The sequence below is a fragment of the Perlabentimonas gracilis genome (genome assembly GCF_011174675.1).
Taxonomy (GTDB): Bacteria; Bacteroidota; Bacteroidia; order Bacteroidales; family Tenuifilaceae; genus Perlabentimonas; species Perlabentimonas gracilis.
In genome coordinates this window covers 1-57,671 of the sequence record NZ_JAANIG010000006.1, presented here as the reverse complement: position 1 = coordinate 57,671, position 57,671 = coordinate 1, and the positions used below count along the sequence as shown (strand labels likewise).

Below are 57,671 nucleotides of genomic sequence, written 5' to 3'. Positions count from 1 at the left end.
TGCCATCTCCATTATCACCGACCTGGGTGTTCCGGGTAAAATTGTGGAGATTACCCATGAGGAAGTTCAGAAAGTAGGTAAAGAAGCTGAAAGGAAAATGACGCTGATTATGGAGGAGATGCTGCAGAATTTGTAGAAATACAAACACACTCACTCATCATAAACGAAGGGAGCCAAGCAGATTGCTTGGCTCCCTTGCTATATTGCTCGGTTTACGATGGCTTACCTAAAACGGGTTGCCACCACCACTGTCTTCTTGTACCGCTTAATATTACCTCTTAGGTCGAATGCCTCGATAAATATAACGTAGGCGCCAACAGTAACCCTACCGCCACCATCGTTTGTGCCATCCCACTTTATGCTACCCGATGTGCCCAGAGTCATATTTGCTGCCAATCGTTTAACCCTTCTACCCCGCGAGTCGAACACCACAATATTGACAATGTAACCGTTCTCCGGCAGCTCGTAATTGATCATAACATAATCCTCAAAGCCATCGCCATCGGGCGAGAACACCTTGAGCGAGAGCTCAAACTCATCGTTCACCTGTGTAGGATCGGTAAACTGCGAGTTTTTGGCGGTTGGGGTGGCAAAACCTGCGGTTTGGGCAGCCGACTGCCAACTCGACTGATCGTTAGTTGGCATGTTGGGGTTTATACGCTCCAGCGAAACACCCTTAACATCGGCCAGCAGCGTGTTATGCATCTTCTCGTTGTAGGCAAACTCATCCACCTCGTCGCCCACGTCGGATAGCAGCAGCACGTAACCATTATCGTTAGGATAGGCCGGAAGTCTAGGGGTATGCACCATAGCATCGGGATTCTCGATATAGTAGAACTGCTCTACCTGCTCAATGTTCTCGGTGAGCACAGCGTAGCTGTTGGGTAGCAGTAGCCTCGATGTTGCCGAAGCACGATAGAACTCGTTAAGCGCCAGGGTGGTTCTGTTACGGTTTGCAATCCACAGCTTGCTCAAGTCGAAAGTCTTCTCGGATCGGTTGTAAATCTCCACAAAATCGACCCCACCAGCGTAAGGGTTAAAGAGAACCTCGTTTATAACGATATCGTTAGCAGCTGGCTCTTCGGGCAATGCAATTTGCACGCAGGAGGTTTCAATCCCATTACCAGAGAAATCGATAATGGAGCCATCGAAACAGAGGTTATAAATCTCTCTTGGAGCGATGGGTGTCTCAAACGTCAACCTTACCCTGTTGTACTTGGGCCCCGAAGTTGTTGCCCAAAGCGGCGAGCCAATGCCCCTATCAATAGAGTACTTGTTGGCAAGGGTTATGGAGAGGCTATCCATGGGCTCAGAGAAGCCAACCTCAAACACGGTTGTACTAATTACCTGCACCTCTACCACTCTTGGATTGACAACATCGGGGTTACTGGCAACAACAGAGTTTGCCCTACCCGGTGTACCTCCCGATGGGTCGGATGATGCCATCCAGTTTGCCTGCCCTTCTACCAAGTTGTTGGGATCAATTCGCTCGAGCGAGAAACCACCAGCCTTTTTCACATCGTCCTTGTACCATGTGTCGGAGTACTCAACCCATGAAATAAGATGGTTTTTATTATCGTAAATTCCCACAAACATTCCACCCACAAGTAAAGTAGGGAATGATGTTACTCCAACTGACTGTCCGTACTCGGCCATAAGCGGAGCACCACTTGTGCGTGCCAGAATAATGTACCCATTGGGCTCTATTGTGGCATTGGGGATGTTAGCGTAGCTATCGTTACCTCTAAATTTCCAACCATTTAACGATATCGATTTATCGGTACGGTTGTATAGCTCCACATACTCAACATTGGGCAATCCGCCATCAGCACTCGGACGTGCCATAATCTCGTTAATAATTACATTGCCAAAAGTGCCAGCAGCCCCAAGGCCAATTATCGTGCTATCGTTTACTGTCGTTGTTCCCAACGCCGATTTCACTCCTGCGATCTTTAAGTCAAGCTCCTCTAGCGGTAATTGCTCGGTACGGAGGGTAACCCGATTGGGCCTGTCGAGATTTAAAAATGCGCCAAGCACATTGTACCTTGCGCCTTGCTCGTCGGTAATAGAATAATTTGTAGTTAATTCAGCATCGGTAGCATCTACAGCACTTGAGAAGACCACATCAACTGAGGTAAGCGAAAGCATACGTGCTTGCTGTATGGTTGGAGGATAGGTAGCGGTACTAACCACTAGGTTATCGAGCCAAAACTCGCCAGCTCTTGAGGCGGTGTATATAAATGCTGGGCCACAGTATTGAGCAGCGGTGTGGGTTGCATCAACTGCCTTACCTGCAAGCCTGAGCGATGACTGGTTAAACTCGGGCTGATACCAAAGGCTCCATTCACCATCGGGGGTACGTGTAACCTTTACGTAAACCGTTTCAGCCTCATCCCAATCGAAATCGGCCTTTACAACAACCTGCGCAGTTTTTCCCTGAGTCACCCTCCAGAGAGTTAGCAAATCGTCGTCGCCAGTTAGGTTAACCCCAACTGCATAGCCATTGTACGACCCCTGCCTAATGGATTGGTTATCGGACGAAAGGACAAACCAAAAGGTGTTGCTAGTTGAAGGATCCCAGTCGCCATTGCGCATCACGAACGACCACTCCAGCGGGCCATCGCCCATATTGTCGATACCTAGGGGTATCGATAGGGTACTATTACCATCAACACCAGTTAATCCGTGCTTAAGCGATGACTTCCCTTCGATTGGCGATATGGTTGAAACGCTCCACTCGGGGCTTAGTTCAAACGATAATGGCAGGGTTTCGAAATCCTCATCGATATGGCTAACAAGGGCTGCACCATTCCATATGGGCTGCGAAACACCTTGTGAAATACCCTCCTGATCACTCGTTACCTTTAACCGATATCGACCCACTGCATTAAGTGTAACATTTGCCCACTGCGCTATACCATCAACAAACGTAACCGATTCGGACTCCACATCAATATCTCCAGGGCCATAATCTACAACAATAGAAGCAACTCCCGTTGCATTCATATCAATACTTCCATGGGCGTCAGCAATAGCAACAGATAGGTTAAACAATTGGCCTTCGGCAGCTATAAAGGGCTGTTTGTAGAACACAAGCGAAGTGCCTTGAACCTTAATTTGTATTGGTGGGCCATACAGTCCCATATCGAAAGTAGAGGGAAAACCTGAACTAGTAACCACCGACTCCCACCCATGACCCGATGCAGGGATGTACAGCGAAAGGGTTGATCCATCGACCTGGCCACCTGATTTTAGAAATGCCTTAAGGGACAGTTCAACCGATTCGCCATCGGGAATTACAAGCCCATCGCTTAAAAACGAAAGCGTAATGGCGCTTGACTCGATGGTAGTACTCAAAGGCACAATCTCTTTTCCATCAGCGTAAAGCACAACACCACCAATGGCACGGTTTAGGCTCATATCGGTATCACCCTCTTGCGATCGGAAAACCATTTTGGCAACACGCGTTGGAAGATTATCGGTAGTCCCCATATCGGTAATTCCAAACCGCAACACCTCAACGGCATCGTCCTTGGACACGACCAAAGAGCTGATGGTGCCTCCTTCCAGAGGTGTTTCGGGTTGGGTTAGCCTAGTTGTGCGGTCGGCACAGTAAATAAGGGGCGACAAAACATCATTAAAAGTTGCCGACTTGGCAATAAGGTTAAAAGGCTCGGGAGTTGTATAGGAGTATTTTAAACCATCCCACTTAGCAACCCCATTGGCCATGCTAACGGTTACGCTTGGAATTTGCAACCAGCCGTCGCCACTATTCTTTGCAAGGGTAACATTGCCCGTGGCATTGGCATCGAGGCTACCGCCATCATCAACAGCAGCAACCTCAACAGCAAATGGCTCATTCAGCCCAACGGCCTGAGGAACGTTTCTAAAGGCTAGCTGAGTGGCCTTAACATCGATGGTAAATGGCGAGGAAACCACATCTTCATCAAACTCTGGGGCAAATGTTGAGCCCGACTCGTAGGCAACAAAATCATGGCTCGTTTTGCCAATCATAAACTGCAGAACGTTCCCATCTACAACGGTACTCCCGGTGCGAAGGTAGATGTATATCGACACCTCAAGGGTTTCGCCATCGGGAACCACAAGGGCATTCTCGGCAAAGGGAATGGTTATTGATGCGGTTAGAATCCTTGGATTACCAATTGGGATCACCTTACCGTTTGCCTTAAGCACAACACCCGCAATGCTTCCGCTAAACGAAGCCATGTTTGCACCCGAAGGGCGGGTAATATTAATCTGCTGCACACGTGTTGGGGCTCCGTCAAACGCACCAAGATCGGACACGCCGAAACGGAATACCTCAACCGCTTTGCCAATAGTGCTAATGGTTGATGATATGGATCCGCCCGCAACCTGATCTGCGGGTAAATGTGCTACTGAAGTGCTCTCATTGCTTACGTCAATGGCTTCGGACACGCCATCCTCAAGGTCGTTTGCTGAAACCTTTAACCTAAGAATATCTTTCTTTGAGTACGATATATCATTCCACGTTATTACCCCATCAATAGCTGTGGAAGTAAGACTTTCGGCTGGAGTTAGAGTTCCCTCACCCTGCAAAACGCTTAACACAACATCGGCACCATTGAACGATTTTGCAAGATTTCCGTTGATATCGGCAGCATGGGCTGTAACGCTAAAAGGAACATTCACCACCAATGGTTGGGTGTAGCTGGCAATGCTAAGATGCGTTGGTATTACCACAATGGCGAACGCGTTTGAGGTTACCGCTTCAGGGAAAACATCGGTAAATGCCGACCCTTCATGGTGCGACTCCCAACCATGGTTGACATTATCTACCCTAAGCCTAATCTCTTTACCATCTTCAACATCGTTGGAACTAAGGTATAGCGATAGGGTAAACTCCTCGGTGCTATTATCGCCAATCACCATATCGCCCTTTTCAATCTCTAGCTCAATGGCATTATCGAGAATGTAGGTGGCTTGAATTGGAATCTCTCCGTTTGATCCACGCAGCTTAACTCCACCAATAGCCTGTGGCCAGCTGGCCGCAGTGGGCGAGTCGACCTTGGCGAACCTTAGCTTGGTTATATATGTAGGGAGCCCATCGGCCGTTCCTTGATCATTAACATCAAAGTTAAGCACATCAACTGCCTGCTCGGGCGACGTGGCAAGCGAGCTGATTTCCCCACCAACAATCTGAGTGGTAGGGCCAAGGACTTGTGCATCGTGATCGTTGGTGTTTTGAGGGGTGTAGGAGATAGAGATGTTGTCAAGATAAAGTTTGTCAAATTGAGTAGCAGAATATTTTACATAAGTTCCAAAATGCCCACCAAAACTATGCTCATCATCTAGTACACTTCCTAGAGTAACCAGGTTGGAGAATTCACCGTTAGATGACAACCTAATTGTGAATAACCCTGCTCCACTTCGAACAATCTCAATTGCTGCAAGAGAAGTAGATCCCGTCCCCACTTCTTCTGCCCAGTCAATGCCTGTATTTAAAAGTACGCTAATATTACCATCGATAACTTTATATAATTTTAAAATCTTATCTGAGGTGGAAGGCTCAACATTAACCCCAAGAATATACCCATTTAAGGTGCTTGATTCGGAGTAATTGAATTCGGATGCATCGTGATTGGCATAAAGATAAAATGCCCAACGATTAGCAGAAGTAACATCCCTTTTATAACTTATTTTAAAGCGCCAAACAATGGTACCTTCCGATCCACTCCAGTCGGGCAATGCTTTAGATATTCTATCATCTCCTGGCTCAGAAGCTTCTGGGAAATAGTGTTGTAAAGAGAAATTACCATCAATTACATTTTGTGTAGTTGCACGCCACCTTCCTTCTGGAAACTGAGTCCAGCCATCAAGGTTTCCGCTCTCAAAATCGTAGCTTACTGTTTGCCCAATTGCAAACACCGAAATCATAATCATTAAAAATAAGCAAACAGTTTGTCTCATAGCCTGTGAATTAGTTGAAAATATTACTTTTGCAAAGTAATAAAAAAAAGTAAAACAATGCGAATTGCAGTAGTAGGGTGTACCGGTTTGGTAGGTACCCAAATGCTTGAAGTTCTTAATGAACTAAATGTTAAGATTAGTGAGATTATCCCCGTTGCTTCGGAGCGATCTGTGGGAAAATCCATTGTATTCAAAGGAGTTGAATACAAAATTGTTAGCCTGCAGCAAGGTGTTGAGGCAAAACCCGATGTGGCCATCTTCTCCGCTGGCGGTGAGATATCGAAACAATGGGCACCCGAATATGCCAAGGTAGGCTGCTATGTGGTTGATAACTCCAGCGCGTGGCGAATGGATCCGGACAAAAAGCTTATTGTACCCGAGATTAATGGCGATACCCTTACAGCCAACGACAAGATAATTGCCAACCCAAACTGCAGCACTATACAGCTGGTTATGGTGCTGGCGCCACTACATCAGCGACTTAACATTAAGCGGGTGGTTGTATCAACATACCAGGCCATAACTGGTACTGGACAAAAGGCTGTTACCCAGCTCGAGAATGAGCGAAAGGGTATAAAGGGCCCCATGGTTTACCCTCACCCTATTGATATGAACTGCCTCCCCCATTGCGATGTTTTCACCGAGAATGGCTATACCAAGGAGGAGATGAAATTGGTGAATGAGACTCAAAAAATTCTGAACGACAAAAATATACGCCTTACCGCCACCGCAGTAAGAGTCCCAGTAGTGGGCGGGCACTCCGAATCGGTAAATATTGAGTTTGGGCTGCACTTTAAAACGCAGGTGGTAAAAGAAGTACTGCAGAATACCCCTGGGGTTGTTGTGCTCGATAACCCTGAGGCTAACGAGTACCCCATGCCCATTAGCGCTAAGAATAGGAACGAAGTATTTGTTGGGCGCATTAGGCGCGACCACTCGCTGGAGAATGGCTTAAACCTTTGGATTGTAGCCGACAACCTGCGTAAGGGCGCAGCCACCAACGCCGTACAGATTGTTGACTTGCTCCACAAAAAAGGATTAATTGGTAAGTAAACCGTAGCCTAGTATAAAAAGTTATCCTTGGGGTATCGTGCCCCATGGATATCTTTGGCCAGATTGTAAAGCAGCACCCTAAGCTCCTCGACATTGGTTTTGTGCTTTGCCGAAATAAACACGCAGGGCGAATTGCTTTTGGCCATCCATGTTCGCTTTAAATCTTCAAGGCTAAAATTCTCTTTAGATACAGGCATGGCGTCAAACTCACTTTTCTCGATCCATTCGTAAGCATCAATCTTATTGAACACCAACAGCGTGGGTTTATCATCTGCCTTTAGCTCATGAAGGGTTCCGGTTACCACATCGAGCTGCTCCTCAAAGTTGGGATGGGAGATATCAACCACATGCACAAGCATATCGGCCTCACGCACCTCATCGAGGGTCGACTTAAAAGACTCGACTAGCTGATGCGGTAACTTGCGGATAAACCCAACGGTATCGGAAAGCAAAAAGGGCAAATTATCGACAACAACCTTACGCACAGTGGTATCGAGCGTGGCAAAGAGTTTATTCTCGGCAAACACCTCAGACTTGCTAAGCATATTCATTATGGTCGATTTGCCCACATTGGTGTACCCCACCAGGGCAACTCGCACCAAGGCGCCACGACTCTTTCGCTGTGTCGACATCTGCTTATCAATTCCCTCTAACTCCTTTTTCAACTTGGATATTCTGTCGCGAATAATCCTACGGTCGGTTTCTATCTCCGTTTCACCGGGGCCTCTAAGGCCAATTCCACCTCGCTGACGCTCAAGGTGAGTCCACATACGGGTAAGCCTTGGCAACAGGTACTGGTATTGAGCCAACTCCACCTGGGTTTTGGCGTAGGCAGTTTTTGCCCTCTGGGCAAATATATCGAGGATTAGATTGGTCCTATCGAGAATGCGTTTATTGAACTCACGCTCTAGGTTCCTAAGCTGTGAAGCCGACAGCTCATCGTCGAAAATAACGAGATCGATCTCGCGCTCCTCAACAAACTGCTTAATTTCATTCACCTTACCTGTACCAATAAAGGTACGAGAGTTGGGTGTAGTTAGCTTCTGCACAAACCGCTTAATCACTGTAGCCCCAGCAGTTTCTGCCAGAAAATCGAGCTCATTTAAATAGTCATCCACCAGGTTCTCGGGCTGCCCCTTAACCTGAACACCCACCAAAACGGCGGTTTCCTGATGCTTAACGGTCGAAATTGGTTCTATCATAATGTACCACCATACAAAAAACCCTGATCGCAATCAGGGTTTCTTTATTCAATATTTTATCGTAACAAATCTACTGTAGAACGAAAATAATTGGGATGTTGAACGATACCCTTACAGGCTTACCTCTTTGCATACCTGGCTTCCATTTAGGGCTAGACTCCACAACTCTAATGGCTTCTCTATCTAGCGCTGGGTCAACTCCACGAAGAATTCTAACATTACTTACATTTCCTGCTGGCTCAACAACAAACGAAAGGATAACCCTACCCTGGATACCGTTCTCGGCAGCAATCTCAGGATATTTAAGATTTCTGTTAATATACTCACGGAACTTATTAATGTCACCACCTTGGAAACTTGGCATATCCTCAACAATAACGAAAATCTCTTCCTCTTCAAACTCATCCTCGTCATCAACAAAGTTGATGATCTGCACGGCTACATCCTCATTAAATTCCATATCAAACAGGTCAACATCATCATCCAGATCAACATCATCCTCAACAATGTTAATTAACTCGATAACCTGCTGGGGTTGTGGTGGTGGTGGTGGTGGCTTAATCTCTTCCTGCTGCGTGATAGGTATCATCTCCTCTTCCACTACTATATCCTGCATTTGAGCAAGATCAGTGTTAATGCCTCCTGTAGAAGTCCACTCGAAAGCGGCAAGAATAAACAGCAACGAAAGCACTAAACCAATCTCTAGAAAGATTGTTTTCTTCTTCTGGAGATCGACTTTTGGATTTTTTTTCAGTTCCATACTGGTAATTTTTGAGCGGTATAAAATTTTTAACTATTCAAATAGAATACAAACCTATTACAAGAATGCAAAGCAACGAAAAAATCATTACAATTCAAACATTTTAACGAGTTAAATGCCTAAAAAGTTATTTTTGTTTGCATCAATTGCTATGCAAACAAAAAAATTTTTATACTTTTGCCCTGCGTTTGCAAAAAAGCAATTCGTAACGTTTTATTAAAACTTGGGGGTATAGCCTGTCTGCTCGGTTGCCTCGCAACAAGCAGGCTCAGTTGGCTAGTGTGTCCCGATGGTAATCGGGAAGGTCAGGGGTTAACCTAGAAAATAAACTTGGGGGTATAGCTCAGTTGGCTAGAGTGCTTGACTGGCAGTCAAGAGGTCAGGGGTTCGACTCCCCTTACCTCCACCAAGAAAACCAACCACTTACAGCGCTTTGCGAGGTAGGTGGTTTTTTTGTGTTACAAGTTTTTCACTCAAGAACTCATTCGAATCATCTCAAACGTAGTTATTTATAACTAAATTTGACAAAAAACAGGCTATGCAATACTCTCCAAAACACAATCGATACCAGCAAATGAAATACAACCGCTGCGGCAACAGCGGGCTAATGCTACCGGCCCTATCGCTTGGGCTATGGCACAACTTTGGCGATGTTGATGATTACGCACATTTCAGGGAAACCATTTGGGCGGCTTTTGATAATGGGGTAACCCATTTCGACTTGGCCAACAACTACGGCCCACCTCCTGGTTCGGCAGAGCGTAATTTTGGGCAGATTCTTAAGCAGGACTTGGCAAGCCACCGCGACGAGCTAATAGTATCAACCAAAGCAGGCTACCTAATGTGGGATGGACCTTACGGGGAGTGGGGCTCAAGGAAATATTTAATCGCCAGTCTTAACCAAAGCCTGAAAAGGATAGGGGTTGATTATGTTGATATATTCTACTCGCACCGGTACGACCCCAACACCCCGCTGGAGGAAACCATGGGCGCGTTGGATTTTGCCGTTAAGCAGGGCAAAGCCCTATACGTTGGCATTTCAAACTATCCAGCACGAGAAACACAAATGGCTGCTGAAATCTTAAGAAATATGGGCACACCCTGCCTAATCCATCAGCCCCGATACTCGATGCTCGACAGGTGGGTGGAACCCGAACTACTCAACATACTGGAGCAAGAGGGAATAGGCTGCATTGCCTTTTCGCCCTTGGCGCAAGGACTGCTCACCAACCGATATCTAAAGGGTATCCCTATGGATTCGAGAGCAGCAAAACCCCACGGTTTCTTAAAGGAGGAGAATATCACGCCTAACACATTAGAAAAGATAAAAGGGCTAAATGGAATTGCCGAGGAGCGTGAACAGTCGCTTGCACAAATGGCCATTGCATGGCTACTTAAAGACGAAAGGGTAACCTCGGTTTTGGTGGGAGCAAGTTCGAAAGAGCAACTTCTCGACAGCTTACAATCGCTAAAAAACCTCAACTTCTCGGACGATGAGCTCAGGAGTATTGAAAGAATACTAAACAAGTAGTAACCCTTGAGCACATATACATAGAGAGTTGCAAAAAACATTGCATTAAACCCATTAATTTTACCATTTGGGATAGCCAAAAAACTGAAGATTTAATTACATTTGCGCTGCTTTACTGCAAAGGGGAGATACCAAAGTGGCCAACTGGGGCAGACTGTAAATCTGCTGGCTTATGCCTTCGTAGGTTCGAATCCTGCTCTCCCCACACCCCAAATTGCGGGAGTAGCTCAGTGGTAGCCCGTCAACCGGCGGATCCCAAGCTGAGGGTCGTCTCGTTGTTTGCAACGAGATTTCCCGCTCAAAAAAAATCAAGCCAATCGGTAACGGTTGGCTTTTTTATTTTCCTGGCATATAACACATTAAACAGAAAATGAGGTCGCTCGGAGTAGGCGACCTCATTTCGGCTTTACAACAGGGCCATTGCCCTAATCGGAGGTTGATTATAATGTATCGATATCAATGCTTTGAGAGGTAGTCTTCTTACTTTCAACCACAACACCCTCAACAATGCCTAGCACCTGCGAGAACTCACCATCAACATTGGCAACAACTACCAAATCGTAAACACCAGGGGCTAAGAAGGCAATGTGGTACGAATTCTGGTCGCAAACCATATCGCTGCTTACAGCATTGGGGAAACGTGGGGATTCAAGGGCTGGCTCAACAGCCTCCGTCTCGGAGTAGGCTCCATCCTCATAGGCATACACCACAATCTCGCTACCCTCGGGTATGTTAACCACGCTACCCACAATCTTTCCCGCCTCATTATCAACAACCAAGCGGATGGTTGGCTTAAGCACGTAACGCTCCACGTTATGGCCAGTCCTAAGAACCGACTTGCGCACATCAAAATCGGCAGTTATATCAACCGAACCATTGGCCGGCACGTTAAAGGCCCCAACACCTTTGAAACCCGATTGCGATCCGCTGGGCACGAAAAGAGGTTCTGTGCTACCATCGGAAAACTCAACGTAACAACCTGGGGTTGTTGGCGCTCCCATCCCTCTCTCGGGCGCTTCAAGAATGAAGCGAATTTGAGTATAATGGCCAGCCTCCAGTTCAAGCGCACCAACCATTGCCGACTCGCCACGGGTTAGGTCAAGCAAGTTGTATACTTGTGGGCCCTCAAAATTTGGGAAGCTTTCAAAGTTGGCTCCACCCAAATGGTACTGCACATCAATTACCTTAATGTAAACGCCTACTATATCATCCGAGTCGATGGGGGCATCGGTGATGGATAGGTTTACTGTACCCTTGTCGTTTTCCTTTTCACATCCTGCAAAAAAGATGGCCGCTAGGGCTATAATCGCCAATACCATTGTGATTTTTTTCATCGCCTTAAAATTTAAATGATTAATAAATGAGAAACAAACCTTTTAACTACAAGACGATAGTGAAAAGGGAATGGTTGGAATGGGGTTAAAAAATATTGTATGCCACTGAAAAAGTAAGGTTTACAGAAGCATTTTGAGTCTTATTAAGGTAGAAAGGTATTAACTCATTTCCAGTGAACACATTGGTTAGGCCAACCTTGGCAAACACACCGGGGGTAAAGGTAAATTTTGAACCAAAAGGTATTGGATACTCGTACCCAAGAATTAGCCCGTAGTCATAATTTCCATACTCTGTATCGAGCACAAAAACTGCCTCGTCAACACTTTGCCTTGCGGTTTTCATTAATCCAAAGTAACCACCCAGCATTAGGGAGTGATTCGATGAAAGCCGATACTTAGCCTGCAACGATATGGTGTAGTAATCGAGCTCTAGCATGCTCGTAACGTACTTCCCGTTAAGGTACTCGTTGTACTGCTGCCTATTCTGGCTTAGCCAAAGGAACTCAGTCTGAAGTTTAAGGGAAGGGTTAACCTCGGCACCAAGCTGCACGCCAACATTGGAGGCAAATGTAATATTTGTATTGGTTAAGTCGTCGGGCTGAAGACCCATAAAGGTTTTGCTGCTGAGCAGCCAGGTGTTGGCCAGGTGGCCTGTTAAACCAACATACACGGATCTTAAGCCAGTTGTTTTGTCGTAGTAATCCTCCTCTTCAACCGGTAACTCTGCAATTGCATCAACAGCTACCCTTTCAGATATAGTAAAAGGAACATAACTTGCAGCTAGCATCTCTATCCTCTCCAGACCAACATCCACTTGCCCATTAACAGAGGATTTGCCAGGTTGTACTCCGTATTCATCAATCTCCTCAGCATCAAATTTCGTTGAGCGGGTAACGTCTGCTATTTGGTTTGGACCTGTCCCTTCGAGTGAATGGATATCCTTTGCTCCTTCACCATCCGAATATAATAACTCAGATGAGGGGGTTTCATCATAATTCACTGACGACTCAACAAGCTGTGATTGAGAAGAGATATTCCAGGGTTGATAAAGCAGCAAACCACCCAAGGCCAGGGCTAAAACAATCGATGCGGCTACAGCTAGGCGTGCATAAATAGGCTTCTTCTTGTTAACACTCAAATCGGACTCAATTTTGCTCCACACCAAATCTATATCAAGAGCATTCTGAATCCCCTCCCAAACGGCTTCGGGTGGAACCTCGGCATTGGCCTCAACAATCGATTTATACCATTTATCCAACTTCATACTAATCAACCTTTCCTAACCAGTCCTTTAGCAGGCTTCGCGCCCTATTGTACTGCGACTTTGATGTTCCTTCAGATATGTTCAGCTGCTCAGCTATCTCTCGATGGGTGTAACCCTCTACAGCAAAAAGATTAAACACCACCCTTGCCCCATCGGGCAGGCTATTGATATGATGAAGCACCTCACCCAGCTGCAGGTTTGGTAAAGCCTCATTATCGGTGTGTGTTGCTGTAGGAAAATCATCGTGCTCCAGCTTCTCAAGGCTTTGCCTTTGGCGTAAAAGATCTATAGCCGTTCGTACCACAATGCGCCTTATCCATCCCTCAAGCGAGCCATCTCCCCTAAAATCCTTAATGCTTCTAAAAACCTTGATGAAACCCTCCTGTAACATGTCCTGCGCTAGGGCTCGATCGCCAGCATAGCTCAAGCATATGCCATACATTTTAGGAGCAAACCGGCGATATAGGATCTCCTGATATCGTCTATTCTCCTGTTGGCAACCTTGTAAAACCTCCTCCTCGTTGTAAAGCTCAATGCTCATGGGCAAATTACTCAAACTCCACCGATATGGATTTGCTAAATCGGTTTGCTACTTGATTAAATACATCCACATTATTAAGCTGATTAATAAGTATAATCTCCTCGCCTCCTTGCACAACCCTGTTGGCATTGGCAATAACTCCTGGGTTCAAAAACCTGAAAAGAAATTCAGTATCAACAATTACCCTGGCATTGCTCACCTTCTCTTTGCTAAGTATAATATTTGTTCCCTCTTTGGGCTTTGCCTTAATAGCTATTTCTTCGGTGTAGGCATACTCAAAATGTATGGGAATAACATTTGATTGCCCATAGGAAAAAGCCCCCTCAAGCCTAAACGGAATGTCGGTTCCATTTACCAAATGCAGAGTTATATCTACCCGATTGTACTCTCCCTGAGGTATATCAAAATCGACCTTAATGTTGGATGATTGTGACTCGAGTTGCGAAACTATAGCCTCAGAGAAGTTCGATATAAAGTAAACATCCTTCCCATGGCTCCGCCTCCCGTCAAACTCAATGGCATCAACACGAAGCACTCCGCTTTCGATGGCATATCGGTTTGGGGAGGGAACATTGCTCTTCTGCCCACCCTGCGCAGGATCCTCATTCTGGAACGTAACCATTCCAAATTCGAAATGAACTGTTGCAGGCAATGTAAGCTCATCCTTACATGACCCAAAAACAACGGTAGCTACAGCTACAAAAACAGCTAAAAACCTTTTGGCATCCATACGGCACAGCAATAAAGTTTGGGTTCTACAATTAAAGACGAAAAAAGATAAAGAAAGGTTGGAACAACATTCAATTCAAAAGTAAAAATACAACATTACTGGTCGTCAACCCTGTAGAAAGCATACTCTTTTACATAAACTTAAACTTCTATTGATAAAATATGTTGTACCTTTGTACCGACGAAATAAATTTTGATTACAAGATGAAGAATAGCGACAGATGCTCATTTTGTGGCCGCCCCAGGAAGGAGACAAATCTACTGGTTGCTGGTGCCGATGCATTTATTTGCGACCTATGCGCCGAGCAAGCAAATCTGATTGTAAGGGAGGAACTCAAAAAAAAGGGCGATTTTAAACTGAGCAAAAGCAAACTGCTAAAACCAATTGAAATTAAGCAGTTTTTAGATCAGTATGTGATTGGTCAAGATGAGGCAAAAAAATACTTATCCGTTGCGGTTTACAACCACTACAAACGCCTACTCCAACCCAACACCAACGATGATGTGGAGATTGAAAAGTCGAACATACTGTTTGTGGGCGAAACAGGAACAGGCAAAACCCTTTTGGCTCGTACCATAGCTAGGATGCTGCACGTTCCCTTCACCATTGTCGATGCCACAGTGCTAACCGAGGCTGGCTACGTAGGCGAAGATGTTGAGAGTATCCTAACCCGACTGCTACAAGCGGCCGACTATAATGTGGAAGCAGCCGAAAAAGGCATCGTTTTTATAGACGAAATAGATAAGATTGCTCGCAAGAGTGACAACCCATCCATAACCCGCGACGTTTCGGGCGAGGGCGTTCAGCAAGCTATGCTTAAGCTGCTCGAGGGATCGAAGGTAAACGTACCACCCCAAGGAGGACGCAAGCATCCCGAGCAGAAAATGATTGAGGTGGACACCAAGAACGTACTGTTTATATGTGGCGGGGCGTTCGAGGGGATTCAGAAAAAGATTGCTCAACGTCTAAACACGCAAGTGGTGGGCTATGGCGCTAGTAAGCATCGCGATCAGGTTGACAACAACAACTTGTTACAGTACATATCTCCTCAGGATCTGCGCGCTTACGGGCTAATACCTGAAATTATTGGGCGACTTCCGGTTATAACATTCTTAAACCCGCTCGACCGAGAAACACTTCGGAACATCCTAACCGAGCCTAAGAATGCCATTATAAAGCAGTACGAGAAGCTTTTCGACTACGATGAAATTAAGCTGGAGATTAAACCCGATGTGCTGGATTACATTGTAGATAAGGCCATTGAGTTTAAACTTGGTGCAAGGGGACTAAGATCAATCTGTGAGATTATTATGATTGATGCAATGTTTGAGCTACCATCGGGTAAAGAAAAGGAAATTGTTATCACCTTGGAGTACGCCCACAAAAAGTTGGAAAAAGCCAATATCAAAAGGCTGAAGGCAGCCTAGGGTCTACGCTCCAAATCAACGTAAGTATATTCAAGCCCATCGGTTTCGGTGGGCTTTCCTTTTTCGGAGCGCACCTCTTGCCACTCATCAGAGATAATCTCAGGGAAACTCACATCGCCCTCGTAGCTACGATGCACATTAGTTAGGTATAGCTTGGTGGCCAAAGGGAGTGCCTGCCTATACAGCTCACCTCCACCAATAATAAACACCTCGCTATCGGCCGCTGCAAATTTAATCGCTTCATCAAGAGAATGCACAACCTGAGCACCCTCGGCCTGGTAGTTCTTGTTTCGAGTTACCACCACGCTTGTTCGTCCGGGTAACGGCCTGCCAATTGACTCCCACGTTTTGCGCCCCATGATGATATGGTGCCCCATGGTAAGCGCCTTAAAGCGCTTAAGATCGCCAGGGATATGCCAGATTAGCTGGTTATCGTTTCCTATTACATTATTCTCGGCCACTGCTACTATAATCGAAATATCCATTACCTGTAAAATCATTTGATTACTAAACGGCTACCTTGCCCTTGATATGGGGATGCGGATCGTACCCCTCCAGCTTAAAATCTTCGTACTTAAAATCGAAAATCGACTTAACCTCTGGATTTATAACCATGGTGGGCAGCTTACGGGGCTCTCGGGTTAGCTGTAGCTTCACTTGCTCTATATGGTTAGAGTAGATATGCACATCGCCAAAGGTGTGGACAAAATCGCCGTGCTTTAGCCCGGTAACCTGCGCCATCATAAGGGTGAGTAGTGCGTAAGAGGCTATATTGAATGGTACACCCAGAAAAACATCGGCGCTTCGCTGGTATAGCTGGCACGATAGCTTGCCATTGGCAACGTAAAACTGAAATAGTATATGGCAGGGTGGCAATGCCATCCGATCGATATCGCCCACATTCCAAGCACACACCAGATGTCGTCTTGAGTCGGGGTTGTTTACAATGGAGTTCACAACCTGCGTGATTTGATCAATTTGGCTCCCATCATGAGCTGGCCAGCTGCGCCACTGGTGCCCATACACTGGGCCTAGGTTGCCATCCTTGTCGGCCCACTCATTCCAAATGGAAACGCCGTGGTCGTTAAGGTACTTTATATTTGTATCGCCCTGCAGAAACCACAGCAACTCGTAGATTATTGATTTCAGATGGAGCTTCTTGGTGGTGAGCAGGGGAAATCCTTGCTGCAGGTCGAACCGCATTTGATGTCCAAAAAGGCTAATGGTACCTGTACCGGTTCTATCCTCCTTTTTTACGCCATTCTCAAGTATATTGTCTAGCAAATCAAGGTATTGCTTCATATCTACTGTTTGTTTTAGCAGATGTAAAAGTAGGCTATTTGGCCCTATTATCAAAAAAGAAAATTGGGGAGATATTGATTAGGGCTTTGCCCACCACAACCACCAGCGCCTAAACCAAACCACGGCTGCGGCAATCACTAACCTTGGAATCAGAATCCATAGGGCAGGTGCACCTATGGCCACAAACAGCAGCATATCCTCAAGATTTGAGTGCGATAGGGCGATATGGTAGTTGAGCAAATCGGCATCGCGCTTGGTAACCGTTCCGTTACGCACCTCCTGCACCATCACGGCCGAACCGTAGGCTAACCCCAGAATATTGGCCACAATCCATAGAAACGATGTGCTTGGAGGCAAACCAAAAAGCTTTAGGGCTGGGCTAAATACTTTTGAAAGTACCCTAATTGCGCCAAACTCCTTAAGCAGCTGCTGCATAACCATAAGCAGGGTAACCAGCATAGTAATTTTTAGGGTAAGGATAACCGCCGATTTTGCCCACCCAACAATGAAGGGGATAAATTCGGTAGCTGCTTGAACGTTTGCCGCAGGAATAAACCCCTGCATTTGTGGGGGTAGCATCCAGTTTAGGGCAAAGCCAGTGATGATTGCCATCGAAACGCGGAGCAATACAATATGCCATGCCTTTGACCCTGTTTTGGCCTGCACTGCTGTTTCAACAAACAAGTTATGAGCAATAAGGCACATCACGGCCAGAATGGTTATTTCCCTTATGGTTAAGGGCAATTGGGTCATAACTGCAATGGCCGAGTAGATATTTAGAAAGAGTGATGTAATAAAAACTAGAGAGGCCTCGCCAGGCAAGCCCATCAATCCAAATATTGGATTAAGGAAATTGGCCACGTAACCAACCACTCCAAAAAAGTTTAGGAGCGATACAACCAACGACAAGGGTATGGTAATTTTCACTAACCAAACCGCCGTTTTTAATGCCGGAGGCACAGCGAGCCTAGCTCCGCTTAAAGCCCTTTGCCAAATACTATTAGTTGTAGACCGCTGAACCTTGGGAATGTCTTTCATATATTGATTTTGCCTTAGGCTTGCTTCGACATAGCGACTAGCCAAAGGTTTATGTAAAAGCACAAAATAATTCTGGGCAAGTTATATGCAGGTAGCTAGCCTTTAAGTGAGTAAATAAAGGTTTAACTATTAAACCTAATTGCTATGCCTCGGCAATAGGTTCCGAGTTGCTATCGGAAGTGAATCGGCAGAGGTTCATCTTTTGGCCCTCCCAAACCGAGTAGGTATTGTTCACAATCCAATCGCCAAGCATCACAAGGCTGGAGCCACTGCCTAAAGGATGAATGGTTGGTGCATGCCAATGGCCAAAAACGAAGTAATCGTAATGCTGATTAAGCAGGGTTTGGCGTGCAAACCTTGTTATTAGCTCATCATCGCCCCTAAACTGGTAAGTTATATCCTTGGAGTAGCGGCTGCTAACGGACCACTTATTGCCCAGCCAAAGGGCAAAGTTTGGATGCAATCGAGAAAACATCCATTGTAGAACCTTACTGGTAAATATTCCCTTAAGCAGCTTGTAGCCATAATCGCCCTTACCTAGCCCATCGCCATGACCTATGAAAAATGATTTGCCATCGAATTCTCGCACGATAGGGTTACGGTGAATCTTCACACCTAGCTCCTGCTCAAAGTATCCAAACATCCACACATCATGGTTGCCTGTGAAAAAATGCACTGGGATACCCGAATCGGTTAGCTCTGCAATTTTTCCGAGAACACGGGTGAAGCCCTTGGGTATGACCCTTTTGTACTCGTACCAAAAGTCGAAAATATCGCCTACCAAAAAAACCTCTTGCGCATCATGCTTAATGGTATCGAGCCATTTCACAAATAGCATTTCTCTGTCACGCCCTTCCTCAATACTGGGCAGTCCCAGGTGAATATCGGATGCAAAGTAGATTTTGGTTTTGGTCATCGCTTGGCCTATAGCAGCTCCTTGATTTTTCGTTCCAAATCGCGGCCATAAAGGTTCTTGGCGGCTATCTCAAAATTACGGTCGATTATGTAGTTGGCGGGTAACCTTGTTACGTTGTACATACCGGCAGCAACCGATCCGTTGGGGTCGAGCTCGCTAACATTTATCCAGGGTAATCCGGCCGATTCTATAGCGGCTAACCATGCCTCGCGCTCAACATCGAGCGACACCTGAAATATCTCAAACCCTCTTCCCCTGTACTGCCTATAAAGCTCAAGCAGTTCTCTATTCTCAAGCAAATTCTCCTGACTAAACGATGCCCAAAAGTCGAGCAGAATAACCTTGCCCCTTAGCGAAGATAGGCTTACGGTATCGCCCTTAGCATTGGGTAACGCTATTTCGGGTAGGGTTGACTGAACATTCTGTACCAGCTCCTGTAGCCTATGCGAACGAATAACCCTTTCCTGATTTTTTATATCCTGCAACATCCCCTTTGCGTAGTCGGAATCGGGGTAGCGAGCAATAAGCGATGAGGCCACCACCTTAAAAAGCTGCACATCCTCGGCACTCTCAAACACAAATCGATCGTCGCTAACCTTTTGGTATAGTGCCATCACGCTTGCCCTCGACATGGGGTTATCCCATATAAATTGAGTGCTAAACTCCCTTTGTCTATCAATAGCAGCCTCATACTCCGCATTCAGACTTTGCCTTTCGGCGGGTGCTGTTGCCTTGCTCAACAGAACATTAAGCGAATCGAGGGTTTTAACTGTTTGGGCCAATCGCCTTGTGAGGGCCTGAGTTTTTAGCGACTCATCGGCACCCGATACGGTATAGTTGGAAAAGCGCTTCAAATCAACCTCAACCGCAGCGTTCTCGGCAGGCTCAAGCAGCAGTACCATAAATTGGTTTCGCCTACCCTCGAAGCGAAGCTGGAAGAATGTGGGCTCGGTTAGTTCGCCCACCTTAAACCTAAACGTAGATTTTTTTGGTGAAATCTTGATGGTCTCAAGCAGCTCTGTTTTTGCAAAATCCTGACGCAGGATAGAAACCTGCATTAGGGTGTCAATGCCTTCTACTTTACCTTCGATTTTAGATTGCTTATCATCTGTGCAAGACAAGGCCAAAACCATTGTGGATACAGCTATAAAAAGAAATTTGAGGAGTGCTCTTGTGTTCATTATGCGATGAAATTAATTTTCAGTTTTTCTATTTTCGGGGTCAAATTTAGGGAAATTTGCCTAGAAACAAGCATTATTTTGTACTAGCAGGGAATGATGCCCTATCGAAGTAGCTTGCTAAGCACCTCGTCGAGATCAGAGGTTTTAATATTTCGCGAACGAATCACACCATTCCTATCCACCAAGTAATTCGAGGGTATACTGTTGATGCTCAACGAATCGAGTATGGGCGACTCCCACTGCTTGTAGTCAGTTGCTACCAGCCAAGGTATACTATCATTAGTATACCACTGGTTAAGCGCTTCTGCATCCGTATCGAGCGACACCTGAAGGATTTGAAAACCACGGTGAGCATATTTCTGGTGAATATCCCTCAACCTGCTCATACTTTTTTGGCAATCGTTACACCAGAGTGCCCAAAAATCGATAAGTACAAATCTTGATCTCATCTCAGAAAGAGAAATGGTATCGCCCGTAAGCAAGGGGTAATCCAACTTAGGAATGACCTCTCCCTCGTTTAGCATATCTTGTCGCTTATCGTAAAGTTTAAGCTGGTTGCTAATCATCTTCACATTCTTGTGCAGATTTTCCACAAGCAGATTGTTAGGGTATAAAGGGTAAAGGGAGGAGTCAACCAGCTGGAAAAGGGCAAAATCGTCTCGACTGCTTAGCACGTGCGTTCGCCTATCGTACTGCTGATACAAGGCAAGTATCGACGAAAGGCTGTATCTATTCTCCATAATAAAGTTCACCGTGTAGCGCTTATGCTCCCTTATGGTTTTATCGTATGCGCTATCAATTAGAGGTTTAATGGTATCGAACCGAGGCAACTCACGGCTTTCCCGAAACTGTTTCGATAGCGAGTCAATGGTTCCAATGGTTTGGTTTAGCCTAAAGTTAAGGTCGCGCACCAATCGAGACCCCTTTGACCCCGACACGGTGTAATCTCTCGACAAGTTCCCAGAAACACCCTTAACCACTATCTCCTCCTTGGGTTCAACCAGTAAAATAATGGGTTCAGCCTCGCCCTCTAGCTGTAGCAGAACAAATTTTGGACTAGTAGCACTAAGCGAGAGTTCAAACTCACCCTGCTTATCGGCTTTGGTTGAGTCAATGGCACTAATCACATCATGACCCGTTTCTCTGAGATAAACCTTTTTGTGAGCAGCCCCACTTACTTTACCCTCAATGACAATGTGGTTAGGTGCTTTACCACACGAGGCCATTAAGAAAAGGAGGATTAAAACGAAAAACTTACTGGCCAACTTATACAGATTTTTTAAAGTCATTGGATTATATATGTTTAGTGCAATTGTTTGCGGCAAAAATAATCAAAATATAATAGAGATTTAATTTGACCTATACCTAAAATATCGTAATTTGTATAAGCTAATTAGGACGGTGTAAACAGCTAACACTCATTAGCAAACCTATGCATTACTAAGGTTACATTTTTTCAAGCTAATAATTTGATCAACTAATTGTAAATACCTGCTAATGCTATGCGTTAATTTCTTCTCCAAAATATCATCAATAATAAATACTGGTTATGAGCTACCTCGTTTTTGAAAAGAGTGAACTGGTAAACCTAGAATACTCCCTTAACAGGGAGATCCTCAGCACCAACCGTGCCGGAGGCTATTTTAGCACAACCATAGTGCTTTGCAACACCCGCAAATACCACGGGCTCATGGTACTCCCCCTCGATCAGTTTGACGGCGAGAACCACGTCCTGCTCTCATCGGTCGACGAAACCATTGTGCAGCATGGCAAGGATTTTAACTTGGGCATTCATCGTTTCCCTGGCATATACGAGCCTCGCGGACACAAGTATATCATCGATTTCAATTACGAACCCACACCCAAGATAACATACCGTGTGGGTGGTGTGATACTCGAAAAAGAGCTACTCTTTGTTCACAACGAGGAGCAGTTCATGATTCGATACACTCTCAAAGAAGCTCACAGCCCCACCAGGATTAAGATTAAACCTTTTCTTGCCTTCAGGAATGCTCATAAGCTTTCCAAGTCGAATCTGTTTGCCGACAAACGTTATCGCGAAATCCAAAATGGAGTGAAATACAAGCTTTACCAAGGATTTCCTTACCTACATATGCAGCTAAACAAACAGAACGAGTTTGTTGCAGTACCCGACTGGTACTACAACGTTGAGTACAAAGAGGAGATAAATAGAGGATACGAGGGCCACGAGGATCTGTTTGTACCGGGTTACTTCGAGGTTCCCATCAAAAAGGGCGAAAGCATAATCTTCTCAGCAGCAACCACAGAGCAGCAAACCAATTCGCTAACCCGTAAGTTTAATGCCGAGGTCAGCAAAAGGCCGCTAAAGGATAGTATGGAGCACTGCCTTAGCAACGCTGCTCAACAATTTATAGTTAAAAGAAATCGGAAGACCGAGGTTATTGCAGGCTTCCCATGGTTTGGTCGCTGGGGTCGCGATACGTTTATTGCTCTACCGGGGCTAACGCTGGCCATTGACGATCCTAAGTCATGCAAAGACGTTCTGGACACCATGTCGAGGGAGCTTAAGGATGGCTTATTCCCAAATATGGGTAATGCCACCTCATCGGCATTCAACTCTGTTGATGCTCCCCTATGGTACTTCTGGGCCGTGCATATGTATGCCGATTACACAAATAGCTACGAGGAGGTGTGGAAGTTGTACGGCAAAAAGATGAAGGGAATACTTAATGCCTACCGAAGCGGACAACTCCCATACAATATTGGGATGCACCAAAATGGCTTGATTTGGGCTGGCGATAAGGGCGTAGCATTAACATGGATGGATGCCGTGGTACACGGATTGCCCGCTACCCCACGAACCGGGTATCAGGTTGAGATCAATGCGCTTTGGTACAACGCTATAATGACCACCATTGGGCTAGCCAAAACGTTTAAGGACAACAAGTTTGCCAGCGAGTGGGAACCACTTGCTCAACAGGTAGCAGAGTCGTTTAGAGATACATTCTGGTACGATGCCAAGCAGTACCTCGCCGATTATGTTGACGAGAAAGGACAAAATATCGATGTAAGGCCAAACCAAGTATTTGCCACATCGCTCCCATACAGCCCCATTACCGATGAAATGAAAAGGGGCGTTCTAGACGTTGTTCACCGCGAACTTTTCACGCCTAAAGGGCTAAGAACCCTTGCACCCAAAAACCCTCGATATGCTGGGAAGTACGAAGGCGATCAGGCAACGCGCGATAACGCCTACCATCAGGGTACGGCCTGGCCATGGTTACTTGGGCATTTCATTGAGGGTTACTACAAAATTCACGGTAAAACGGCCAATGCCATTGCAAAATCAGTGCTCGACTCCCTCTGCGAGGACATGTCGAAGCATGGGGTTTGCGGCATTGCCGAAGTGTATGACGGTGATCCACCTCAGCGCCCCAATGGATGCATATCGCAGGCATGGAGTGTTGCCGAAGTGCTTCGAATAAAAAGGATGTACGATAAAAACATAAAACCCTAAACAATTGGCATGAGAGTACTAATGTTTGGTTGGGAGTTCCCACCTCATATTTCGGGAGGACTTGGCACTGCATGCTTTGGGCTCACAAGGGGTTTGGCAAAGCATGATGTTGATATGGCCTTTGTTGTACCCAAGGCCTTTGGCGACGAGGATCAGTCGGCTGTTCGGCTAGTGCCTGCAGAGGATATAGATGTTAGCCATATTTCTGTCGATTTGGAGGAGTTCTGGAAAAAGATTAGCTACCTAGAGGTGGGCTCTAATCTTGTTCCCTACGTTGGCCCCGAGGAGTTTCAACGGTTGATTTCGGAAACCGAACTCGACAGGATTGAGCAGCATGAAGATAGATCATGGCATAAGTTCAAGTTTTCGGGTAAGTATGGGAGGGATCTTATGAAAGAGGTTTCGCGGTATGCCATTATTGCCGGATCTATTGCTGCCAAAGAGAAATTCGACATAATCCATGCCCACGACTGGCTCACGTACCTCGCTGGCATTACGGCCAAAATGGTTTCGGGAAAACCCTTGGTTGTTCATATTCATGCCACCGAATTCGACCGCAGCGGCGAGAATGTTAACCAAGCCGTGTACGATATCGAGAAGCAGGGAATGGAAATGGCCGATATGGTGATTGCGGTTAGCCACCTCACCCGAAGCATAGTTATTAACCGATACGGGATACCCGAGGACAAGGTGGTAACCGTACACAATGCGGTCGATTTTACCGGGAACAATCATTGTGCTGGCGTAACCAAGAATGTTCCCGAAAAGGTGGTTACCTTTCTTGGAAGAATAACTTTTCAGAAAGGGCCCGACTATTTTGTAGAGGCTGCCAGCAAGGTTTTGCAACGATACGATAACGTACGATTTGTAATGGCAGGCAGCGGCGATATGATGAATCGAATGATTAGACGTGCTGCCGAGCTGGGGATTTCGCACAAGTTTCACTTTACTGGCTTTTTAAAGGGCACCGAGGTTAACACCATGTTCGCCATGAGCGATGTGTACGTTATGCCCTCGGTATCGGAGCCTTTTGGCATAAGCCCGCTCGAAGCCATGAAGAGCAACGTTCCCGTCATAATCTCCAAGCAATCGGGGGTGGCCGAGGTGCTCAAGCATGCCCTTAAGGTCGATTTTTGGGATATTGACGCCATGGCCGATAGCATTCATGGCCTACTGAACTACGAAGCCCTATCGACATACTTTAAGCGATACGGACAAGACGAGGTTAACAACCTCAAGTGGGAGAACGCAGCCCTTGAGGTGAAAAAAGTTTACGAAATGGTTCTTAATGGGCTATAGCACCAATTCCTTAGTAAAAAAATAAAACCCTATAGTAATGAAAACAATCTGCTTCTACTTTCAGGTTCACCAGCCCTTCAGGCTTCGCAAGTACCGTTTCTTCGATATTGGGCAGTACCACAACTATTTCGACGAGTTTGCCAACCGCTCCATCATGCGCAAGGTGGCCGAAAAATGCTACCTGCCCACCAACAACCTTATGCTTTCACTTATCAATGAGTATGGCAGCAAATTTAAGATTGCTTACTCCATATCGGGTACGGCCCTCGATCAGTTTGAAATGTATGCCCCCGACGTGCTTGAAACCTTTGTGAAGCTGGCACAAACAGGTAGCGTTGAGTTTATTGCCGAAACCTATTCACACTCCCTTTCTGCGCTTAAGTGTCGCGACGAATTTGAGAAGCAGGTTGTGGCGCAAACCCAGAAAGTTGAACAGCTCTTTGGGCAAAAGCCAACCACATTCCGAAACACGGAGCTAATATACTCCGATGAGATTGGCGCTATGGTAGCCGATATGGGCTTTAAGGCCATGCTAACCGAGGGCGCAAAGCATATCATGGGATGGAAAAGCCCAAATTACCTATACACCAATGCCATAAACCCAAAGCTAAGGCTGCTGCTCAAAAACTTTCAGATGAGCGACGATATCGCCTTCCGCTTCTCGAACCGTGGGTGGGAGGAGTGGCCACTCACCACTGAGAAATATGTGCACTGGCTCAACTCAATCGACAGCAAGGATGAGATAATCAACCTATTCATGGACTACGAAACCTTTGGCGAGCACCAGTGGGCCGAAACGGGAATCTTCGACTTCATGAAGGCGCTCCCAGGGCGTGTATTCTCCGACTCGAATTTCGAGTTCCTAACCCCTGCCGAGGCAGCCAAAAAGCACCAACCTATAGCACCGCTTCATGTGCCTTTCCCTATAAGCTGGGCCGATGAGGAGCGCGACCTAACCGCTTGGCTTGGCAACGAGATGCAGGATGAAGCCTTTGATAATCTTTACGATATCATGAACAGAGTTGCAAGCATTGACGATCCTGATATTCAACGCGACTGGAAATACCTGCAAACTAGTGACCACTTCTACTACATGTGCACCAAGTGGTTTAGCGATGGCGATGTACACAAGTATTTCAACCCATACGACACACCCTACGAAGCTTTCATCAACTTTATGAATGCACTAAGCGATTTTAAGCTTAGGCTCAACAACGCCCAAGAAACAGCAGAAACTTCTGGAGTGATAAACCCCAACGATATTGACACGCTGATAAAGGACTACGAGAAAAAGATTTTGGAGCTAAACAATCTCAAAAAACTATCGGCTACCGAGAGCAAGCCCAAAAAACCAAGAGCATCAAAAGCAAAAACCAGCCCCGCAAAGGGAGCAGCAAGAGCAAAAAGAGAGAAGAAGTAGTTTTTATTGATGTTTTAAACGCAATGAAACACCACCACTACGATGAAAGACAAACTATTACGCCCCGACTACCTATTTGAGGTGAGTTGGGAAATTTGCAATAAGGTGGGTGGAATTCACACGGTAATATCCACCAAGGCCCTAACTCTGGTGCAAGAGCACAAGAACAACTTGATTCTAATTGGCCCCGACGTATGGCGCGATACTGAAAAGAACCCCGAGTTTATTGAAGATCCGCAGCTATTCGCCTCATGGCGGAACAAGGCGTCCGAGGAGGGTCTTAGGGTTAGGATTGGCCGCTGGAATATTGAGGGCAAACCCGTTGTGGTGATTGTCGATTTCACCCAATTCTTCTCCAAAAAAGACGATATCTTCAGAGAGTTTTGGGAGGATTATAAGCTCGACTCAATAACCGGTCAGTGGGACTATATTGAGCCTGGCCTTTTTGGTTATGCTGCGGGAAAGGTAATAGAAAGTTTTACCAAGTTTCAACTTACCCAGAGGCACCGAATTGTTGCCCAGTTCCATGAGTGGATGACAGGCACAGGGTTGCTGTATCTAAAAAAACATCTGCCCCAGGCAGGTAACATATTCACTACCCACGCCACGGTTATGGGTCGATGCATAGCGGGCAACAACATCCCGCTGTACGGCAACCTCAGCAAGTACAACGCCGAGCAAAAGGCCATTGAGTTCAACGTGGTCTCGAAACAATCGCTCGAAAAAATTGCGGCTCTTGAGGCCGACTGCTACACCACCGTAAGCGACCTTACCGCCCGCGAGTGCGAACAGTTTCATGGCAAAAAGGTTGATGTGGTTACGCCCAATGGATTCGAGAATAGCTTCGTACCCCAGGGCGATGAGTTTAACCTACGCCGCATAGAGGCTAAGGTTAAGTTTTATGAGGTTGCCGAAGCCTTGCTGGCTCACGATGTGGCCAAGGATGCCCTTGTGGTGGGCATAAGCGGCCGGTACGAGTTTAAAAACAAGGGCATTGATGTATTTATTGATGCCATGGCCAAACTAAACAATTGCACGGACTTACAGCGCGAAGTATTGGCATTCATACTAATTCCTGGTGGTCATCATGGCCCCCGAAAGGATGTTTTCAAAAATATTCAGGAGAATGAGAATGTGGTGGTGCTTAGCAACACGCATATAACACACTACCTCAATGAACCCGAAACGGATCCTATTCTCAACAAGTTTAAGCATGCAGGCCTTTTTAACTCATCGAGCGACAAGGTAAAAATATTCTTCGTGCCCTGCTACCTTAATGGCAACGATGGCATTTTCAACCTTCCCTATTGGGATCTGCTAATAGGGATGGACATATCGGTGTTCCCATCGTACTACGAGCCGTGGGGATACACCCCGCTTGAAAGTTTGGCCTTTCATGTACCTACAATAACCACCACCCTTGCTGGGTTTGGACTATGGGTGAATACCTACTACTCAAAGGATCATCCGGGCATAAAGGTGATAGAAAGAACTGATGATAATGACAGCTTTGTGGTAGATGAAATATCTAAAACCATCTGTCACTATTCTACCCTTAATCTGGAAGGACAAGAAAACTACAGGAACAATGCTCTGGAGGTATCACGAATTGCACTTTGGGAGAGCCAGATTATCTATTACAAAGAGGCATACAACATTGCCCTGCAAAAGGTTGAGCAGCGAACACAGCAATTCATGGAGCTCGATCGCGAGGAGCAGCTGCCGCATATCGAGAAGAAGTACCATATTAACAAGCCCAACTGGGTGAGGTTGCTTATCCAAAAAAACATCCCCGAGAAGTTGGCAGCGCTTGATGAGCTATCGAAAAATCTATGGTGGTGCTGGAACCCCGATGCAACTAACCTGTTCGAATCCATAGATCCCGAGCTTTGGGATGAGTGCGAGCATAACCCAATTCAATTCCTCGACCAAATATCATTACACCAATACCTTGAGCTAGAGAAAGATGAAGCGTTTCTCGAGAAGCTGGCAAAAGTTCATAAGCATTTTAAGGAGTACATGGCCAAAAAGGTGGGACGCAAAGGGGCAAAAATTGCGTACCTAAGTATGGAGTATGGTCTCCATCACAGCCTAAAGCTCTACTCAGGTGGGCTTGGAGTACTTGCCGGCGATTACCTTAAGGAGGCTTCGGATCGAAATGTTCCCATCGTAGGGGTAGGCCTTTTTTACCGATACGGCTACTTCACTCAGCAGCTATCCTCCACTGGGCAGCAAGTGGCAGCATACGATCAGCAAAACTTTGCACAAACGCTAGCTAAGCCCGTGCGCAACCAAAATGGCAAGTGGCAAACCATTGGGGTGGCCTTCCCCGGACGCACTGTAAAAGCACGTATTTGGCGTGCCGATATTGGCCGCACGGAGCTATACCTACTCGACACCGACTTTGAGGATAACAATTATGAGGATAGAGCAATTACACATCACCTGTACGGTGGCGATTGGGAAAATCGCTTTAAGCAGGAGATGATTTTGGGTATTGGAGGCGTTAGGGCTCTCGAAAAAATTGGCATACACCCCAACATATACCACCTCAACGAGGGGCATGCTGCATTTGCTGGGCTTGAGAGGCTTCGAAGCAATATGATTGAGACAAAGCTTTCCTTTGCCGAATCGATGGAGTTGATAAGAGCATCGAGCCTATTCACTACCCACACGCCGGTTCCAGCGGGTCACGACTCATTCCCCGAGGATATGCTCAGAACGTATATGGCTCACTACCCCGAAAGGCTAGGTATAACCTGGGAGCAGTTTATGGATCTGGGTAAGCTAAACCCCGGCGACGAAACCGAACGATTCTCCATGAGCTATCTCGCGGCAAACCTTTCGCAGGAGGTGAACGGCGTGAGCTGGCTGCATGGCGAGGTTAGCCGTAAGATGTTTGCCAACCTATGGCCCGGCTATTTCCCCAGTGAGCTGCACTTAGGCTACGTTACCAATGGCGTTCACTACCCCACGTGGACATCGGCAGAAGTAAGGAAACTTATTGAGGAGAAAAACGATGAGCTAGGATTCGATAACACACCGCAATGGGACAAAATATATACCGTACCCGACGCCAAACTCTGGGAAATCAGAAACCTCCTACGTCGTAATCTTTTTGATCACTTACGAACCCGATTGGTTAATCCACATATTGTGAAGTACGAAAGCCCACGTAACGTGGTTGAGATACAGGAGAAGATGAGAGACGATGTGCTTACCATTGGGTTTGCACGCCGGTTTGCAACCTACAAAAGGGCACACCTACTAATCCGCGATTTGGAAAGGCTTAGCAGTATTGTGAACAACGAGGATATGCCCGTCCAGTTCCTGTTTGCAGGCAAAGCACACCCCAACGATAAGGCTGGTCAGGATCTAATCCGCCGACTGGTTGAGGTAAGCAAGATGCCTCAATTTGTTGGGAAGTTCATCTTCCTCCAAAACTACAACATGGAGCTGGCCAAGAAGATGGTTCAAGGTGTCGACATTTGGCTAAACACCCCTACCCGCCCGCTCGAGGCCTCAGGCACAAGCGGTATGAAAGCTGTTATGAACGGCAGCATGCACTTTAGCGTGCTCGACGGCTGGTGGGTTGAGGGTTATATTCCCGATACTGGTTGGGCATTGCCATTGGAGCAAACATATGCACAGCACGAATACCAAGATGAGCTGGATGCTGAGCTTATATATTCTATAATAGAGAACGAAATAGCCCCCAAGTTCTACAGCAGAAACGAGAATGATGTGCCAACGGAGTGGGTTGCATCAATCAAGAAGTCCATCGCCGAGGTGGCATCAAACTTCAGCTCCACCCGAATGATGATTGACTACGAGGACAGGTTCTACCACAAGCTTTACATTAGGCACAACAGGCTTATGGAGGAAGATTTTGAACTCGCCAAAAGGATGGCAGCATGGAAGCGAAAGATGACACGCAACTGGGAAAGTTTAGAGGTTATTACAGCCACCCAATTCGACACATCGCGACAAGCCATTGTTCTGGGGAAAGAGTACACCTCGGAAGTTGTGATTGATTTAGGCAGCCTGTCGCCAAACGAAATTGGGGTTGAAATGGTAATTGCTGAACTAGTAGAGAATGGCGATGTAACCATTAAGCACACCCAGGAGTTTGATCTTGAGAATGTGGAGGGGCAACGGGCCACATTTAAGCTTACATTTGTGCCAACGGATCCCGGAGTATTCGACTCGGGCATTAGAATTTACGCCAAGAACAACGACATGCCCCACCGTATGGACTTCACCCTAGTAAGGTGGATATAGCATATCCTAATTTTAACCCATGAAAGAAGCCGACAATATCGGCTTCTTTTGCTATTTTTGCACTACAGAAAGTGCCTATGATCATTTACCACGACATAAATGAGGTTAACATAAGCAGTCCAGTTGTAACCATCGGTTTTTTCGATGGGGTGCACCTGGGGCATTGCGCAATAATTGACGCCGTAAAACGCCAAGCCAATGCACACAACAGGCAAAGCCTCCTAATCACCTTTTGGCCACACCCTCGCAAGGTGCTCCACAACGACGACCAGAAGCTAAAGCTACTTAGCACACTGGAAGAGAAACAGCAGCTTTTATTTGCAAAGGGTATTGATGCTGTGCTTGTAATTGAGTTTACCACAGAATTTGCCAAAACCCCAGCCATTGCTTTTATTGAGGATTACCTAGTAAAAAACCTTAGACCCTCCGCTATCGTTTTGGGTTATAACCACGCATTTGGATATAAGGGACAGGGTAACTACAACCTGCTTAAACAGCATGAGAATCATTTCGGTTACCACGCTACCCAGGTTGCCCCTGTTAGCATCGATGGGGTAAATATTAGCTCCACTAAGATACGCGAAGCGCTAGACTTAGGTAACCTCGAACACGCCAATGCAATGCTTGGCAGGCATTACAGCATAACAGGAACAATTGAAGGAGGACAGCAGGTTGGCAGAGCCATAGGATTTCCCACAGCCAATATCAGCCCCTCCGAAACATTTAAACAGGTGCCAGCCAACGGAGTATATGCCGTTTGGGTACATTACGAGGGAACCTCGTATCCCGCCATGCTGAATATTGGCATCCGTCCAACCCTTGGCGATGGTCTTGAGCGAACCATTGAGGCACATATCATTGGGTTTAGCAAGAATATTTACAACGAAGAGATAACCGTAAGATTTGTTGAAAAGATTAGGGATGAACAAAAATTCGATTCCTTGGAATCGCTAAAGGAACAGCTAAAAGCCGACAAGGAGAACGCCGTTAAACTTCTGAACGCTCATAGCAACGCCTCGTAGCTCCATTTTTTTTGATTATCTTTGCAACCATTTAGGACACAATATTGTTTCAACTTTTTGCAAACAGAACAAACACAAAATTGGATGGTAATTACTGAGCTGAATAACCCTTCGGAATTGGACAGCAACCCCAAGCTAAAAGAAGCATATCTCCAATTCGAGAAACTGCTAGTTCAATTGCGCAAGAGAGACCTGCCCAACCCAATAGTATCATCTATTAATAATGATAATGAGGAGCTAAACACAGCATACTCTGGGGACAAATTGAGGAAAATGGTAATAAAGAAACAAGCAAAAATTATTGAGCTACTTGAGAAAGAGCTGAAACTAGTTACTATAAACCATTATCGTAATTATTGGATGGCACTAGGGCTTGCTGTATTTGGGCTTCCGCTTGGAGTTGTGTTTGGGGCTAGTTTCGGCAATATGGCTTTCATAGGCATAGGACTTCCAATTGGGTTGGTTATAGGAATGGCAGTTGGCACTGGAATGGACAAAAAAGCACTTGAAGAAGGAAGGCAGCTCGACCTGGAAATAAACCAATAAAAACTGAGGTTTTTAAGGTGAGGTTGGGCTTACCCCGCGCAATACATCACAATGAATTAAAACAAATAATTATGAACAAAACTATCACAGAAACACTTCCATACAAGGTGAAGGACATTTCGCTGGCCGACTGGGGCAGGAAAGAGATTAGCATTGCAGAAAAGGAGATGCCAGGGCTTATGGCCATCAGAAATAAGTATTCCGCCGAAAAACCTCTGAAGGGGGCAAGGGTTTCTGGCTCGCTACACATGACCATACAAACCGCCGTGCTAATTGAAACCCTAGTGGAGCTGGGTGCCGATGTGCGATGGGCAAGCTGCAACATATTCTCAACTCAAGATCACGCCGCTGCAGCAATTGCGGCTGCTGGTGTTCCCGTATTTGCATGGAAAGGCGAAACGCTGGAGGAGTACTGGTGGTGTACCAAACAAGCGCTATCATTCCCCGGCGATAAGGGGCCGCACCTAATTGTTGACGATGGCGGTGACGCAACCCTGCTAATCCATATGGGCTGCAAAGCAGAGGATGATCCCAGAACCATTGAGCGCGAAGGAGAAAGCATTGAGGAGAAAGAGATTCTTAAACTATTGAAGCAAACCCTAACCGAGGACAACCAAAAATGGCATAAGCTAGCCAAGGAGTGGAAAGGCGTATCGGAAGAGACCACCACAGGTGTTCATCGTCTATACCAGATGATGGAGCGCGGCGAGCTGCTAGTTCCAGCTATCAACGTGAACGATTCGGTGACCAAGAGCAAGTTCGACAACCTTTACGGCTGCCGCGAATCGCTTGCCGATGGCATTAAGCGCGCCACCGATGTAATGATTGCCGGCAAGGTGGTAGTTGTACTTGGCTACGGCGATGTGGGCAAGGGATGCGCCAAGAGCATGCGCGCATACGGAGCAAGGGTTATTGTAACCGAAATTGACCCCATCTGCGCCCTACAAGCTGCCATGGAAGGCTTTGAGATTAAGCCTATCGAAGAGGCTCTTGATGAGGGGAACATCTACGTTACATCAACCGGAAACCGCGACGTAATCACCCTTGAGCATCTACTGAAGATGAAGGATCAGGCCATTGTGTGCAATATTGGTCACTTCGACAACGAGATACAGGTTGAAAAGCTAAACAACGCCCCCGGCGTCCGCAAGGAAACCGTTAAGCCACAGGTCGACCAGTACTTCTTCGAGGATGGTCATTCCATCTTCATCCTGGCCGAAGGCCGTTTGGTAAACCTTGGCTGCGCCACTGGCCACCCAAGCTTCGTGATGAGCAATAGCTTTACCAACCAAACCCTTGCCCAGCTGGAGCTATGGCAAAAAGATTTGTCGGTTGATGTTTACCGACTACCAAAACACCTCGACGAAGAGGTAGCACGCCTGCACCTTGAGCAGCTTGGTGTTAAGCTAACCAAGCTAACCAAAGAGCAAGCCGACTACATTGGCGTTAAGGTTGAGGGGCCATACAAGCCCGAGCACTATAGATACTAATCGTATTAACTCAATATCAAAACGAGGTTGCCCAATTTTTACGGACAACCTCGTTTTCAAATTTAGTAGATTATGCAGAGCGATATTAAAGCAACACTCGATGTGCTCCGAAACGGAGGGCTAATCCTTTACCCCACCGACACCATCTGGGGCATAGGCTGCGACGCAACCAATGCAGATGCGGTGGAAAGATTATCGAACCTAAAGCAGCGGAAAAGCGGCAAAAACATGCTTGTGCTTATCGAGAATCCAAATATGCTTAATATATACCTCGAAGAGGTGCCCGAAATTGCATGGGACTTGATTGAGGTTGCCGACAAACCGCTAACCATAATCTATCCAAAAGCCAGAAACTTTGCTCCAAACCTTATTGCTGATGATGGCAGCATAGGTATTCGCGTGGTAAGGCACACCTTCTGCGAAAGGCTACTTCAGGCTTTCCGAAAGCCCATTGTATCCACCTCGGCAAATATCTCGGGGCACGCATTCCCGAAATCATTTGGTGACATCGCCCCTGAAATTATAGCAGGAGTCGATTTGGTTGTACCCCAAACCTACGAGGAAATCTTAAGTCCAATGCCATCGGGCATAATACAGCTTGGTCTGGGTGGCGAGGTAAAGGTTATTCGGGAGTAAAGAAATAAACACCAGAGACATTACCAAAAGCATAAAAATGAGCCACCAATACAATCACACGCACCCAATTCAAATAAGATTTAACGATATTGATATGCTGGGGCATACCACCAACTCGGTGTATATGCAGTACTTCGATTTGGGCAGAATGCATTACTTTAACGATGTGCTTAAGGAGCGAATGGACTGGCAGGACGAGGGTCTTATCCTGGTGAGTATCAATATAAACTACCTTGCTCAAACCAAGCTATACGACGAGCTGGAGGTTAGAACCAAGGTAACCAAGCTGGGCAACAAGAGCCTTGAGATGCATCAGCAGATATACAACAAGACAACGAATGAGGTGGCAGCCGAAGGAAAATCCACTATGGTAGGGTATAGCGGCAGTAAAGAGCAAAGCATAGCCGTGCCCACACGTTGGCGCGTGGCTTTTGCGAATTTCGAAAAGGATATCGATTTGTAGCTACAGGTCGGCAATTCCCTCGGGCAGTTCCATGACAATGGATCTGGAATCCTCGTCAATCTCAACAATCAGGTCGGGCGAGGCCGGTATAAGCAACTCGTTGCCCGATGCTGTTTGCAGCTCAAACACCAGGTTACCTGCATAATCCTGCAGCACCTCAATGGTACCCAGCTGAACCCCGCGACTGGTAATCACCACAAAGCCAACCAAATCGTCAAGAGTTAGCTCATCACTCGAGCTAGACGATTTTACCTCGGCCATAATCTTTAGGCCAACCAGTTCATCTGCTTGCTGGATTGTATCTATTTCATCGAGAATAATAAGCGATGAGTTTGCCCCCTTCATCCGAAGAGATTGTATAAAAAAAGGAATCGGTATTCCGTCGATTACGAGGAATACCGATTCAAGATTGTGGTCTTCAGGATAAAAGTCGTTGGACCAGCTAACCTGAAGTTCGCCGTTTACTCCGTGAGTTTTTTGTATTTTACCAATCTCAGTAAGGTGAGGTTGATTCATACGGGATATCCCTACTCTTGAGGAGTTTCTGTTTCCGCTTCAGCATCTGCTGCAGCCTCGGGCTGCGCTTCGGCCTCTTCAGCAGGTGCTTCATCAGCTGCTTCCTCGGCGGCAGCGCCTGCCTCTTTAGCAGCTAGCTCTGCTTGCTTCTTAGCGATTTCTTGAGCACGAGCCTCACGAATTTTGGCCTCAGCCTCCATACGCTTAGCGGTATCGTCCTGTTCGCCTTTGGCGAGACGATCCTTCTTGGCTTGAACTTTCGCTTCTTTCTCCTTTACCCAAGCCTCGAATTTCTCCTCAACTTGCTCAGGGGTTAAAGCTCCTTTCTTAATACCATCGATTAGGTGCTTCTTCATCATAACACCCTTGTACGATAGGATAGCCCTTGTTGTATCGGTAGGTTGAGCGCCTTTCTGCAGCCAATCCAATGCCCTATCAAAGTTTAATTCAATAGTAGCAGGATCAGTTGTGGGATTGTACGAACCAATCCTCTCAATGAATCTGCCATCCCGTGGCGCCCTGCTATCCGCCACCACTATGTGATAGAAAGGTGCTCTCTTTCTACCGTGGCGGCTAAGTCTGATTTTTACAGGCATACTTAAACGCTTTTTTAGTTTAACCTACATTAATTTTGCGGGGCAAAGGTAATAGTTTTTTGTTAACTATCAGCAAGTTTTAAATGGCAAAACAAAATTTAATGCCGAGCTGATTATTTATACTCACGGGGTGAATATCTGCTAAGCAAATTATTGAGGTTCTCGCTTTCTCCATATTCGTGGATTTCGGCTATGGTGAAATAGTGCAAAAACAATAATCACCGACTTGTTGATAGTATAGAAAACTGAGTAGGGGAACCCATTAACAATGGCTCTTCTAATATTACATTTAACTTCGGGGAACTGGAATGGATTTACCTCAATGCTATGTATGGTATGCTTAATTTCTTGCACTAATTCTGAGCCAAGATTTTTCTTTTGATCGTTATACCAGTCCCGAGCATCTAGAATATCCTGTTCAGCAAAGGGGTTAATAATCAAATTGTGGCCAGCCATACACACCAATTTACTTACAGCATTTTCTCGAACTCCTCCCAACTTTTACCATCCGTTGGGTTCTTTGTAACGTAGCTGTACCTTCTGTCTAACTCCCTATCCTGCTCCTTAGTTATGCTGGTGGAATCCTCTGTAATATGGAGAAAATCGTAATCCTTAGCCAATGCTTTTAGCATATTAATTATGCTCATTGCCTGTGGGCTGGTATCGGATATTTTAATTGTATAGGCCATAGCAAGTTGACTTTTTACAAAGTTACATAATTTTTACTGCCAATTCAACTTATGCAAATAGTGAATTGTGTAGGACTTCTCAAAAAGGTTTGGCAAATTATGCGTGATATAGGCAGTTAACCTTTTGCTTTTACTGGCAACCCTGGTAGTTACAACCATACGCATTAACGATTCCAAGACCGGCAAAAAGCAGCCGGACGCTGGAATGTTAGGGTGTTCAGTACAAAACCTGAAATCCTCGTCTATAAAGGACGAGGCAAGCTGTCCGACGCTTCCTGTCGGTCATTCCAACGTTTTGTAACAGTTACCACATATTACCACTCACGGGGTGACTATCAAATTAGGTATTAAAACTTTCAGTCCGGGCGCGTCTTAAAGTCGCACTCGGACTATCATACAATTACAACAAAACAATTATCTTTGAACAACCTTGGCGTGCAGGAGATGGTGGAGACGGATGGGGGGGGTGGCTCATGGCTACAGTTACTAAAAGAACTTGCAAAGTTAATAGGCCTATCTGAGGCGTATGACCATATTAAGGTACTTGCTTCAGCAGCTTGGGAACATCAAATGAGTGGATACGGGTACAACGGTAGCCTTTCAGGTTTTGGCCTCCGATGATTAACATTGCCCCTGAATTATTTAGCAGGGGCAATTATATTTGATCTCGCATGCATTTTGAAAATGGTTTTTTACACCGAATTGAAAGCAAACTTACTAGGCTAAATGTGCTAGGGTTTATAAAATATACCTTAGCTCTAACTTTGGCTGTAGGCCTTATCTTTAGCATTATTAGCGTTGTTCTGCATTATACTGTTACCGAAAGCAACCTAATGGAGCGTGATCCCAAGTCTAGCTTTATTGAACTATTTGCAATTTCCGTGGTATTGGCACCAATTGTTGAAACATTCATATTTCAGCATATTCCCTACTTTCTATATAAAAAGGGTGTTATTTTTGTTCCAAGCCTAAATGGTTGCTAATTTTTTCTGCTTTAATTTTTGGAGCAATACATTTTTACAGCTCATTGTATATAGTGGCAACGTTCTTCTCGGGGTTAGTATATATGGTAGGCTATATATCACGAGCCAATATCAGCACTAAGCATGCTTACTGGATTATCGTAGCAGTTCATGCACTAAACAACCTCTTAATAATTGGATTGCATAGCCTAGCAGATCTAATACCAAGCAGTTAGTGGGCAATTGCCCGGGGAGTTGTTTCGTCCGGGCGCGTCTAAAAGTCGCACTCGCACTCAATCACCCCGTAAGGATATAAATAAACTACCTAAACCGCTTCTCCAGCTCATCAACCCCTAGAATGGTGATTGTGGGCTTGCCATCGGGCGAGAGGTTGGGCTGCTGGCAGGCAAAGAGTTTATCTACCAGATCCTGCATCTCGATTGGCTCCAACGACCTATTGTAGGGAATAGAGCCTGCTTTAGCCAACGACAAGACCAACCGATGGTGCATATCCTCGCTTTGCCCACCGGTATTCTCTTTAAAAGCAGACAAAAAGCCATTGACAAGCTGCTCGGCACTACTAACCTTAACACTAGCGGGTAGCGCATTCACGGCAATAGTATTTTGACCCAAGAAACTAACCACTACACCCAGCGCCGTAAGATCATCGATTACGCTATGGAGCAAAGCAAAATCACCTGCACTTAGCTCGATGGTCTGAGGAAAAAGTTCCTGCTGTGAGCCGACAGAGCCAGATGATAAATTTTTTAGGTACTTCTCGTAAAGGATTCGCTCGTGGGCCCGCTTCTGGTCAATCACCATTAGCCCCGATTTTACCGAGGTTAGAATAAATCGATTTTTAACCTGAAAGAATCGTTCTGAGGGTTTAGGAACCTTGGGCTCACTCTCAACCTGATTGAAAAGGATGGGCGATTGCGGCTCTGGCTGCTCCTCAAATCCCTTACCCTGCTCCTGCTGAAACAAGTCTTGCCATCCCCTGGCCGAAGGCCTGTGTGGTCTAGAGGTTTGCTGCGACGACGAGCGGCTAACGTAATCGCGATCGAATGGGTTATAGTCGGGATTAACAGCAATTTCGGGAGGGCTAACCGGCGCGCTGGGCGGGAAAAATGGTATATCAACCACCATCTCGGTATCAAAATCGATTGATGGGACAATGGCAAACTTCCCCATAGCCTCACGCACCGACGCATTGAGTATCTGCCAGATCATCCTTTCATCCTCAAACTTTATCTCTGTTTTGGTAGGATGAATATTCACATCAATGGAACTGGGGTCGGTTTTCAGGAAAATAAAGTAAGGGGGAATACTATCGGTGGGGATAAGCTTCTCGTAGGCCCTCATGACCGCCTTGTGCAGGTAGGGGTTCTTCATGTACCTATTATTCACAAAAAAGAATTGCTCCCCTGGGCTCTTTTTGGCGCTATCGGGTTTACCAATAAAGCCTGAAATCTCAATTACAGATGTTTGTGTGCTAATATCGATTAAATGCTGCCCCAGGTTCTTTCCCATTAGCTGGGATATCCGCTGCTTCACGTTACCAGCGGACAGCTTATACACATCGGCACCATTGTGCGATAGCGAGAACGCCACGGAAGGATTGGCCAACGAAACCCTTTGAAACTCGCTGATGATATGCTTTAGCTCTAGCGAAGAGCTTTTCAGAAACTTTCTGCGGGCGGGTACATTAAAAAACAAATTCTTTACGCAAATGGATGTTCCTGCCGGACACGATGTAGCCTCATGCTCCACCACCTCCGAGCCCGAAATCCTAATGCTTGTTCCTACGGCGCTATCATGAAGGCGGGTTTTCATCTCAACCTCGGCCACAGCGGCAATAGAGGCCATTGCCTCACCACGGAAACCCATAGTTTGAATGGCAAACAAATCGTGGGCCTGCCGAATTTTGGATGTGGCATGCCGCTCGAAGCAAAGCCTAGCATCGGTCTCGGACATCCCGCACCCATCATCAATTATTTGGATAAGCGCCTTGCCCCCATCACGAATTACCACCTGCACGCTTTGCGCTCCCGCATCGATAGAATTCTCCATCAGCTCCTTAACAACGGATGCAGGGCGCTGAACCACCTCACCGGCGGCAATTTGGTTGGCAACCGAATCGGGTAAAAGTTGTATTACATCGGGCATAAAAAAGCTATAGGTATAAAAGGTAGTATGCCAAAAGGCAAAGTATAATAAAAATGACAAATAACCTTAGGCCCGAACCTCGATTAGCCCTCCCTTTTATCTTCTGCTCGTACTGCCTCCGCATTTGCCCACGGATAAGAGAGACCCTAGGTGCATCCTCATCGGCCTCACCCATTTCCTGCTTAATCTGTCGTTCACGCTCCTTGAGGGCCTCTTTACGGGCATCGTAATACTGGGGCGTATAATCGAACCGCTTGGGTTTTGGGGTTTTAAAAAAGGTGATCATTCCCATAGTAGTACATTTAAAATTGTTAGTTGTTAAGAAACGTCGAGATTAGGTAGAGCGTATCACCCCTTCGCTAGACTCACTTTACCCTTTCGGGATTATTCCTTATAAAATCGCTCCAGCTTGAGGCACGTTTCCCATCCACATCGAATTTTTGCTGATAGAAGTGACATACCGCAGCTGCCAGGCCATCGGTGGCATCGAGCGTTTTGGCATCGAACTCTTTAGTCTTTAGTATGCTTTGAAGCATGATGGCAACCTGTTCCTTCGATGCATTGCCCTGCCCCGTTATGGCAAGCTTAATTTTACGGGGGGCGTACTCAAAAATTGGCACCGACCGCGATAGGGCTGCAGCCATAGCCACCCCCTGTGCCCGTCCCAACTTGAGCATACTCTGCACATTCTTACCAAAGAAGGGTGCTTCAATGGCCACATCGTCGGGCAGGTACTCATCAACCAGCTGCTGCACCCGCTCGTAAATAGCTTTAAGTTTGATGTAGTGATCCTTGTACTTCTTCAGCTCAATAACACCCAGAACCACCAGTTCTACCTTATTCTTACCGCTAGCTTTTACTACTCCATAGCCCAAAACCGATGTGCCGGGGTCAATTCCTAATATTATACGTTCTGCTGGCTGGTTCACTTTACTCATAAATCGATGTTACCGGCAAAGATAACAAATTGTGAGCGAAATGGCAGAGTGCTCCACAAACCAACCTAGAGAATAAGCTACCAAGCGCCTATCTCGCTGCGAATGCCCTTTTGAACAGGGTAAAACATTTGGCTGGCAGCGGAATAGCTTTGTTTTGCTGCTCCTCCAGTAATAAAGTCCATTGCAGCAGCAAGGCTAGCCTCACTCAAGTCGCCAAACGGATAGCTAACCCCATCGTTAGCAGGAATATCCACAGGGATTCCATCGTAATAATCGCCCTCGTTATTGGCATTCAAAATCTTAAAGCAGATGGGTACAAAAGCCCAATCAAATGACTCGGAGGTAAAGATGTACATCCCCACGGGCTTGCCATATGTATCTTGCCCAACCAAAGTCACTTCCATATATGGAAATAAACCGTTAATAAGCAACTCGCTAGCCGAGGCAGAGTTGCCTGTTGTGATAAACACAATCCTGCTTAGGTCAAGAGAATTGGACTTCTGCGACATTAAGATATTCTCGTTTCGAACCGATTTTTTATCGTTGTGCACATAGCGCCCTAACACTTCATTGTTAGCATTTGCCCCTGCAATAAGGTTGGCCAAATGTACTGCAGTTTGCACGCTACCACCACCATTGTATCGCAAATCGACAATAAGTTCGCTTACTCCTTGGGTCAAAAATTCATCAAAAACACCATCCAGCTCATTAATGGTTGGGCCAATAAAACCCTTTAGCACAAAGTAGCCTACCTTTCCTGTACTAGTTTCGTAAATCGAGTCCATTAGTACGGTATTCATCACCACCTCTCGCTTGGCCACATTAGCCACCACCTCGTTGCCGTCAGGGTCAATCAAAGTGAAGGTAGCGCTTTCCAGTGCGAGCAACGTGTTGGCATTGGAAGGTGTAACCACAGAATTGTTGATTTTACTTATTCTCCATCCACGGTCTACACCGTAAGCAGCCAGTGGAGAATCCTTAAAAACAAAGGTTATCCAAAGGTTATCGTCTCTATCGAACCCCATCCCAATTCCGTACCCTTTAAATTCTCCCTGATTGTAGTATGCATCAATCTCCTGCTTGGTACTTATGTAACTCCACCTGTCCAGCTCCTTATACCTTAGTGCCTCGAGCAACTCAACGGGTGAAGGGTAATTCTTGTAATCAACCGAAGGTAACTTATCGTACCATAGGTAGTAATCGTCCATAACCAGAACCAGCTGCTCATTGGCTAGGATGTTCTGATCAACCTCAGGATCGTCCTTTTTACAACTTGATACGCAAAGGGCTGCAAAAAGTATTGCAATAAGGGTAACTCTGGTATTCATAATAGTATTTATTTAAGTTCTTTTACTTCTACTCAGCTGTTGAAACAATATGCTACCCACAATAACAAGCAAACCCACGATGGTTGTCCAGTATATCTGCTCGCCCACAAAAAAGTGAATAAACACCAAGCTTACAAACGGCACAAGGTAGATAATATTGCTCAGTTTTGCCTTGCTTTCGGCCATAGATAAAGCTTTTAGCCACAGCACAAATGTAATGCCCATTTCGAATGACCCAACGTACAAAGAGCCAAAAATTCCCATTAAATTTATGCTCCAAAAATCGCTAAAGAACAAGCCAGCAGCAAATGAGTAAATTGTGGCAAACAGAAAGTTGAAAAATAAGCGGACAACAGGGTCGAGCTTGGAGTTGCGTAAATTTAGTATCCAGTATAAAGCCCATATAAACGAGCTGGAAAGGGCTAGCATAACACCCAAAGGACTCTTGATCTCAATGCTAGATATATTACCCTCGGACGAAATAAGGATAACGCCACCAAAGCTAATTAGTAAGGCAAAAACACCCTTGGCAGTAATCTTCTCGCCCAGAAGCGGCACCGAAAGTAGCACTAGAATTAAAGGCCATATAAAATTTAGCGGTTGAGCTACCTGAGCAGGAAGCAACTCATAGGCTCTGAGCAGGATGAAATAGTAGCCAAATGGGTTAAGTAAACCTAAATACAGCGAAGGGATTATCTCTAACCGCGATGTCTTGGTCATTAACCTATACTTGCCACTAAAAAGCATTATTGCTAGTAGCAGCAGAGTTGAAAACAGCGAGGACCAGGCCAAAAGCTGCACAAACGAGAAATGGTTGAGTGTAAACTTAAACGCCGATGCTGCCGTTCCCCAAAAAAGGATGGTTAGACCGGCAAAGATATAGGAGAGTTTTTTAGTATTCATATTGAGCTTTGGGCATATTTGTTATAACCAACAAATATAACAAACCGACTCATCTTAGGTTTTACAAAAACCCAAAAAGAGTCGGTTAGACTAAAATATTTTGCTTTAGCTAGATTCTTTCGAATCCGCAGAAGGGCTGAAGTACCTTGGGGATATTTATTCCACTCTCATCCTGATAATTTTCGAGCAGCGCAGCCAAAATACGAGGCAATGCCAACGAGCTACCATTAAGGGTATGGGCTAGCAAATTCCGCTTTTCGCCCTCTTCGCGGTAGCGAAGCTTTAGCCTGTTTGCCTGAAAAGACTCGAAGTTGGAAACGGAGCTTACCTCAAGCCACTTCTCCTGTGCTGCGGAGTAAACCTCAAAATCGTAGGTTAGCGCCGATGTGAAGCTCATATCGCCACCGCAAAGGCGAACTATTCGGTAGGGTAATTCCAACTTCTTAAGAATCCCCTCAACGTGTGCCACCATCTCATCGAGGCTTTGGTACGATTTGTCGGGATGCTGTACCTGAACAATCTCCACCTTATCGAACTGATGCAAGCGGTTTAAGCCGCGAACGTCTTTTCCGTACGAGCCTGCCTCGCGACGGAAGCAAGGGGTGTATGCTGTAAGCTTTATTGGAAAATCAGAAGCATTTAGAATTACATCCCTAAAGATGTTAGTTACCGGCACCTCGGCAGTGGGTATAAGGTAAAAATTATCGGCCACAGCATGGTACATCTGCCCATCCTTATCGGGTAGCTGGCCAGTGCCATAGGCCGAATCCTCATTCACCATTAGGGGTGGCATAAACTCGCGGTAGCCAGCGGCAATATTCTCCTCCAAGAAAAAGTTTATTAGCGCGCGTTGCAGCTTTGCGCCTTTACCTTTATACACGGGGAATCCGCTTCCGGTTATTTTCACACCTAGTTCAAAATCGATGATATCAAAATCCTTGGCTAGTTCCCAGTGGGGTTTGGCGTTTTTATGGAGTGACGGAACCGATCCTCCCGCTCGAACCTCTACATTATCGTCAGCCGTTTTCCCATGGGGAACCGAGGGGTGTGGCAAATTTGGAATCTTAACCAAGGTATCGGCTAATTCCTTCTCCACCTCGACCATATGTTGCGATAGCTGCTTTGACTCCTCCTTTAGGCTCGATACCCTTTGCTTGGCAGTCTCGGCATCACCAGCCTTGCCCTGCTTAAACATAATGCCAATCTCCTTCGACAGGGCATTTTGTTCAGCCAGCATTGCATCGAGTTTACCTTGAAGCGATTTACGTTCGCCATCAAGGTCAATTACCTTCTCAACAAACTCCTTTGCATCAAAGTTTTTAGTAAGGAGACGGGCAATCACCTCCTCCTTGTTTTCGTGGATTTGTTTAAGCGTAAGCATATTGGTAGGTATTATTAAAGAAAAATCCCCTGAACTTACACATTTCAGGTAAGCTGCAGGAGATTTTTATACTGTAAGTATGCAAAAAACTAGCTTTCTGCTGGAATAACTGAAACGTACGATTTGTTCTCAGCCTTTTTGCGGAACGCAACGGTTCCATCAACTAGTGCAAACAAAGTGTGATCTTTACCCATACCCACGTTCTGACCTGGGTTATGCTTGGTGCCTCTCTGGCGAACGATAATATTACCAGCTTTGCATACCTGACCACCGAAAAGTTTTACACCTAATCGTTTGCTTTCGGATTCGCGTCCGTTATTGGAACTACCCGCCCCTTTCTTATGTGCCATTTTCTAAATCTTTTATACGGTTATGCTACAATTTCTCCAATTTGGATTTGGGTGAACTGCTGCCTGTGGCCGTTCTTCACCTTGTAACCCTTACGTCTTTTCTTTTTGAAAACAATAACTTTGTCACCCTTAACGTGATCGAGAACCTTGGCGGTTACCTTGGCATTCTCAACGGTTGGGGCTCCAATGGTTACTTTGCCTTCATTATCAACAAGTAGAACCTTGTCGAAATTCATCTCGGTGCCTTCCTCAGCCTCAAGGCGATGAACAAAGATCTTCTGATCTTTCTGCACCTTAAATTGCTGTCCTGCAATATCTACAATAGCGTACATTATATTTGAATGTTTATAGTGTTCAACACTTTTTGGGCTTGCAAAAGTAGAAAAGATAATTTGAATAACAAAAATTTATGAGAATATTTTAGCTATTATCTCTCCATAAAAAACCTATGTGCTCCAAGGCCTATGTTTATGAACCAGACAAATTGTGTTTGATTTAACCTAAAAAGCTTTACTCCTTTATGCACCTAACACTCGATCCATAATTTTTAGCATTACGGAAAGTGCTGACCATTTCGGAGCCATTTACCTTTATCTCAATATAACGAGCTGCTCCATCGTCGTATGAGGTAGCAGTCCACCAAAGTTCCACAGCTCCAACCTGTTGAAAACTCCCGCTCTGATCCCTAAATCCTGCAGGCAATCCTCCAAAATTAAAACGATCATCGCCACTGTTTGTGGCATTAAAATTCCAACGTGGGTGTTCGGAAACATCACACTCTCCGCCACTTGGATGACCCAATTGACGACAAGACTTCAACTGATTACCCACCTGATTGGGATCAACACTGGAGACATAGTTTCCAAGCGCATCCCAGTCGCTTATTGTTGCTACACGCCAGCCAGTGGGGCACAAACCACGCTCATCATCCACCGCATACCAGTTATAAAGAGCTCCATAGGCATCTAGCACCTCCTGCTCTGAACTTAGGCCTGATATACTGGCAAAAGAATATACACCGTAAACACCTGTTGTAGCCGATGCCCAGTCAGTATCTTTAACTATTGGATCACCATTACTATAATGTGTGGTCTTAAGGTTCTCCCTTATCCAGCACTGTCCCCCTATATAAACTGTGTTATAAACATTATCATCGTAATCGGTAACGGTGGGTGCATCTGGGCAGGGATCACCATCCTCAACAGAGGATAGAGATTCAAAGTTGGCCACCAGCGTTACATCGCCCTCGGGCATAGTGTAGGTGTAGCTGGCACTGGTGCTTACCTCGGAGCCATCGAGCGTCCAGTTAACAAATTGGTAGCCCGCCTCGGGAGTGGCCACAAGGGAAACGCCATCACCTGCCTCATAGCTACCTGCACCGGTGGCCGTGCCTGTACCCACAGGGTTGATGCTGATGTCTAGGGTGTACTGCGTGGCGGGAATCTCCTCGAAGTTGGCCACAAGGGTTACGTCACCGTCGGGCATGGTGTACGTGAAGCTTGCGTTGGTGCTTACCTCGGAGCCTTCGAGCGTCCAGTTCACAAATTGGTAGCCCGCCTCGGGAGTGGCCAAAAGGGAAACGCCATCACCTGCCTCATAGCTGCCTGCACCGGTGGCCGTGCCTGTACCCACAGGGTTGATGCTGATGCTTAGGCTGTACTGCGTGGCGGGAATCTCCTCGAAGTTGGCCACCAGCGTTACATCGCCCTCGGGCATGGTGTACGTGTAGCTTGCGTTGGTGCTTACTTCGGAGCCATCGAGCGTCCAGTTAACAAATTGGTAGCCCACCTCAGGAGTGGCCAAAAGGTCAACTCCCTCACCTGCCTCATAGCTACCTGCACCGGTGGCGGTGCCTGTGCCCACAGGATTAATGCTGATGCTTAGGGTGTACTGCGTGGTGGGTATTTCCTCGAAGTTGGCCACCAGCGTTACATCGCCTTCGGGCATGGTGTACGTGTAGCTCGCGCTGGTGCTTACCTCGGAGCCTTCGAGCGTCCAGTTCACAAATTGGTAGCCCGCCTCGGGGGTGGCCACAAGGGCAACGCCATCACCTGCCTCATAGCTGCCTGCACCGGTGGCGGTGCCTGTGCCCACAGGATTAATGCTGATGCTTAGGGTGTACTGCGTGGCGGGAATCTCCTCGAAGTTGGCCACTAACGTTACATCGCCTTCGGGCATGGTGTACGTGTAGCTGGCGCTGGTGCTCACCTCGGAGCCATCGAGCGTCCAGTTAACAAATTGGTAGCCTGCCTCGGGGGTGGCCACAAGGGCAACGCCATCACCTGCCTCATAGCTGCCTGCACCGGTGGCGGTGCCTGTGCCTAGTGGATTAACATCTAGGGTAAGGCTATATAGAATTACCTCCTTAGTAGTTTCGAATTGCAATTCACTTCCATATGTAGTACCCACACTATTTGTTGCATAGGCACGCACATAGTAAATTGTTTCTGAATTTAAACCCGTAAGGTTACTAATAAAAGAGCCACTACCTACACCATCAGAAGTAATGCCATCATTTGTGTCGATGGTGGGATTGGGGTTAGTACTCCAAACCACTCCTCGTGAAGTGATTTGTGCTGCACCATTGGAAACTATCTCGCCACCCGATTTTGCCACCTCAAATGTTATATCTGTAACATCAACAGTATTCACTATGGGCAAACTAGCAGTTAATGGGATATCTAACTTTTTCTGAATCCCATAGGCTGTGCCTGCAGCATTGGTTGCGTAAGCACTTACCCAGTAGGTTTGGCCAGCAGTAAACGCTTCAACTATTTGAGAGAATTCGCCTACACCTGATCCACCAGACACCTGACCCAAGTTATTTTCAAGCGTTGGATTGTGTGTTGCATTCCAAACCACTCCCCTGTCGGTTACCGAAAGGCCGCCATTGGAGGAGACGACCCCACCTAAAATAGCCGATGTTATTGTTATATCAGTTGGAACAGCTGTGGTAACCTGAGGAACCTGAGCATCGGGATCATCTCCCTTAATACAACGAACTGAGAGCCCCATCTCTTTGGGGTATAACGACCTGCTCATACCACGATGTGAATGCAAAAGAGTTCTAACCCACACATGATTGTCGTTGCTCACTGTGGAACTCCACAAGTACGCCCAGCCCCCCAAATTGGCAAAGCCATCAGCAATTGTAAGGGCACCTGCTGGCAGAACACCAAATCCATAGTCGTCTGTTCCAAACCTACTAACATGGGCATCCCAACGAGGATGCTCGCTAACATCAAACACACCACCTAGCGGGGAGTTAACTTGGCGTCGTGATTTTAATTTACCGCCTACGGAATTATTATTACCCCAAGCTGTAGCATCAATAAATAACACTAGCCTTTGCCAGTCGTCATCGGTGGGGACACGCCAACCAGCTGGGCAAAGCCCACGGCTATCGGCAACGGCATACCAGTTATATAGCTTACCGTACAGGGCATCATTGGAGGGATTATTCTCGTAGTTAGCCCAGATGCCTTCTGCAGCAACCTTCCACTGATCTAACTCCATGTTGGTTAGGATATCTTCCCCATTCCGATACTTACTTACCCTAAGGTTTTCAATCATCCATTCCTGGTCTCCAACGACCTGTGTTTGGTACACATTCCCATCAATGTCGGTTACAGTTTGTCCAACAACAAAGGATGTAGTCAGAAACAGTAAGGAAACTACTTGTAGAGTAATCTTTTTCATACAGCTTATAGATTTGGATAATGCATACAAATTTAACAAAAATGCTTTACGGTATGTGCTGATGCTAAGGATTCTATATTTATTTTGGAAATTGAAAACAGAAAATCATTTTTAGATCCATCAATACTGATGTTTAACGACTCTAAAAAACAAGATGTTACACAGAAGTAAAGTAATTGTAAATCCGGGTCGATAATTGCATAAAGAAAACAGTCAATTGCAAAAAAACAATTGACTGTTAACACCTTTATTTACCAAAAGTATAAGTTAATCTCTCGGCAAGCGAACCAAATCTAAAAAACCTGGAGCAAAAACCCTTACCTATTTGCTAAATTCCAGATACCGAGAAACAACATTTGCGATGCATCTTCCATAATCTCGGGTGTAATGGTTAGTTCAGGCTTATCGTTGGGGTGGTGGTAGTTTACAGGCTTTACCCGCTCGGTAGTCCCAACGCTAACGGCACTATATCCAGCCTTTAAAAAAACTGCGGCATCGCTACGTGGTCGGGTGCGTGGCATTCGTGCTGGCGAGGAGGAAAAACTTCGGTGTATAAAGTCGTTATTGGCCTTCGAAAATGCCTCAAGAATATGTGGGTAACTTTCGGCACCCCATAGAGCCAGTCCCTTGCCATTACCCACCATATCGAGGTTGATAAAGCATACCGTTTTTTCTTTAGGAATTGTAGGATTATTCACAAAGTAGGTGCTGCCAATAAGCCCTGTTTCCTCGGCTCCAATAAAGAAAAAGGCAACTGATCGTTTTGGCTTTTCGGGTAGCTGGGCAAGCGCTCTGGCAACCTCCATGATGTTGGCTACACCGGTTGCATTATCGAGAGCACTTGGCAATAAAACACCTGGATTCCCTTGTCCATCGAGGTGGGCTCCAATTAGGATAACCTCATCCTTTAGTAAAGGGTCACTACCCTCAACAATGCCGAGCACATTGCTGGTAATAGTTTGTGGGTGATGGGTTGTTTCGGCAACAATTCGTGCATTCTTCTTAAGGTTCATCGAGGCAGGTTTCATCGTTTCATGAATCCTATTCCTTAGCGCACCATACTCCTTGCCGATTCCAAAAAACAGATCCTTCACCATTTCATCGCCAATATGAGCATATACCATTCCGGGTTGAAAAGGGATACTGGGGTTTGCAATGGTTCCAATGTAGAGTACTCCTGCGGCACCTTTCTCAAGGGCATTCTTAAACTTATACTGATGTAGGCTGTATGGCACCCATTTCTCCACATCGGGGTGATCGCTTTTGGCTGGCGATTCGGAGGCAAACACCACAATCTTCCCCTTTACATCAATCCCCTTGTAATCGTCGTAGCCCAGCTCAGGGGCCGATATTCCAAACCCAACAAAAACCACCTCGCCCTCAACAACGCCCGAGTCGGAATTTGATCCAGGGAAAAACTGATCGGGTATGGAGTAAGGTTTCGTTATGGAATCTCCCTTCTGCATAATTACCAGTTCAACCCCGCCGGGTGAGTGAACCTCGGTGTAGGGCCAAGGATACTTTTGGTAATAACTATTATCAACACCTGCAGGCTGCACACCCCACTGCGATAGGTGATCGACAACCCAGCTGGCAATTAAGTTATACCCTTCAGATCCAGCGCCACGCCCCTCATACTTAGGCAAGCACATTTCATACACATAGTCCATTAGCCTGTGGCTCGATATGCTGTGAGCAGCATCAATTACCTCCTTGGGATATTCCTGAGCAGCTAGCCGAAGGGAAAGCACCGATAGTGTTATTGCTGCAATTAAAACAAGTTGTCTCATTTGTTAAGTTTTATATTTTAGATTCCTTTTAGCAAAAAGGGTTTACCTAACATACGATTGATAATCGATATATAAAAAGTTGGACAGCATAATTCCTGACAAAAAACCTGTGCTAACAAAACGAGAATGAAGTTAAAGTCTTTTAAATACTCACCTAATACACCGTAAAGCAAAAGCTACAGAAACCAACATAAATGTCTCATATTTACAGTGTTTCAGCAAATTACTCTTTAGATATCCTCAATGATCAATACACGCTGCTTGTTGAATATACAATTTTTAAAATCTAAGTTTGTATAGCCGTGTTAGTGAAACTATGGCTTAAGAAGAAAAGAACAGTAAAAATCATAACCAATGAGTTTAAAATATTTGCTACAACATACAGCTAGCGTGGTGCTATTTACCTTAACCACAACCATACTGCATGCTCAGGAAATAACCGGTTTTGTTGCCGACGACAAGGGAGAACCTGCAATAGGTGCAACGGTATACTTTGACGGAACTACCATTGGCACCACAACAAATGCCAGTGGATACTTCAGCATAAACCCTAAAGCCACTATTAATTCAGCGCTGGTGGTTAGCTATATGGGCTACGAAACAGTTGTAATATCCAATCCGTTCGAAACCAAAGTACATAGCATTACGCTAACCCCAAAACCCCTATCAATACGAGAGGTGACAATTGTTAGCGATCCGTTTACCCATGAGGAGATGTTGAAGGCTTTTAAAAGGGAATTTCTGGGGACAAACTGGGCCGGAAAGCGCTGTAATATACTTAACGAGGAGGATATTGAACTATTTTACGATTATGGCACCAACAGGCTCGAAGCCCGATCGCTAAAACCGCTCCTAATTGACAACAGGTTTTTGGGTTATATGGTTAATTTTGATCTTGTTGACTTCTACATTAAGTTTAACAAAAGAACGCTCAAGAAGGAATTTATGCATAGCAGCCTATTCCTAGGCACCTCGCTTTTTACCAAATACCAAGCAATGAACAGACGCCATGCGAGACGCCGCGATGATAGCTACAAGGGCTCCCAGCTTAACTTTTTCAGAGATCTTTCCCAAATGAAGTGGGGAAAGGAAGGGTTCATTCTATTTTCTGGCAGCTACCCAACATTACCCAGCAGGGCTTTTGAAGTAAAGGACACATTGGGACTAAAAATGGTAACCCTACTTCCCAACCCAGACGCTCCAAAAATCCGCGGTGTTGACGGCAAGGAGATTATACCATCCGCGAGAACATTCAACCTGCTATACAATAATAAACACCAATCAATGGTAAAATTTTCCACCACAAAGTTCTTTATCGATTCGCACGGGAACAACTCACATCCTCATCAAATATCATTTGGAGGGGATATGGGGAAACGTCGTTTTGGCAACTTGCTCCCCTTGGATTACAATAAGTAAAAACCCTATATAAATTCGGCTCTTTTCACTACCTTTGCGCTGAAAAATACAGCAATGATAACCACCGACCAAATAAAAGAACTTTTTAAGCGCACCGATGCGCTGAGGAGGCATCTTTGACATCGACAGCAGAATAGTACGCCTTGAGGAAGAGGAGCAAAAATCGCAGGATCCCACGTTCTGGGATAACCCCACCGAAGCCGAAAAGCAGCTAAAAGTTATTGCCGACATCAAGAATTGGATCACCTCGTATAACGAGGCCAAAAGTGCGGTGGACGACCTACAGGTTATTTTCGACTTCTGCAAGGATGGTGAAGGTTCTGAGGATGAAGTTACCCATCAGTATCAGCTGGCACTATCGAAAATTGACGATTTGGAGATGATGAATATGCTGCGCCATGAGGAGGACAAGCTGGGCGCCATACTTAAAATAAACTCGGGAGCAGGAGGTATTGATAGCATGGACTGGGCCGAGATGCTCATGCGCATGTACCTCCGATGGGGTGAACGCAATGGTTTTAAAACCACGCTAATGGAGATGCTTGAGGGCGATGAGGCTGGTATAAAATCGGCTACCATTGAGTTCGAAGGTGAGTTGGCCTACGGGTTTCTTAAGGGCGAAAATGGGGTTCACCGCTTGGTACGCATCTCACCTTTTAACTCCAACGGCAAGCGCCATACATCATTCGCATCTGTTTTTGTTGCCCCAGCAATTGACGACACCATTGAGATAACGGTAAACCCAGCGGATATTAAGTGGGACACCTACCGCTCATCGGGTGCAGGTGGGCAGAATGTGAACAAAGTGGAAACTGGAGTAAGGCTTCACCATATACCCTCTGGAATTGTGGTTGAAAACACCGAAACCCGGTCGCAGCACAACAACCGTGAAAATGCAATGCGATTGCTTAAATCACATCTTTATGAGATTGAACTGCGCAAACGTAAGGAGAAGCAGGCCGAAGTAGAGGGCAAAAAGCTGAAGATTGAATGGGGCTCGCAAATACGCAACTACGTGCTACACCCATACAAGCTGGTTAAGGATGTTCGCACAGGCCATGAAACAGGCAATGTGCAGGACGTGCTCGATGGCGAAATCCAAAGCTTTATAAAAGAGTACCTAATGCAGTTTGGGGCAGAGTACTAGCCAACTCCTCATTCTTACATTGCAGAGCAGGGAGGTTGGATTTTAGCAGAAGTATCCACCAATTCATTATGCTCACACCCCCCTCACTAAGCCAAACAACTTATTATCTGCAGATTGCAATCATAACACATTAAAACAAAGCTATCTCATAAAACATTGTAGCAATGCTGATTGTTACTGGCCGTAATCTATGCTAGTGGTAACATATACATTTTTTTTACAAGTTTAACCATCAGTTTATCAATAAGCTTTAGTTTGAGCAAACGAAAAAGATTCAAAAAACTGGTCTAAAAATTTGTGATTGTTACACATGGCAATTAATTTCGGCTAGTATAAAAAACCATAATTCTTAACCTAATCTTAAATCAACTAACATGATTGGAAACCCAATGTTTTGGTTAGTCCCAGTAGCCTCCATTTTGGCATTAACTTTTGCCTGGAGGTTCTTTGCCCAGATGATGAAGGCAGACGAAGGGACCGACACGATGAAGAAGATTGCTGCCCATGTACGTAAGGGTGCAAGTGCCTACCTTAGGCAGCAGTACAAAATTGTAATCATTGTGTTTGTGGTAATAACCATAATCTTTTCAATTTTAGCCTATGGCCTAGGTGTCCAAAACCCTTGGGTGCCATTTGCTTTTATAACCGGAGGTGCATTCTCGGGTTTGGCAGGCTTCTTTGGCATGAAGGCTGCCACTTTTGCATCAGCTCGCGTTGCCAATGCTTGCAGAAACTCGCTCGATGCTGGTCTTCGTCTTGCATTCAGGAGCGGTGCAGTAATGGGACTTGTTGTGGTGGGCCTCGTTCTACTCGACATCTCCATTTGGTTTATCGTACTAAACTACTTTATCCCCGAGATGGATGGTGGCTACAAGCTCATGACCATTACCGCGGTGATGCTAACCTTTGGTATGGGTGCTTCAACCCAGGCGCTGTTTGCCCGTGTGGGTGGTGGAATTTACACCAAGGCAGCCGATGTTGGTGCCGATCTTGTAGGAAAAGTAGAAGCCAATATCCCTGAGGATGACCCACGTAACCCCGCGACTATTGCCGATAACGTAGGCGATAACGTAGGCGATGTTGCTGGCATGGGTGCCGACCTTTTCGAGTCGTTTGCAGCGTCAATTCTTGCTTCGGCACTACTAGGTGCAGCCGCATACATCAACAATCCAGACCTTCAGAATAATGCCGTTATAGCCCCTATGCTTATTGCTGCTGTTGGAACAATACTATCTATCCTTGGCGTGTTCCTTGTGCGCACCAAGGAGGGTGCTACCCAAAAACAGCTGCTAAAGTCGTTGGGATTTGGTGTAAATATAAGCGCAATTCTAATTGTAATTGCCTCCTTCTTCATTCTCAAATTTTTAGGCTTGCCTCTGGGAATTTGGGGATCGATTATAGTTGGACTTACCGCAGGTATTGCCATCGGGCAATCGACCGAGTACTTTACCGCATCGGCATACCGCCCAACTCAAAAGATTGCTGAGTCGAGCAGCACAGGACCAGCAACCGTAATTATTAGTGGAGTTGGAACAGGCCTTATATCTGCAGCAGTTCCACTAGGCATAATAGTAATTGCCATTACGCTAGCCTTTGGTTTTGCCACGGGTTTTACCTTTGGCGCAGACAGCCTAAACTTTGGCCTTTACGGAATTGGTATTGCTGCCGTTGGAATGCTATCGACCCTGGGAATAACACTCGCCACCGATGCGTATGGCCCCATTGCCGACAACGCAGGGGGTAATGCCGAGATGAGCGCCCTAGGCCCAGAGGTTCGCAAACGTACCGATGCACTAGACGCCCTTGGAAACACCACAGCTGCAACTGGCAAAGGATTTGCCATTGGTAGCGCTGCGCTTACAGCGCTGGCTTTGCTTGCTTCGTATTTCGAGGAGATTAGGATGATGTTCGTGAAGTTCCTCGACAGGCCAGACGAGCTGATTAATGGGGTGAAAGCAGTTGATGCCCAATTCATCGATTTTGTTCAGCACTACGAGATACACCTTATGAACCCCATGGTAATAGTAGGTATTTTCCTTGGAGTTATGGCCGTATTCCTCTTTAGCGGTATGACTATGAATGCCGTGGGTCGTGCTGCACAAAAGATGGTTGACGAGGTTCGCCGTCAGTTCCGCGATATCCCTGGCATTATGGAGGGAAAAGCAGAACCCGACTACGCCCGTTGTGTTGAAATATCGACCAAAGGTGCACAGCGCGAAATGTTAACCCCATCGCTTATTGCGCTTCTTATCCCTGTAGTTGTGGGTATAGTGTTTGGTGTTCCCGGCATTGCAGGTCTACTGTTGGGAACTATCTCCAGCGGATTTGCACTTGCCATTTTCATGGCCAATGCCGGTGGTGCTTGGGATAACGCTAAGAAGTACGTTGAGGAGGGCCATATGGGCGGCAAAGGATCGGATGCACACAAGGCAACCGTAATTGGCGATACCGTTGGAGATCCATTTAAGGACACATCGGGACCCAGCCTTAACATCCTTATTAAGCTTATGGTTATGGCCTCGGTAGTAACAGTTGGCGTGGCTGTATCGTACCATATCCTGTAACAAATCGACTGAAAGTTTTACTGAGAGCCGGGCATTCCCCGGCTCTTTTTTATTGCATTGACTTTTACAAACGATTAGTGTACATTTGTTTGGTAAACCTTACAACAATGAGAAAATACTTAACTATTATCACGGTATGCGCACTGGCCATTGCCACGTCGTGCACCACTCACTACTTTCCCGAGCCACAACCGATCGATGCCAAGTCGATAAACGAAATGCCAAAATCAATAATTGGGCAGTGGGACAAACCTGAAGAGAATGAGATTCACATAATTGACAAAACCTCATGGATAAGCATAAGCACCGACTCCCTTGGCAATCAAACCACCAAAAGGGAATACGTAATCTCCGATAGCCTGATTGTAAAAAAGGTTGATAAGTTCTACTTTATCAATATGCTTGAAGATGATAGCTACTGGCAGGTTTTTCTTGGATTCAAGGAAGGAAACAGTTTCCTAATCAAGGGCTTAGGCAGTGCTGACACCCTGACCCTGAAGTCATCGCTTGGGCTAACCCCCGACTCAACAGCCGAGTCGAACGAGCTGTACTACAAGCAAAACCTCTCCAAAAAGCAGATGAAGAAGCTAGTTAAGGACGGTGGGTTTGCAGACACACTAATGGTTTTTGATTTGAAAAACAGAACCCTAAGCAATTAAGCTTAACCTTACGGCACTATCACACCAACAATTAGCACATCATCAATCTGGTCAAAAGCTCCTTGCCACCCATCGAGAGTATCTTCAAGCGCTTGCTTTTGTTCATCTGGAGGCAACCCGTCCAAACTAGCAAGCAAATGCTTAAATGGTTTGGTCATAAACTTTCGCCCATCGGGGCCACCAAACTGGTCGACAAAGCCATCGGAGAAGATGTAAAGATTGTCGCCAGGCAATAAATCAATTGTATGAGACGTAAAGCCAATATCCTGCTTAGGATGCACGCCTACAGGCATCTTATCGGCCTTATACTCGATTAATTCACCCTTACGGATAATATACAATGGATTATAGGCACCCGAGTACTCAACCTGACTCAGGTCCTTGTTGTAAACACACACGGCCATATCCATTCCATCGCGGGCCTCACCATCCTTGCCGGTTTGCCATAGGGTGGTAATTATTTTTTGCCGAAGATTTTCGAGAATCTGTGATGAGCTTACAATGCCCTCAACGTTCACAATGTCGTTGATAAAGGACACCCCCATCATGCTCATGAATGCCCCGGGCACACCATGGCCTGTACAATCGGCTGCTACAACAACAATTTTATTATCCTTTTCACCAATCCAGTAGAAATCGCCACTAACAATATCGCGAGGACGAAACACAATAAAATAATTGGGCAGTATACAGCTAACAATTTCTTTAGATGGCATAACAGCCGATTGTATCTTGCGGGCGTAAGCTATACTTTGTGTAATCTCGTCGTTCTGCTTGTATATCTGGTCGCGCTGTAGCTCAATCTCATCTCGCTGAGCCTCTATCTCCTCCTTTTGAGACAGTATCTCCTGGTTGTATACCTCCAAGTTGTCGCGCTGCTTCTTAAGGGTTTCCTTTTGCTCCTCTATTGTTCTGGTACGTTCACGAACCTTTTGTTCCAACATCTCCTTATCGCGCTTAAGGCTCCTTTCGCGCACCTTTACAATTATCAGAAATAGAACTAGCACACAAACACCGCACAGCACAAAAAACCATATTGTTTGCCAAAAAGGTGGTTTTATCTGGATACTAAAGTCGAGGGTTGGGCTAACTATCCCAAGAACATCTTTTGCCCTAACCAAAACGGTATACCTGCCCGGCGGAAGGAAAGGAAAATCCATAGATGGATCGCTGCTCCACTGCGTCCAACCATCCATTAGCCCTTTAATTTGATATTGGAAAGACACAGCCCCCTCCTTAACATACGACGGTGCACTTACCCTAATGCTAAGGGCATTATTGGAGTAGGTTAGCTCAACATTGCTATACCCTAAAAGGCTGCCCTCCCTATCTTTTATGCTCTTGAAAAAGATACCCAAATCATTATCTCGAGGGCCTTGGTTAGATAGGTTAATCTTATACACATGCCTAAAATCATCCACCACAATTAGGCATGAATCGCTTTGGTAATGGATGTACTGAGGGTTCTCCAGCAGATTTAAATAGTTTTTGGTAGCCTGCAACTCAGCGGTAACAGATGATGGAATATCCCAAATTCCATCATGCTTAAACCATGTGTAGTCCGATTGATTGAATATGATATATATTAGCCCCAATTAAAACCGAGCAGAAAAATTGCTAAATTTCTGACGGTATGAAAAAGAACAGTTACTGGACATCAAAGCGAAAAGCTGAAGTAGT

Annotated in this window: 48 protein-coding genes and 2 tRNA genes (1 of these 50 running past the window's edge); 22 read left to right on the top strand and 28 right to left on the bottom strand. The window is 45.9% G+C overall.

Going from position 1 to position 57,671, the window contains the following annotated elements:
* On the top strand, positions 1 to 136 hold the 3' end of the coding sequence (locus tag G8O23_RS04310) for a purine-nucleoside phosphorylase (RefSeq protein ID WP_166362133.1). It extends 674 nt beyond the left edge of the window; 136 of the gene's 810 nt are visible here — the last part of the coding sequence; its start codon lies beyond the left edge, outside the window; its stop codon occupies positions 134 to 136.
* An 86-nt stretch (positions 137 to 222) separates the two neighbouring features.
* Here the strand turns inward: G8O23_RS04310 and G8O23_RS04305 are convergent, their stop codons facing one another.
* Complete coding sequence (locus G8O23_RS04305; RefSeq protein WP_166362131.1) at positions 223 to 5,949, bottom strand: lamin tail domain-containing protein; 5,727 nt, start codon at positions 5,947 to 5,949, stop codon at positions 223 to 225.
* A 57-nt stretch (positions 5,950 to 6,006) separates the two neighbouring features.
* On the opposite strand from G8O23_RS04305, the gene G8O23_RS04300 reads away from it, so the two are divergent.
* A complete protein-coding gene (locus G8O23_RS04300) occupies positions 6,007 to 7,002 on the top strand; it encodes an aspartate-semialdehyde dehydrogenase (protein WP_166362129.1) in 996 nt (331 codons plus the stop codon).
* 8 nt (positions 7,003 to 7,010) lie between these two features.
* Here G8O23_RS04300 and hflX read toward each other — a convergent pair whose 3' ends face one another.
* Positions 7,011 to 8,204, bottom strand: coding sequence for a GTPase HflX (gene hflX / locus G8O23_RS04295; protein WP_166362127.1), 1,194 nt, complete (start codon positions 8,202 to 8,204; stop codon positions 7,011 to 7,013).
* A gap of 70 nt (positions 8,205 to 8,274) precedes the next feature.
* Positions 8,275 to 8,964, bottom strand: a complete 690-nt coding sequence (locus G8O23_RS04290; RefSeq protein WP_166362125.1) for an energy transducer TonB — start codon at positions 8,962 to 8,964, stop codon at positions 8,275 to 8,277.
* A 332-nt stretch (positions 8,965 to 9,296) separates the two neighbouring features.
* On the opposite strand from G8O23_RS04290, the gene G8O23_RS04285 reads away from it, so the two are divergent.
* The 3 genes from G8O23_RS04285 to G8O23_RS04275 all read left to right on the top strand — a co-directional run bounded on the left by G8O23_RS04285 (position 9,297) and on the right by G8O23_RS04275 (position 10,700).
* Positions 9,297 to 9,373, top strand: a tRNA-Ala gene (locus G8O23_RS04285).
* Between the two features lie 129 nt (positions 9,374 to 9,502).
* Entirely contained in the window at positions 9,503 to 10,495 is a 993-nt protein-coding gene (mgrA, locus tag G8O23_RS04280; RefSeq protein ID WP_166362123.1) for an L-glyceraldehyde 3-phosphate reductase, read from the top strand.
* 122 nt (positions 10,496 to 10,617) lie between these two features.
* Positions 10,618 to 10,700 (top strand) — tRNA-Tyr (locus tag G8O23_RS04275).
* 235 nt (positions 10,701 to 10,935) lie between these two features.
* Here G8O23_RS04275 and G8O23_RS04270 read toward each other — a convergent pair.
* The 4 genes from G8O23_RS04270 to G8O23_RS04255 all read right to left on the bottom strand — a co-directional run bounded on the left by G8O23_RS04270 (position 10,936) and on the right by G8O23_RS04255 (position 14,364).
* On the bottom strand, positions 10,936 to 11,829 hold the full coding sequence (locus G8O23_RS04270; RefSeq protein ID WP_166362121.1) for a DUF4382 domain-containing protein: 894 nt from the start codon (positions 11,827 to 11,829) through the stop codon (positions 10,936 to 10,938).
* 85 nt (positions 11,830 to 11,914) lie between these two features.
* Positions 11,915 to 13,093, bottom strand: a complete 1,179-nt coding sequence (locus G8O23_RS04265; RefSeq protein ID WP_166362119.1) for an outer membrane beta-barrel protein — start codon at positions 13,091 to 13,093, stop codon at positions 11,915 to 11,917.
* A gap of 1 nt (position 13,094) precedes the next feature.
* Positions 13,095 to 13,634, bottom strand: coding sequence for an RNA polymerase sigma factor (locus tag G8O23_RS04260; protein WP_166362117.1), 540 nt, complete (start codon positions 13,632 to 13,634; stop codon positions 13,095 to 13,097).
* 7 nt (positions 13,635 to 13,641) lie between these two features.
* A complete protein-coding gene (locus tag G8O23_RS04255) occupies positions 13,642 to 14,364 on the bottom strand; it encodes a hypothetical protein (RefSeq protein WP_166362115.1) in 723 nt (240 codons plus the stop codon).
* A gap of 203 nt (positions 14,365 to 14,567) precedes the next feature.
* Between G8O23_RS04255 and clpX the strand changes: the two genes are divergently transcribed.
* Entirely contained in the window at positions 14,568 to 15,791 is a 1,224-nt protein-coding gene (gene clpX / locus G8O23_RS04250) for an ATP-dependent Clp protease ATP-binding subunit ClpX (protein ID WP_166362113.1), read from the top strand.
* On the opposite strand, the gene G8O23_RS04245 is transcribed toward clpX, so the two are convergent.
* From G8O23_RS04245 to G8O23_RS04220, 6 genes are all read right to left on the bottom strand, one after another.
* Positions 15,788 to 16,276: a dihydrofolate reductase gene (locus G8O23_RS04245; protein WP_166362111.1), complete on the bottom strand. Its 489-nt coding sequence runs from the start codon at positions 16,274 to 16,276 to the stop codon at positions 15,788 to 15,790. The genes clpX and G8O23_RS04245 overlap by 4 nt on opposite strands.
* A 22-nt stretch (positions 16,277 to 16,298) precedes the next feature.
* A complete protein-coding gene (locus G8O23_RS04240) occupies positions 16,299 to 17,093 on the bottom strand; it encodes a thymidylate synthase (protein ID WP_166362109.1) in 795 nt (264 codons plus the stop codon).
* 78 nt (positions 17,094 to 17,171) lie between these two features.
* Positions 17,172 to 18,131 carry a nucleoside recognition domain-containing protein gene (locus tag G8O23_RS04235; RefSeq protein ID WP_166362107.1) on the bottom strand — a complete coding sequence of 320 codons (960 nt, stop codon included), beginning with the start codon at positions 18,129 to 18,131 and terminating at the stop codon, positions 17,172 to 17,174.
* A 142-nt stretch (positions 18,132 to 18,273) separates the two neighbouring features.
* Entirely contained in the window at positions 18,274 to 19,047 is a 774-nt protein-coding gene (locus G8O23_RS04230; protein ID WP_166362105.1) for a UDP-2,3-diacylglucosamine diphosphatase, read from the bottom strand.
* Positions 19,048 to 19,055: 8 nt separating this feature from the next.
* Positions 19,056 to 20,228, bottom strand: coding sequence for a peroxiredoxin family protein (locus tag G8O23_RS04225; protein WP_166362103.1), 1,173 nt, complete (start codon positions 20,226 to 20,228; stop codon positions 19,056 to 19,058).
* Positions 20,229 to 20,329: 101 nt separating this feature from the next.
* The gene (locus tag G8O23_RS04220; RefSeq protein ID WP_166362101.1) at positions 20,330 to 21,517 is read right to left on the bottom strand and encodes a TlpA disulfide reductase family protein; all 1,188 of its coding nucleotides are present in this window, start codon (positions 21,515 to 21,517) and stop codon (positions 20,330 to 20,332) included.
* A gap of 260 nt (positions 21,518 to 21,777) precedes the next feature.
* Between G8O23_RS04220 and G8O23_RS04215 the strand changes: the two genes are divergently transcribed.
* The 9 genes from G8O23_RS04215 to G8O23_RS04175 all read left to right on the top strand — a co-directional run bounded on the left by G8O23_RS04215 (position 21,778) and on the right by G8O23_RS04175 (position 34,884).
* Complete coding sequence (locus tag G8O23_RS04215; RefSeq protein ID WP_166362099.1) at positions 21,778 to 23,727, top strand: amylo-alpha-1,6-glucosidase; 1,950 nt, start codon at positions 21,778 to 21,780, stop codon at positions 23,725 to 23,727.
* Between the two features lie 9 nt (positions 23,728 to 23,736).
* Positions 23,737 to 25,026: a glycosyltransferase family 4 protein gene (locus tag G8O23_RS04210; RefSeq protein ID WP_235942246.1), complete on the top strand. Its 1,290-nt coding sequence runs from the start codon at positions 23,737 to 23,739 to the stop codon at positions 25,024 to 25,026.
* Positions 25,027 to 25,063: 37 nt separating this feature from the next.
* Entirely contained in the window at positions 25,064 to 26,446 is a 1,383-nt protein-coding gene (locus tag G8O23_RS04205) for a glycoside hydrolase family 57 protein (protein WP_166362097.1), read from the top strand.
* A gap of 42 nt (positions 26,447 to 26,488) precedes the next feature.
* Positions 26,489 to 30,727, top strand: a complete 4,239-nt coding sequence (glgP, locus tag G8O23_RS04200; protein WP_166362095.1) for an alpha-glucan family phosphorylase — start codon at positions 26,489 to 26,491, stop codon at positions 30,725 to 30,727.
* 77 nt (positions 30,728 to 30,804) lie between these two features.
* Entirely contained in the window at positions 30,805 to 31,749 is a 945-nt protein-coding gene (locus G8O23_RS04195; protein WP_166362093.1) for a bifunctional riboflavin kinase/FAD synthetase, read from the top strand.
* Between the two features lie 84 nt (positions 31,750 to 31,833).
* Positions 31,834 to 32,295: a hypothetical protein gene (locus G8O23_RS04190; RefSeq protein WP_166362091.1), complete on the top strand. Its 462-nt coding sequence runs from the start codon at positions 31,834 to 31,836 to the stop codon at positions 32,293 to 32,295.
* Positions 32,296 to 32,366: 71 nt separating this feature from the next.
* Positions 32,367 to 33,785 (top strand): adenosylhomocysteinase, encoded by a 1,419-nt coding sequence (ahcY, locus tag G8O23_RS04185; RefSeq protein WP_166362089.1) that lies wholly within the window; start codon positions 32,367 to 32,369, stop codon positions 33,783 to 33,785.
* A 72-nt stretch (positions 33,786 to 33,857) separates the two neighbouring features.
* The gene (locus G8O23_RS04180) at positions 33,858 to 34,421 is read left to right on the top strand and encodes an L-threonylcarbamoyladenylate synthase (protein ID WP_166362087.1); all 564 of its coding nucleotides are present in this window, start codon (positions 33,858 to 33,860) and stop codon (positions 34,419 to 34,421) included.
* Positions 34,422 to 34,458: 37 nt separating this feature from the next.
* Positions 34,459 to 34,884 carry an acyl-CoA thioesterase gene (locus tag G8O23_RS04175; RefSeq protein WP_166362085.1) on the top strand — a complete coding sequence of 142 codons (426 nt, stop codon included), beginning with the start codon at positions 34,459 to 34,461 and terminating at the stop codon, positions 34,882 to 34,884.
* On the opposite strand, the gene rimM is transcribed toward G8O23_RS04175, so the two are convergent.
* The 4 genes from rimM to G8O23_RS04155 form a co-directional block, all read right to left on the bottom strand.
* Entirely contained in the window at positions 34,885 to 35,400 is a 516-nt protein-coding gene (rimM, locus tag G8O23_RS04170; protein WP_166362083.1) for a ribosome maturation factor RimM, read from the bottom strand. It abuts the gene before it with no gap.
* Positions 35,401 to 35,411: 11 nt separating this feature from the next.
* Positions 35,412 to 35,996, bottom strand: a complete 585-nt coding sequence (locus G8O23_RS04165; RefSeq protein WP_166362080.1) for a 30S ribosomal protein S16 — start codon at positions 35,994 to 35,996, stop codon at positions 35,412 to 35,414.
* Positions 35,997 to 36,146: 150 nt separating this feature from the next.
* Complete coding sequence (locus G8O23_RS04160) at positions 36,147 to 36,452, bottom strand: type II toxin-antitoxin system RelE/ParE family toxin (RefSeq protein WP_166362078.1); 306 nt, start codon at positions 36,450 to 36,452, stop codon at positions 36,147 to 36,149.
* A 14-nt stretch (positions 36,453 to 36,466) separates the two neighbouring features.
* A complete protein-coding gene (locus tag G8O23_RS04155; protein ID WP_166362076.1) occupies positions 36,467 to 36,685 on the bottom strand; it encodes an addiction module protein in 219 nt (72 codons plus the stop codon).
* A gap of 420 nt (positions 36,686 to 37,105) precedes the next feature.
* Between G8O23_RS04155 and G8O23_RS04150 the strand changes: the two genes are divergently transcribed.
* The 3 genes from G8O23_RS04150 to G8O23_RS17685 are packed head-to-tail and all read left to right on the top strand — an operon-like array spanning position 37,106 to position 37,883.
* Positions 37,106 to 37,306 carry a hypothetical protein gene (locus G8O23_RS04150; protein WP_166362074.1) on the top strand — a complete coding sequence of 67 codons (201 nt, stop codon included), beginning with the start codon at positions 37,106 to 37,108 and terminating at the stop codon, positions 37,304 to 37,306.
* 50 nt (positions 37,307 to 37,356) lie between these two features.
* Positions 37,357 to 37,668, top strand: a complete 312-nt coding sequence (locus G8O23_RS04145) for a hypothetical protein (RefSeq protein ID WP_166362072.1) — start codon at positions 37,357 to 37,359, stop codon at positions 37,666 to 37,668.
* Entirely contained in the window at positions 37,662 to 37,883 is a 222-nt protein-coding gene (locus G8O23_RS17685) for a hypothetical protein (protein ID WP_166362070.1), read from the top strand. Before G8O23_RS04145 ends, G8O23_RS17685 begins: the two co-directional genes overlap by 7 nt.
* Positions 37,884 to 37,968: 85 nt before the next feature.
* Here the strand turns inward: G8O23_RS17685 and mutL are convergent, their stop codons facing one another.
* The 10 genes from mutL to G8O23_RS04090 form a co-directional block, all read right to left on the bottom strand.
* Positions 37,969 to 39,813: a DNA mismatch repair endonuclease MutL gene (mutL, locus tag G8O23_RS04135; RefSeq protein ID WP_166362068.1), complete on the bottom strand. Its 1,845-nt coding sequence runs from the start codon at positions 39,811 to 39,813 to the stop codon at positions 37,969 to 37,971.
* 7 nt (positions 39,814 to 39,820) lie between these two features.
* A complete protein-coding gene (locus tag G8O23_RS04130) occupies positions 39,821 to 40,099 on the bottom strand; it encodes a hypothetical protein (protein ID WP_166362066.1) in 279 nt (92 codons plus the stop codon).
* Positions 40,100 to 40,178: 79 nt separating this feature from the next.
* The gene (ruvC, locus tag G8O23_RS04125) at positions 40,179 to 40,742 is read right to left on the bottom strand and encodes a crossover junction endodeoxyribonuclease RuvC (RefSeq protein ID WP_317168990.1); all 564 of its coding nucleotides are present in this window, start codon (positions 40,740 to 40,742) and stop codon (positions 40,179 to 40,181) included.
* Between the two features lie 86 nt (positions 40,743 to 40,828).
* Positions 40,829 to 42,079, bottom strand: coding sequence for a S41 family peptidase (locus G8O23_RS04120; protein WP_166362062.1), 1,251 nt, complete (start codon positions 42,077 to 42,079; stop codon positions 40,829 to 40,831).
* A 12-nt stretch (positions 42,080 to 42,091) separates the two neighbouring features.
* Positions 42,092 to 42,982, bottom strand: coding sequence for a DMT family transporter (locus tag G8O23_RS04115; RefSeq protein ID WP_166362060.1), 891 nt, complete (start codon positions 42,980 to 42,982; stop codon positions 42,092 to 42,094).
* Between the two features lie 109 nt (positions 42,983 to 43,091).
* A complete protein-coding gene (gene serS, locus G8O23_RS04110; protein ID WP_166362058.1) occupies positions 43,092 to 44,363 on the bottom strand; it encodes a serine--tRNA ligase in 1,272 nt (423 codons plus the stop codon).
* Positions 44,364 to 44,452: 89 nt separating this feature from the next.
* Positions 44,453 to 44,713: a 50S ribosomal protein L27 gene (rpmA, locus tag G8O23_RS04105; RefSeq protein WP_166362056.1), complete on the bottom strand. Its 261-nt coding sequence runs from the start codon at positions 44,711 to 44,713 to the stop codon at positions 44,453 to 44,455.
* Positions 44,714 to 44,733: 20 nt separating this feature from the next.
* On the bottom strand, positions 44,734 to 45,045 hold the full coding sequence (gene rplU / locus G8O23_RS04100; RefSeq protein ID WP_166362054.1) for a 50S ribosomal protein L21: 312 nt from the start codon (positions 45,043 to 45,045) through the stop codon (positions 44,734 to 44,736).
* 178 nt (positions 45,046 to 45,223) lie between these two features.
* Positions 45,224 to 48,412: an InlB B-repeat-containing protein gene (locus tag G8O23_RS04095; protein ID WP_166362052.1), complete on the bottom strand. Its 3,189-nt coding sequence runs from the start codon at positions 48,410 to 48,412 to the stop codon at positions 45,224 to 45,226.
* 317 nt (positions 48,413 to 48,729) lie between these two features.
* Positions 48,730 to 50,202, bottom strand: coding sequence for a M28 family peptidase (locus G8O23_RS04090; protein WP_166362050.1), 1,473 nt, complete (start codon positions 50,200 to 50,202; stop codon positions 48,730 to 48,732).
* Between the two features lie 354 nt (positions 50,203 to 50,556).
* On the opposite strand from G8O23_RS04090, the gene G8O23_RS04085 reads away from it, so the two are divergent.
* The 4 genes from G8O23_RS04085 (at position 50,557) to G8O23_RS04070 (ending at position 55,991) form a co-directional block, all read left to right on the top strand.
* On the top strand, positions 50,557 to 51,621 hold the full coding sequence (locus tag G8O23_RS04085; protein ID WP_166362048.1) for a carboxypeptidase-like regulatory domain-containing protein: 1,065 nt from the start codon (positions 50,557 to 50,559) through the stop codon (positions 51,619 to 51,621).
* A gap of 54 nt (positions 51,622 to 51,675) precedes the next feature.
* A protein-coding gene (gene prfB, locus G8O23_RS04080; protein WP_166362046.1) for a peptide chain release factor 2 occupies positions 51,676 to 52,768 on the top strand; the annotation gives its coding sequence in 2 pieces (ribosomal slippage) (positions 51,676 to 51,738 and positions 51,740 to 52,768; 1,092 coding nt in all).
* A gap of 374 nt (positions 52,769 to 53,142) precedes the next feature.
* Positions 53,143 to 55,332: a sodium-translocating pyrophosphatase gene (locus G8O23_RS04075; protein WP_166362044.1), complete on the top strand. Its 2,190-nt coding sequence runs from the start codon at positions 53,143 to 53,145 to the stop codon at positions 55,330 to 55,332.
* 107 nt (positions 55,333 to 55,439) lie between these two features.
* Positions 55,440 to 55,991, top strand: a complete 552-nt coding sequence (locus G8O23_RS04070; protein WP_166362042.1) for a hypothetical protein — start codon at positions 55,440 to 55,442, stop codon at positions 55,989 to 55,991.
* 8 nt (positions 55,992 to 55,999) lie between these two features.
* Here the strand turns inward: G8O23_RS04070 and G8O23_RS04065 are convergent, their stop codons facing one another.
* The gene (locus G8O23_RS04065) at positions 56,000 to 57,586 is read right to left on the bottom strand and encodes a SpoIIE family protein phosphatase (RefSeq protein WP_166362040.1); all 1,587 of its coding nucleotides are present in this window, start codon (positions 57,584 to 57,586) and stop codon (positions 56,000 to 56,002) included.
* Positions 57,587 to 57,671: the final 85 nt, after the last annotated feature.

Bases quoted from the DNA above. Each gene is read 5' to 3' on its own strand.
- rpmA (WP_166362056.1), bottom strand. From the start codon at position 44,713: ATGGCACATAAGAAAGGGGCGGGTAGTTCCAATAACGGACGCGAATCC.
- G8O23_RS04210 (WP_235942246.1), top strand. From the start codon at position 23,737: ATGAGAGTACTAATGTTTGGTTGGGAGTTCCCACCTCATATTTCGGGA.
- G8O23_RS04220 (WP_166362101.1), bottom strand. From the start codon at position 21,517: ATGACTTTAAAAAATCTGTATAAGTTGGCCAGTAAGTTTTTCGTTTTA.
- G8O23_RS04165 (WP_166362080.1), bottom strand. From the start codon at position 35,996: ATGCCTGTAAAAATCAGACTTAGCCGCCACGGTAGAAAGAGAGCACCT.
- G8O23_RS04070 (WP_166362042.1), top strand. From the start codon at position 55,440: ATGAGAAAATACTTAACTATTATCACGGTATGCGCACTGGCCATTGCC.
- ahcY (WP_166362089.1), top strand. From the start codon at position 32,367: ATGAACAAAACTATCACAGAAACACTTCCATACAAGGTGAAGGACATT.
- G8O23_RS04130 (WP_166362066.1), bottom strand. From the start codon at position 40,099: ATGATCACCTTTTTTAAAACCCCAAAACCCAAGCGGTTCGATTATACG.
- G8O23_RS04265 (WP_166362119.1), bottom strand. From the start codon at position 13,093: ATGAAGTTGGATAAATGGTATAAATCGATTGTTGAGGCCAATGCCGAG.
- clpX (WP_166362113.1), top strand. From the start codon at position 14,568: ATGAAGAATAGCGACAGATGCTCATTTTGTGGCCGCCCCAGGAAGGAG.
- G8O23_RS04175 (WP_166362085.1), top strand. From the start codon at position 34,459: ATGAGCCACCAATACAATCACACGCACCCAATTCAAATAAGATTTAAC.
- G8O23_RS04090 (WP_166362050.1), bottom strand. From the start codon at position 50,202: ATGAGACAACTTGTTTTAATTGCAGCAATAACACTATCGGTGCTTTCC.
- G8O23_RS04240 (WP_166362109.1), bottom strand. From the start codon at position 17,093: ATGAAGCAATACCTTGATTTGCTAGACAATATACTTGAGAATGGCGTA.
- G8O23_RS04290 (WP_166362125.1), bottom strand. From the start codon at position 8,964: ATGGAACTGAAAAAAAATCCAAAAGTCGATCTCCAGAAGAAGAAAACA.
- G8O23_RS04305 (WP_166362131.1), bottom strand. From the start codon at position 5,949: ATGAGACAAACTGTTTGCTTATTTTTAATGATTATGATTTCGGTGTTT.
- G8O23_RS04235 (WP_166362107.1), bottom strand. From the start codon at position 18,131: ATGAAAGACATTCCCAAGGTTCAGCGGTCTACAACTAATAGTATTTGG.
- G8O23_RS04180 (WP_166362087.1), top strand. From the start codon at position 33,858: ATGCAGAGCGATATTAAAGCAACACTCGATGTGCTCCGAAACGGAGGG.
- G8O23_RS04145 (WP_166362072.1), top strand. From the start codon at position 37,357: ATGCATTTTGAAAATGGTTTTTTACACCGAATTGAAAGCAAACTTACT.
- G8O23_RS04245 (WP_166362111.1), bottom strand. From the start codon at position 16,276: ATGGATATTTCGATTATAGTAGCAGTGGCCGAGAATAATGTAATAGGA.
- mgrA (WP_166362123.1), top strand. From the start codon at position 9,503: ATGCAATACTCTCCAAAACACAATCGATACCAGCAAATGAAATACAAC.
- G8O23_RS04260 (WP_166362117.1), bottom strand. From the start codon at position 13,634: ATGAGCATTGAGCTTTACAACGAGGAGGAGGTTTTACAAGGTTGCCAA.
- G8O23_RS04255 (WP_166362115.1), bottom strand. From the start codon at position 14,364: ATGGATGCCAAAAGGTTTTTAGCTGTTTTTGTAGCTGTAGCTACCGTT.
- G8O23_RS04195 (WP_166362093.1), top strand. From the start codon at position 30,805: ATGATCATTTACCACGACATAAATGAGGTTAACATAAGCAGTCCAGTT.
- rimM (WP_166362083.1), bottom strand. From the start codon at position 35,400: ATGAATCAACCTCACCTTACTGAGATTGGTAAAATACAAAAAACTCAC.
- G8O23_RS04215 (WP_166362099.1), top strand. From the start codon at position 21,778: ATGAGCTACCTCGTTTTTGAAAAGAGTGAACTGGTAAACCTAGAATAC.
- glgP (WP_166362095.1), top strand. From the start codon at position 26,489: ATGAAAGACAAACTATTACGCCCCGACTACCTATTTGAGGTGAGTTGG.
- G8O23_RS04205 (WP_166362097.1), top strand. From the start codon at position 25,064: ATGAAAACAATCTGCTTCTACTTTCAGGTTCACCAGCCCTTCAGGCTT.
- G8O23_RS04155 (WP_166362076.1), bottom strand. From the start codon at position 36,685: ATGGCCTATACAATTAAAATATCCGATACCAGCCCACAGGCAATGAGC.
- G8O23_RS04225 (WP_166362103.1), bottom strand. From the start codon at position 20,228: ATGAACACAAGAGCACTCCTCAAATTTCTTTTTATAGCTGTATCCACA.
- G8O23_RS04160 (WP_166362078.1), bottom strand. From the start codon at position 36,452: ATGGCTGGCCACAATTTGATTATTAACCCCTTTGCTGAACAGGATATT.
- G8O23_RS04075 (WP_166362044.1), top strand. From the start codon at position 53,143: ATGATTGGAAACCCAATGTTTTGGTTAGTCCCAGTAGCCTCCATTTTG.
- mutL (WP_166362068.1), bottom strand. From the start codon at position 39,813: ATGCCCGATGTAATACAACTTTTACCCGATTCGGTTGCCAACCAAATT.
- G8O23_RS04085 (WP_166362048.1), top strand. From the start codon at position 50,557: ATGAGTTTAAAATATTTGCTACAACATACAGCTAGCGTGGTGCTATTT.
- G8O23_RS04230 (WP_166362105.1), bottom strand. From the start codon at position 19,047: ATGACCAAAACCAAAATCTACTTTGCATCCGATATTCACCTGGGACTG.
- G8O23_RS04095 (WP_166362052.1), bottom strand. From the start codon at position 48,412: ATGAAAAAGATTACTCTACAAGTAGTTTCCTTACTGTTTCTGACTACA.
- serS (WP_166362058.1), bottom strand. From the start codon at position 44,363: ATGCTTACGCTTAAACAAATCCACGAAAACAAGGAGGAGGTGATTGCC.
- G8O23_RS04120 (WP_166362062.1), bottom strand. From the start codon at position 42,079: ATGAATACCAGAGTTACCCTTATTGCAATACTTTTTGCAGCCCTTTGC.
- rplU (WP_166362054.1), bottom strand. From the start codon at position 45,045: ATGTACGCTATTGTAGATATTGCAGGACAGCAATTTAAGGTGCAGAAA.
- G8O23_RS04115 (WP_166362060.1), bottom strand. From the start codon at position 42,982: ATGAATACTAAAAAACTCTCCTATATCTTTGCCGGTCTAACCATCCTT.
- G8O23_RS04190 (WP_166362091.1), top strand. From the start codon at position 31,834: ATGGTAATTACTGAGCTGAATAACCCTTCGGAATTGGACAGCAACCCC.
- G8O23_RS04270 (WP_166362121.1), bottom strand. From the start codon at position 11,829: ATGAAAAAAATCACAATGGTATTGGCGATTATAGCCCTAGCGGCCATC.
- hflX (WP_166362127.1), bottom strand. From the start codon at position 8,204: ATGATAGAACCAATTTCGACCGTTAAGCATCAGGAAACCGCCGTTTTG.
- G8O23_RS04300 (WP_166362129.1), top strand. From the start codon at position 6,007: ATGCGAATTGCAGTAGTAGGGTGTACCGGTTTGGTAGGTACCCAAATG.